Origin of the sequence: Nocardia africana NBRC 100379 (assembly GCF_001612635.1) — a bacterium.
Classification (GTDB): domain Bacteria; phylum Actinomycetota; class Actinomycetes; order Mycobacteriales; family Mycobacteriaceae; genus Nocardia; species Nocardia africana.
In genome coordinates, this window is sequence record NZ_BDAV01000005.1 from 1 (window position 1) to 56,471 (window position 56,471).

Annotated in this window: 58 protein-coding genes; 24 read left to right on the forward strand and 34 right to left on the reverse strand. The window is 69.3% G+C overall.

The features are described 5' to 3' along the window. The first annotated feature begins 166 nt into the window (after positions 1-166). Entirely contained in the window at positions 167-829 is a 663-nt protein-coding gene (locus tag NA3_RS05165; protein ID WP_051755147.1) for a metal-dependent transcriptional regulator, read from the forward strand. An 84-nt stretch (positions 830-913) separates the two neighbouring features. Here the strand turns inward: NA3_RS05165 and NA3_RS05170 are convergent, their stop codons facing one another. Together NA3_RS05170 and NA3_RS05175 are read right to left on the reverse strand one after the other, a co-directional pair. Then, positions 914-1,975 (reverse strand): tartrate dehydrogenase, encoded by a 1,062-nt coding sequence (locus NA3_RS05170; protein ID WP_062962431.1) that lies wholly within the window; start codon positions 1,973-1,975, stop codon positions 914-916. Beyond that, positions 1,975-3,450 carry an NAD-dependent succinate-semialdehyde dehydrogenase gene (locus NA3_RS05175; protein WP_062962432.1) on the reverse strand — a complete coding sequence of 492 codons (1,476 nt, stop codon included), beginning with the start codon at positions 3,448-3,450 and terminating at the stop codon, positions 1,975-1,977. Before NA3_RS05175 ends, NA3_RS05170 begins: the two co-directional genes overlap by 1 nt. A gap of 150 nt (positions 3,451-3,600) precedes the next feature. Between NA3_RS05175 and NA3_RS05180 the strand changes: the two genes are divergently transcribed. The 4 genes from NA3_RS05180 to NA3_RS05195 all read left to right on the forward strand — a co-directional run bounded on the left by NA3_RS05180 (position 3,601) and on the right by NA3_RS05195 (position 6,182). Beyond that, on the forward strand, positions 3,601-4,842 hold the full coding sequence (locus NA3_RS05180) for an aspartate aminotransferase family protein (RefSeq protein ID WP_062962862.1): 1,242 nt from the start codon (positions 3,601-3,603) through the stop codon (positions 4,840-4,842). 34 nt (positions 4,843-4,876) lie between these two features. Then, the gene (locus tag NA3_RS05185; RefSeq protein ID WP_062962433.1) at positions 4,877-5,392 is read left to right on the forward strand and encodes a DUF3830 family protein; all 516 of its coding nucleotides are present in this window, start codon (positions 4,877-4,879) and stop codon (positions 5,390-5,392) included. A 153-nt stretch (positions 5,393-5,545) separates the two neighbouring features. Next, the gene (locus NA3_RS05190) at positions 5,546-5,830 is read left to right on the forward strand and encodes a hypothetical protein (protein WP_062962434.1); all 285 of its coding nucleotides are present in this window, start codon (positions 5,546-5,548) and stop codon (positions 5,828-5,830) included. Continuing rightward, positions 5,817-6,182, forward strand: coding sequence for a hypothetical protein (locus NA3_RS05195; RefSeq protein WP_062962435.1), 366 nt, complete (start codon positions 5,817-5,819; stop codon positions 6,180-6,182). Before NA3_RS05190 ends, NA3_RS05195 begins: the two co-directional genes overlap by 14 nt. A 229-nt stretch (positions 6,183-6,411) precedes the next feature. Here NA3_RS05195 and NA3_RS05200 read toward each other — a convergent pair whose 3' ends face one another. Further along, positions 6,412-7,803 carry an amidase gene (locus NA3_RS05200; protein ID WP_227995029.1) on the reverse strand — a complete coding sequence of 464 codons (1,392 nt, stop codon included), beginning with the start codon at positions 7,801-7,803 and terminating at the stop codon, positions 6,412-6,414. 11 nt (positions 7,804-7,814) lie between these two features. After that, a complete protein-coding gene (locus NA3_RS05205; protein ID WP_062962437.1) occupies positions 7,815-8,780 on the reverse strand; it encodes a D-2-hydroxyacid dehydrogenase in 966 nt (321 codons plus the stop codon). Between the two features lie 85 nt (positions 8,781-8,865). Here NA3_RS05205 and NA3_RS05210 point away from each other — a divergent pair, with 85 nt between their 5' ends. From NA3_RS05210 to NA3_RS05220, 3 genes are read left to right on the forward strand one after another with little or no spacing between them, the layout of a single operon-like run. After that, entirely contained in the window at positions 8,866-9,606 is a 741-nt protein-coding gene (locus NA3_RS05210) for a maleate cis-trans isomerase family protein (RefSeq protein ID WP_062962438.1), read from the forward strand. Between the two features lie 8 nt (positions 9,607-9,614). After that, positions 9,615-10,361: a maleate cis-trans isomerase family protein gene (locus NA3_RS05215; RefSeq protein WP_062962863.1), complete on the forward strand. Its 747-nt coding sequence runs from the start codon at positions 9,615-9,617 to the stop codon at positions 10,359-10,361. After that, positions 10,348-11,025: a GntR family transcriptional regulator gene (locus NA3_RS05220; protein ID WP_062962439.1), complete on the forward strand. Its 678-nt coding sequence runs from the start codon at positions 10,348-10,350 to the stop codon at positions 11,023-11,025. Before NA3_RS05215 ends, NA3_RS05220 begins: the two co-directional genes overlap by 14 nt. An 8-nt stretch (positions 11,026-11,033) precedes the next feature. Here the strand turns inward: NA3_RS05220 and truB are convergent, their stop codons facing one another. Continuing rightward, positions 11,034-11,957, reverse strand: a complete 924-nt coding sequence (truB, locus tag NA3_RS05225; RefSeq protein ID WP_062962440.1) for a tRNA pseudouridine(55) synthase TruB — start codon at positions 11,955-11,957, stop codon at positions 11,034-11,036. Beyond that, a complete protein-coding gene (gene npt / locus NA3_RS05230; RefSeq protein WP_084491224.1) occupies positions 11,957-12,727 on the reverse strand; it encodes a 4'-phosphopantetheinyl transferase Npt in 771 nt (256 codons plus the stop codon). The genes truB and npt overlap by 1 nt, the downstream gene beginning before the upstream one ends. Positions 12,728-12,799: 72 nt before the next feature. Between npt and NA3_RS05235 the strand changes: the two genes are divergently transcribed. After that, on the forward strand, positions 12,800-13,087 hold the full coding sequence (locus tag NA3_RS05235; protein WP_062962441.1) for a hypothetical protein: 288 nt from the start codon (positions 12,800-12,802) through the stop codon (positions 13,085-13,087). A gap of 10 nt (positions 13,088-13,097) precedes the next feature. Then, positions 13,098-13,328 (forward strand): DUF6374 family protein, encoded by a 231-nt coding sequence (locus tag NA3_RS05240; RefSeq protein ID WP_062962442.1) that lies wholly within the window; start codon positions 13,098-13,100, stop codon positions 13,326-13,328. Between the two features lie 12 nt (positions 13,329-13,340). Here NA3_RS05240 and NA3_RS05245 read toward each other — a convergent pair whose 3' ends face one another. From NA3_RS05245 to rimP, 9 genes are all read right to left on the reverse strand, one after another. Then, complete coding sequence (locus NA3_RS05245; protein ID WP_157126527.1) at positions 13,341-14,300, reverse strand: metallophosphoesterase family protein; 960 nt, start codon at positions 14,298-14,300, stop codon at positions 13,341-13,343. A gap of 120 nt (positions 14,301-14,420) precedes the next feature. Next, positions 14,421-15,776 (reverse strand): MATE family efflux transporter, encoded by a 1,356-nt coding sequence (locus tag NA3_RS05250; protein ID WP_062962444.1) that lies wholly within the window; start codon positions 15,774-15,776, stop codon positions 14,421-14,423. 2 nt (positions 15,777-15,778) lie between these two features. Then, the gene (locus NA3_RS05255) at positions 15,779-16,795 is read right to left on the reverse strand and encodes a DHH family phosphoesterase (protein WP_062962865.1); all 1,017 of its coding nucleotides are present in this window, start codon (positions 16,793-16,795) and stop codon (positions 15,779-15,781) included. A gap of 97 nt (positions 16,796-16,892) precedes the next feature. After that, positions 16,893-17,336 carry a 30S ribosome-binding factor RbfA gene (gene rbfA, locus NA3_RS05260; protein ID WP_036503370.1) on the reverse strand — a complete coding sequence of 148 codons (444 nt, stop codon included), beginning with the start codon at positions 17,334-17,336 and terminating at the stop codon, positions 16,893-16,895. A gap of 23 nt (positions 17,337-17,359) precedes the next feature. Beyond that, positions 17,360-17,650: a DUF503 domain-containing protein gene (locus NA3_RS05265; RefSeq protein ID WP_039779566.1), complete on the reverse strand. Its 291-nt coding sequence runs from the start codon at positions 17,648-17,650 to the stop codon at positions 17,360-17,362. A 99-nt stretch (positions 17,651-17,749) separates the two neighbouring features. After that, positions 17,750-20,713 carry a translation initiation factor IF-2 gene (gene infB / locus NA3_RS05270; RefSeq protein ID WP_062962445.1) on the reverse strand — a complete coding sequence of 988 codons (2,964 nt, stop codon included), beginning with the start codon at positions 20,711-20,713 and terminating at the stop codon, positions 17,750-17,752. A gap of 120 nt (positions 20,714-20,833) precedes the next feature. Beyond that, positions 20,834-21,214: a YlxR family protein gene (locus NA3_RS35740; protein WP_081879203.1), complete on the reverse strand. Its 381-nt coding sequence runs from the start codon at positions 21,212-21,214 to the stop codon at positions 20,834-20,836. 63 nt (positions 21,215-21,277) lie between these two features. After that, positions 21,278-22,306: a transcription termination factor NusA gene (nusA, locus tag NA3_RS05275; protein ID WP_039779580.1), complete on the reverse strand. Its 1,029-nt coding sequence runs from the start codon at positions 22,304-22,306 to the stop codon at positions 21,278-21,280. Next, on the reverse strand, positions 22,303-22,938 hold the full coding sequence (rimP, locus tag NA3_RS05280) for a ribosome maturation factor RimP (RefSeq protein ID WP_062962446.1): 636 nt from the start codon (positions 22,936-22,938) through the stop codon (positions 22,303-22,305). Before rimP ends, nusA begins: the two co-directional genes overlap by 4 nt. A 381-nt stretch (positions 22,939-23,319) precedes the next feature. Here rimP and NA3_RS05285 point away from each other — a divergent pair, with 381 nt between their 5' ends. From NA3_RS05285 to NA3_RS05295, 3 genes are all read left to right on the forward strand, one after another. Beyond that, positions 23,320-23,859: a hypothetical protein gene (locus NA3_RS05285; protein WP_227995026.1), complete on the forward strand. Its 540-nt coding sequence runs from the start codon at positions 23,320-23,322 to the stop codon at positions 23,857-23,859. Further along, the gene (locus NA3_RS05290; RefSeq protein ID WP_062962448.1) at positions 23,856-24,287 is read left to right on the forward strand and encodes a ferritin-like domain-containing protein; all 432 of its coding nucleotides are present in this window, start codon (positions 23,856-23,858) and stop codon (positions 24,285-24,287) included. The genes NA3_RS05285 and NA3_RS05290 overlap by 4 nt, the downstream gene beginning before the upstream one ends. Positions 24,288-24,408: 121 nt before the next feature. Continuing rightward, positions 24,409-24,837, forward strand: a complete 429-nt coding sequence (locus NA3_RS05295; RefSeq protein WP_062962449.1) for a hypothetical protein — start codon at positions 24,409-24,411, stop codon at positions 24,835-24,837. A 54-nt stretch (positions 24,838-24,891) separates the two neighbouring features. On the opposite strand, the gene NA3_RS05300 is transcribed toward NA3_RS05295, so the two are convergent. Next, positions 24,892-26,649: a proline--tRNA ligase gene (locus NA3_RS05300; RefSeq protein ID WP_062962450.1), complete on the reverse strand. Its 1,758-nt coding sequence runs from the start codon at positions 26,647-26,649 to the stop codon at positions 24,892-24,894. Between the two features lie 58 nt (positions 26,650-26,707). Between NA3_RS05300 and yaaA the strand changes: the two genes are divergently transcribed. The 3 genes from yaaA to NA3_RS05315 all read left to right on the forward strand — a co-directional run bounded on the left by yaaA (position 26,708) and on the right by NA3_RS05315 (position 30,172). Further along, positions 26,708-27,472, forward strand: coding sequence for a peroxide stress protein YaaA (gene yaaA / locus NA3_RS05305; RefSeq protein ID WP_062962451.1), 765 nt, complete (start codon positions 26,708-26,710; stop codon positions 27,470-27,472). Between the two features lie 211 nt (positions 27,473-27,683). Further along, a complete protein-coding gene (locus NA3_RS38085) occupies positions 27,684-29,690 on the forward strand; it encodes a three-helix bundle dimerization domain-containing protein (RefSeq protein WP_218021770.1) in 2,007 nt (668 codons plus the stop codon). Positions 29,691-29,776: 86 nt separating this feature from the next. Further along, positions 29,777-30,172: an ankyrin repeat domain-containing protein gene (locus NA3_RS05315; protein WP_062962452.1), complete on the forward strand. Its 396-nt coding sequence runs from the start codon at positions 29,777-29,779 to the stop codon at positions 30,170-30,172. A 25-nt stretch (positions 30,173-30,197) separates the two neighbouring features. Here the strand turns inward: NA3_RS05315 and NA3_RS05320 are convergent, their stop codons facing one another. The 4 genes from NA3_RS05320 to NA3_RS05335 all read right to left on the reverse strand — a co-directional run bounded on the left by NA3_RS05320 (position 30,198) and on the right by NA3_RS05335 (position 34,277). Next, on the reverse strand, positions 30,198-31,658 hold the full coding sequence (locus tag NA3_RS05320; protein ID WP_062962867.1) for an MFS transporter: 1,461 nt from the start codon (positions 31,656-31,658) through the stop codon (positions 30,198-30,200). Positions 31,659-31,790: 132 nt separating this feature from the next. Then, positions 31,791-33,050 carry a uroporphyrinogen-III C-methyltransferase gene (gene cobA, locus NA3_RS05325; protein ID WP_062962453.1) on the reverse strand — a complete coding sequence of 420 codons (1,260 nt, stop codon included), beginning with the start codon at positions 33,048-33,050 and terminating at the stop codon, positions 31,791-31,793. A 70-nt stretch (positions 33,051-33,120) separates the two neighbouring features. Continuing rightward, entirely contained in the window at positions 33,121-33,675 is a 555-nt protein-coding gene (locus NA3_RS05330; protein WP_062962454.1) for an LGFP repeat-containing protein, read from the reverse strand. A gap of 194 nt (positions 33,676-33,869) precedes the next feature. Further along, positions 33,870-34,277 carry a PPOX class F420-dependent oxidoreductase gene (locus tag NA3_RS05335; RefSeq protein WP_062962868.1) on the reverse strand — a complete coding sequence of 136 codons (408 nt, stop codon included), beginning with the start codon at positions 34,275-34,277 and terminating at the stop codon, positions 33,870-33,872. A gap of 89 nt (positions 34,278-34,366) precedes the next feature. On the opposite strand from NA3_RS05335, the gene NA3_RS05340 reads away from it, so the two are divergent. Next, a complete protein-coding gene (locus tag NA3_RS05340; RefSeq protein WP_128145364.1) occupies positions 34,367-35,335 on the forward strand; it encodes a poly(ethylene terephthalate) hydrolase family protein in 969 nt (322 codons plus the stop codon). A gap of 2 nt (positions 35,336-35,337) precedes the next feature. Here the strand turns inward: NA3_RS05340 and NA3_RS05345 are convergent, their stop codons facing one another. Then, positions 35,338-36,678: a DoxX family protein gene (locus NA3_RS05345; protein ID WP_227995449.1), complete on the reverse strand. Its 1,341-nt coding sequence runs from the start codon at positions 36,676-36,678 to the stop codon at positions 35,338-35,340. A 395-nt stretch (positions 36,679-37,073) separates the two neighbouring features. Between NA3_RS05345 and NA3_RS05350 the strand changes: the two genes are divergently transcribed. From NA3_RS05350 to NA3_RS05360, 3 genes are all read left to right on the forward strand, one after another. Further along, entirely contained in the window at positions 37,074-38,210 is a 1,137-nt protein-coding gene (locus tag NA3_RS05350) for a phosphotransferase family protein (RefSeq protein ID WP_062962456.1), read from the forward strand. A gap of 8 nt (positions 38,211-38,218) precedes the next feature. Then, complete coding sequence (locus tag NA3_RS05355; RefSeq protein ID WP_062962457.1) at positions 38,219-39,349, forward strand: Rv3169 family protein; 1,131 nt, start codon at positions 38,219-38,221, stop codon at positions 39,347-39,349. A gap of 109 nt (positions 39,350-39,458) precedes the next feature. Then, positions 39,459-39,968: a hypothetical protein gene (locus tag NA3_RS05360; RefSeq protein WP_128145365.1), complete on the forward strand. Its 510-nt coding sequence runs from the start codon at positions 39,459-39,461 to the stop codon at positions 39,966-39,968. Between the two features lie 93 nt (positions 39,969-40,061). Here NA3_RS05360 and NA3_RS38090 read toward each other — a convergent pair whose 3' ends face one another. From NA3_RS38090 to purN, 5 genes are all read right to left on the reverse strand, one after another. Next, positions 40,062-40,436 (reverse strand): cobalamin biosynthesis protein, encoded by a 375-nt coding sequence (locus tag NA3_RS38090; protein ID WP_063917339.1) that lies wholly within the window; start codon positions 40,434-40,436, stop codon positions 40,062-40,064. 148 nt (positions 40,437-40,584) lie between these two features. Next, the gene (locus tag NA3_RS05370; RefSeq protein WP_062962459.1) at positions 40,585-42,084 is read right to left on the reverse strand and encodes a cobyrinic acid a,c-diamide synthase CobB; all 1,500 of its coding nucleotides are present in this window, start codon (positions 42,082-42,084) and stop codon (positions 40,585-40,587) included. Between the two features lie 13 nt (positions 42,085-42,097). After that, a complete protein-coding gene (gene cobO, locus NA3_RS05375; RefSeq protein WP_062962460.1) occupies positions 42,098-42,712 on the reverse strand; it encodes a cob(I)yrinic acid a,c-diamide adenosyltransferase in 615 nt (204 codons plus the stop codon). Between the two features lie 84 nt (positions 42,713-42,796). Further along, the gene (locus tag NA3_RS05380) at positions 42,797-44,839 is read right to left on the reverse strand and encodes a magnesium chelatase subunit D family protein (RefSeq protein ID WP_227995020.1); all 2,043 of its coding nucleotides are present in this window, start codon (positions 44,837-44,839) and stop codon (positions 42,797-42,799) included. 54 nt (positions 44,840-44,893) lie between these two features. Continuing rightward, on the reverse strand, positions 44,894-45,490 hold the full coding sequence (gene purN, locus NA3_RS05385; protein ID WP_062962462.1) for a phosphoribosylglycinamide formyltransferase: 597 nt from the start codon (positions 45,488-45,490) through the stop codon (positions 44,894-44,896). 69 nt (positions 45,491-45,559) lie between these two features. Here purN and NA3_RS05390 point away from each other — a divergent pair, with 69 nt between their 5' ends. After that, positions 45,560-46,339: an EI24 domain-containing protein gene (locus tag NA3_RS05390; RefSeq protein WP_062962463.1), complete on the forward strand. Its 780-nt coding sequence runs from the start codon at positions 45,560-45,562 to the stop codon at positions 46,337-46,339. A gap of 63 nt (positions 46,340-46,402) precedes the next feature. On the opposite strand, the gene NA3_RS05395 is transcribed toward NA3_RS05390, so the two are convergent. Together NA3_RS05395 and mqo are read right to left on the reverse strand one after the other, a co-directional pair. Continuing rightward, the gene (locus tag NA3_RS05395) at positions 46,403-46,852 is read right to left on the reverse strand and encodes a GNAT family N-acetyltransferase (protein ID WP_030513138.1); all 450 of its coding nucleotides are present in this window, start codon (positions 46,850-46,852) and stop codon (positions 46,403-46,405) included. Positions 46,853-46,873: 21 nt separating this feature from the next. Further along, a complete protein-coding gene (mqo, locus tag NA3_RS05400; RefSeq protein WP_062962871.1) occupies positions 46,874-48,391 on the reverse strand; it encodes a malate dehydrogenase (quinone) in 1,518 nt (505 codons plus the stop codon). A gap of 191 nt (positions 48,392-48,582) precedes the next feature. On the opposite strand from mqo, the gene NA3_RS05405 reads away from it, so the two are divergent. Then, positions 48,583-49,596: an alpha/beta hydrolase gene (locus NA3_RS05405; protein ID WP_227995015.1), complete on the forward strand. Its 1,014-nt coding sequence runs from the start codon at positions 48,583-48,585 to the stop codon at positions 49,594-49,596. A 35-nt stretch (positions 49,597-49,631) separates the two neighbouring features. Here the strand turns inward: NA3_RS05405 and NA3_RS05410 are convergent, their stop codons facing one another. The 5 genes from NA3_RS05410 to NA3_RS05430 all read right to left on the reverse strand — a co-directional run bounded on the left by NA3_RS05410 (position 49,632) and on the right by NA3_RS05430 (position 54,307). Beyond that, positions 49,632-50,192, reverse strand: a complete 561-nt coding sequence (locus tag NA3_RS05410; RefSeq protein WP_062962464.1) for an alpha/beta fold hydrolase — start codon at positions 50,190-50,192, stop codon at positions 49,632-49,634. Between the two features lie 201 nt (positions 50,193-50,393). Continuing rightward, the gene (locus NA3_RS05415; protein ID WP_062962465.1) at positions 50,394-52,025 is read right to left on the reverse strand and encodes a cobyric acid synthase; all 1,632 of its coding nucleotides are present in this window, start codon (positions 52,023-52,025) and stop codon (positions 50,394-50,396) included. Positions 52,026-52,056: 31 nt separating this feature from the next. Then, positions 52,057-52,920, reverse strand: a complete 864-nt coding sequence (map, locus tag NA3_RS05420; protein ID WP_062962466.1) for a type I methionyl aminopeptidase — start codon at positions 52,918-52,920, stop codon at positions 52,057-52,059. 59 nt (positions 52,921-52,979) lie between these two features. After that, positions 52,980-53,411 (reverse strand): hypothetical protein, encoded by a 432-nt coding sequence (locus NA3_RS05425; RefSeq protein ID WP_227995013.1) that lies wholly within the window; start codon positions 53,409-53,411, stop codon positions 52,980-52,982. Positions 53,412-53,692: 281 nt separating this feature from the next. Next, on the reverse strand, positions 53,693-54,307 hold the full coding sequence (locus NA3_RS05430) for a TetR/AcrR family transcriptional regulator (protein ID WP_062962467.1): 615 nt from the start codon (positions 54,305-54,307) through the stop codon (positions 53,693-53,695). Between the two features lie 75 nt (positions 54,308-54,382). Between NA3_RS05430 and NA3_RS05435 the strand changes: the two genes are divergently transcribed. After that, positions 54,383-54,937, forward strand: a complete 555-nt coding sequence (locus tag NA3_RS05435) for a peroxiredoxin-like family protein (RefSeq protein WP_062962468.1) — start codon at positions 54,383-54,385, stop codon at positions 54,935-54,937. Next, on the forward strand, positions 54,934-55,554 hold the full coding sequence (locus tag NA3_RS05440) for a YHS domain-containing protein (RefSeq protein ID WP_062962469.1): 621 nt from the start codon (positions 54,934-54,936) through the stop codon (positions 55,552-55,554). Before NA3_RS05435 ends, NA3_RS05440 begins: the two co-directional genes overlap by 4 nt. A 15-nt stretch (positions 55,555-55,569) precedes the next feature. Here NA3_RS05440 and NA3_RS05445 read toward each other — a convergent pair whose 3' ends face one another. Then, entirely contained in the window at positions 55,570-56,331 is a 762-nt protein-coding gene (locus NA3_RS05445) for a pirin family protein (protein WP_062962470.1), read from the reverse strand. Positions 56,332-56,471: the final 140 nt, after the last annotated feature.

Sequence of the window (56,471 nt, forward strand, 5' to 3'; positions counted from 1 at the left end):
CGGCGGCCTCCGTGGTTACGCAGGCTGCCTCCTCCGGCCGCGTCGCTACCCCCGCTAAGCTCGATACGTGCCCGGAAAACGTGATGTCGCCACCCGGCGTGAGCTGGCAGATTCCGCTGCGTCACAACCGTCTCCCGATGCGGGTGCGGCCGGGCGCGCGGCGAATGTGGCCCCCTCACTGTCGTCGGTCGCCCAGGATTATCTGAAGGTCATCTGGAGTGCGCAGGAGTGGTCGCAGGAGAAGGTGTCGACCAAACTGCTGGCCGAGCGGATCGGGGTCTCGGCGTCGACCGTGTCGGAGGCGGTCCGCAAACTCGCCGATCAGGGCCTGGTCGAACATGCCCGCTACGGCGCCATCACGCTCACCGACAACGGCCGCCGGGCCGCCGTCGCCATGGTGCGCCGCCATCGGCTGATCGAAACGTTCCTGGTCAGCGAGCTCGGCTACGGCTGGGACGAGGTGCACGACGAGGCCGAGGTGCTCGAGCACGCGGTGTCGGAAACCCTGGTCGAACGCATCGACGCCAAACTCGGCCATCCCGACCGCGATCCGCACGGCGACCCGATCCCCTCCGTCGACGGTGCGGTCCCCACCCCGCCCGCCCATCAGCTCAGCGACTTCCAGGCCGGGCAATCCGGCCGGGTAGCGCGCATCTCCGATTTCGATCCCGCCATGCTGCGATATTTCGATTCCGTCGGCATCGCATTGGACACCGTGATCACCGTGGTGGAGCGGCGCGATTTCGCCGGCACCATCGCGGTGCGGATCGGTGAGCACACCATCGACCTGGGAAGCCCTGCGGCGGAAGCGATCTGGCTGACCTCCTGACCGGACGCGGTCGCGTCCGGGTCACCGAACCGCCCCGCCCACCGCAGCACCCGGGAACCGGGACACCGCGGCCTATCGCCGCCTCTACTGTGTGACCAGTGCCGCGGCGCGCTCGGCGATCGCGGTGCCGAGTTCGGCCGTGGTCGCGGTGCCGCCCAGATCCGGGGTGAGCACCTCCCTCGCGGCCAGCACATCGCAGACCGCGCGGTCGACGGCCGCGGCCGCAGTGGATTCGCCGAGGTGGTCGAGCATCATCGCACCGGCGAGGATCTGTGCCACCGGATCGGCGATCCCCATACCCGCGATATCGGGCGCACTGCCGTGCACCGCCTCGAACATCGAGGGCGCGTCGCGCGCGGGATTGATATTTCCCGACGGCGCGAGCCCGAGCCCGCCGGTCACTGCGGCGGCGAGGTCGGAGAGGATGTCGCCGAACAGATTCGAGCCGACGATCACGTCGAGCCTATCCGGATGCAGCACGATTTCGGCGGCCAGCGCGTCGACGTGCATCTGCCGCGTCTCGACATCCGGGTACTCGGTGGCGATCCGCTCGAAGACGCTGTCCCAGTACGGCATCGAGTGGATGAGACCGTTGGATTTGGTGGCCGAACACAGTCGCCGGTCGCGCCGGCGCGCCTGCTCGAAGGCGTACCGGATGATGCGTTCACATCCGGTGCGGGTGAATATCGATTCCTGAACCACGAATTCGTCCGGCCGCCCGGGATTGTGCATCCCCCCGATCGCGGAATATTCGCCCTCGGAATTCTCCCGCACGATGAGAATGTCGAGATCGTCCGCACCGCGCCCACGCAACGCGGATTCGGTGCCGGGCAGCAGCCGGACCGGGCGCAGATTCACATACTGCCCGAAGGCGCGGCGCAGCGGGATCAGCAGGCCCCACAGCGAAATGTGGTCGGCGACACCGGGAAATCCCACGGCGCCGAGCAGAATCGCGTCGAAATCGGCCAGCTGCTGCGGACCGTCGCCGGGCATCATGGCGCCGGTGCGCAGATATTGCTCGCAGGACCAGTCGAATTCGGTCCACGCGATGCCGGGCAGCACCGCGTCGAGAACTTTGACCGCCTCGGCCGTGACGTCCACGCCGATACCGTCGCCGGGAATGGTGGCAATGCGATACACCGGCATCACAGTGCCACACCGATGTATTTGGTCTCCAGGAATTCGTCGATGCCGCCGAAGCCGCCCTCGCGTCCGAGACCCGATTCCTTCACGCCGCCGAACGGCGCCGCCGGATTGGAGACCACGCCCTGATTGAGGCCCACCATTCCGGTGTCGAGCGCCTCGCTCACCCGCAATCCGCGCCGCAGATTCTCCGTGAACACGTAGGCCACCAAACCGTAGGGCGTGTCGTCGGCGCGCTCGATCACCTCGTCCTCGGTGTCGAAGACGGCCAACCCCGCGACGGGACCGAAGATTTCGGTGCCGAACATCGCGGCGTCGTCGGGGACGCCGGTCAGCACCGTGGGCGGATAGAAGTATCCGGGCCCCTCGACGGCGGTCCCACCGAGCAGGACGGTGGCGCCGCGCCGGCGCGCGTCGGCGACCAGTTCCGACACCTTCGCGACCGCGGGGGCGTCGATCAGCGGTCCCACCACCACGCCCGGATCGGCGCCGCGTCCCATCGGCAGCGCCGCCATCCGCTCGGTGAAGCGGTGGGTGAATTCGTCGGCGATGCCGCGCTGCAGGTAGATCCGGTTCGCCGCGGTGCAGGCCTGACCGATATTGCGCATCTTCGCCGCGAGCGCGCCCTCGACCGCGGTATCGAGATCGGCGTCGTCGAAGACGATCAGGGGTGCGTTGCCACCGAGTTCCATCGAGGTGCGCATGACGGATTTCGCGCACTGTTCCAGCAGTATCTTGCCGACCGCGGTCGATCCCGTGAACGACAGCTTCCGCGAGCGGGGGTCGGCGATCATCGCGCCGGTCACCGCCGCCGGATCGGAGGTGGTCACGACATTGACCACGCCGTCGGGAACCCCTGCGGCGGAGAGTATTTCGGCGATCGCGAGGGTGCACAGCGGCGTCTGCTCGGCCGGTTTGACCACACATGTGCAGCCCGCGGCCAGCGCCGGGCCGATCTTGCGGGTCGCCATCGCCATCGGGAAGTTCCACGGGGTGATCAGGATGCTCGGCCCGACGGGCCGGCGCGCCACCACGAAGCGCGACCCGCCGGTGGGCGCCGGCATGTATCCGCCGTCCAGTCGCACCGCTTCCTCGGCGAACCAGCGGAAGAACTCCGCCGCGTACGCGACCTCGCCGCGCGCCTCGGCCAGCGGTTTGCCCATCTCGGCGGTGGCGATGCGGGCGAGCCGGTCGGTGTCCTCGAGCAGGGCCCGATGGGCGCGCATCAAGATGTCGGACCGGGTTCGCGCGGGCACCTCCGCCCAGGCGGCCTGCGCCGCCGCTGCGGCGGCCAGTGCGGCCACGCCGTCCTCGGGCGCGGCGTCGGCGACGGTGGTCAACGTCTGCCCGGTCGCCGGATCCTCGACCGGCAGCCGGGTGGCGGTCTCGTGCCATCGGCCGCCGATGAACAGGCCGGTCGGCACGCTGTCGATCGCGGCGATCGTCGCCTCGTCCGATTCCGTCACGGTGTGCGTCATCGCTCGCCCCTCAGCTCGGAACAGCATCTCGGATCAGCGCTGTCATTGCCGTCACCATCGCGGTCATGTTATACACATTGTCAACAATCCGACAATAAGAATCCGGCCGTCACCGTGCCGGATTTCCCCGTCGCCGGGAGGCGGATCACCATGACTGCACTTTCCCCCGTTCTCCGGCAGGCCACGCCGGTCACCGTCGACCACGGCGAGGGCTGCTACCTGTACGGCACCGACGGGCGTCGATACCTCGACTTCACCGCGGGGATCGGCGTCACCAGCACCGGGCACTGTCATCCGCGGGTGGTCGAGGCCGCGCGCGAACAGATCGGCAGCCTCATCCACGGCCAATACACGACGGTCATGCACCGGCCGCTGCTGCGACTGACCGAACGACTCGGCGATGTGCTTCCCGCGCACCTGGATTCGGTGTTCTTCGCCAATTCCGGAAGCGAGGCGGTGGAAGCGGCGCTGCGGCTGGCACGGCAGGCCACCGGCCGGCCGAACGTCGTGGTCTTCCACGGCGGCTTCCACGGCCGCACGGTCGCCGCCGCGACCATGACCACCTCCGGGACCCGATTCTCGGCCGGCTTCAGCCCGCTCATGGGCGGTGTCCACGTGGCGCCGTTCCCCACCGCCTACCGCTACGGCTGGTCGGAGGAGGAGGCCACCGACTTCGCGCTGCGCGAGCTGGACTACATCCTGGCCACGCTGACCGCGCCCGCGGAGACGGCCGCGTTCGTCGTCGAGCCGGTGCTCGGCGAGGGCGGTTACATCCCGGGCAACACCCGGTTCTTCCAGGGCTTGCGCGAACGCGCCGACCGGCACGGCATTCTGCTGATCTTCGACGAGATCCAGACCGGTTTCGGGCGTACCGGAAAGTTCTTCGGGCATCAGCACTTCGACGTGCAGGCCGATGTCATCACCATTGCCAAGGGACTGGCCAGCGGATTTCCGCTGTCCGGCATCGCCGCGCCGCAGGAACTGATGGCTCAGGCCTGGCCCGGATCCCAGGGCGGCACCTATGGCGGCAATGCGGTGGCGTGCGCGGCCGCGGTCGCCACGATCGACGTCATCGAATCGGAAGGGCTGGTGGACAACGCCGCCGCCCGCGGGGCGCAACTGCTGGCCGGGGCGCGGGCCGGGGCCACCAAGGCGATCGGCGATGTGCGCGGCCTGGGACTGCTCGTGGGATGCGAATTCACCACGGCCACAGGCGAACCCGACACCGCGACGGCGGCGGCCGCGCAACAGCTGGCGGCCCAGCGCGGCCTGCTCCTGCTGACCTGCGGCGCGTACAGCAACGTCGTGCGGATGATCCCGCCGCTGATCGTGACCGCCGACCAGGTCGACGAGGCACTGGCGCTCTGGAACGGCGTCCTCGACGAGCTGTAGCGCCACCCGGCATCCGATCGGACAGGAGATCCCGATGGCCCGATACCTCACCATCACCCTCACCAAGGCCGGCGTGCGCTGCCGGGCGCGGCTGCTGGACGACCAGGCGCCACGCACCTGCGCGGCGGTCTGGGACGCGCTGCCCCAGGAGGGCGACGCCTTCCACGCCAAGTACGCGCGCAACGAGGTCTATACTCTGGTGCCGCGCATCACGGCGGCCCCGCATCGCGAAAACCCCACGGTCACACCGATTCCCGGCGACGTCTGCCTGTTCGACTTCGAACCGTGGGAGATCGGCAATCCGGCCTACGGCTACGAACCCGGTTCGGCCGCACACGCCGAGCAGGGCGCCACCGACCTGGCCCTGTTCTACGACCGCAACAACCTGCTGATCAACGGCGACATGGGCTGGGTGCCCGGAAACGTCTTCGCAACCATCGAGGAGGGCCTCCCGGAACTCGCCGCGGCATGCAACGCACTGTGGCTACGCGGGGTGGAGGGCGAAACCCTGTCTTTCACACGGCCTCTCAGCGAAGGACAAGATATCTGACCCGAATCACCGCGCCGGCAAACGATTTCGCTGCCGGCCGAAAATCGATCGGCGGATCTCGTCGACCGTCCTACTCTGATCCGTGTCGTCACCGCAGGGGGCGGTGACGACACGGACCGGCACCGATCGGTGCTCGATGGAGGGGGACGTAACGTGAAGATTCGTGCATTCGTCGTGGCCGCGGCCGCACTGGCCGCCCCGATGGTGCTGTCCGCACCCGACCCGGTGGCCCACGCCTCGTCGCCCTGGGGCGCCTGTGGGATCAGGACGGACGAGTCGAAGGTGGTCACCACCTATGGCGAGTGGAAACTGTTGTGCGGGAACAAGAATTACGGTTACCGCCATATCCAGGATAGGCACCAGGCCGAGTGGGAGGGGCTCGAGAACGGGCAAGTGGTTACCGCCTTTCCTGGAGGAGCATGCCGTGGACAAGTCTGAGCCGAGTGCCGACGAACTCGTGGAGTCGGTGATTCGTGCCGGTGCGGAAGCCGGGTATCGGGTCGACCGGGATAAGGCGGGGCGATTGCGCATCACGGCGGTCCGCGAGGCGCCGGTCGACCCTGCCTTGATATTCGAGGTGACCGACGGGGAGTTGCGCGATTACTACACCCGGTTGTCGGCGGAATCGGGTGGACCGTTGGGGGCGGGGACTCCGTGGGAGGCATGGATGCTTCTGATGTCGACCCATCTCGACGAGGCCGTTTACGAGGCAGGACGGTTGGACGGTCCCGGCGTGATCGTGATCGGTGACACGGGTTTCCGCGCGGTGTCTCGGTCTACCACCGACTAGGAGCATCGGCTGCGAGAACTCGTCCGCTCACCTCGTCCGGAGCTATCCACCACGGCCGGTCCAGGAGCTGTAGCGGTGTCGCCGTCCACCAGGAAGGTGTGTGGGCTCGCCCGGCCCACATCGATGATCTGCCGGCCCCCACACTGCCGCATGCCGTTCGGGGCCGGGCAGTGCCTCGGCGGTCGCAGCACGGCACCAGCTCCTGCGATGGGGCTCGCTCGCCTCAGGTTCAGCTCAAAACCAGTTCGGCGAAGCGGGCCAGCGCGAGGACGAAATCGTCGGAGTGCCGCGGCCCGACGATCTGTAATCCGACCGGCATGCCCGCCGCGGTTGTCCCGGCCGGAATGCTGATCGCCGGTTGCTGGGTAAGGTTGAACGGATAGGTGAACGGCGTCCATTGCGGCCAGCTGTCCATCGAACTGCCCGGCGGCACATCGTGTCCGGCCTCGAAGGCGGTGATCGGCATCGTCGGAGTGATCAGCACGTCGTAGGCGGTGTGGAAGGTGCCCATGACGATGCCGATCTCGGCGGCCACCGCGCGGGCGTTCAGATAGTCGACCGCACCCAGTGCCAGTCCGCGATCCCACATGGCCCCGAGTCCCGGATCGACGCGGTCCCGCGTACCCGGCGGGAAGGTCGACAGCATGGTCGCCGCGCCGGCGGCCCACATCTGTTCGAACGCCTCGCGCGGATCGGGGAAGCCCGGATCCGCCTCCACCACCCGCAATCCGGCCTCGTCCAACTTCCGGACGGCCGCCGCGACGACCGCCGCGACCTCCGGATCCACCTCGGCGAAGCCGAGATTCGCCGAATAACCGACCGTCGCGCCGCGCACCTCACGCTGCAGTTCACCCCGGAAGGTCGTCAGCGGCGGCGCGCCCGCGGTCGGATCGCGCGGATCGGGCAGCGACAGGATGTCCATCAGCAGCGCCACGTCCTCCACCGAGCGGGCGATGGGCCCGGCATGTGCCAGCGGCCCGAACGGGCTGGCGGGATACAGCGGGATGCGGCCGTGGGTCGGCTTGAAACCCACGACACCGCAGAACGACGCGGGGATCCGCACACTGCCGCCGCCGTCCGTGCCGATCGACACCGGTCCCATCCCGGCCGCGACCGCCACCGCCGAGCCGCCCGAGGATCCGCCGGACGTCGTGGTCGGATCCACCGGATTGCGGGTGATGCCGGTGAGCGCGCTGTCGGTCGTCGCCTTCCAGGCGAGTTCCGGTGTGGTGGTCTTACCCAGGAAGACCAGCCCGTCCTCGCGCAGCCGCGCGGTCGCGGGGCTGTCGACCGGCCACGGCGCATCCGGCCGGATCGAGGTCGACCCGCGGAGGGTGGGCCATCCCTGCGTGAGGAAAACGTCCTTGATCGAGATCGGCACGCCGTCGAGCAGTCCTTGCGCATGCCCGTTGTGCCAGCGGATTTCGGATTCCTTGGCCTGGATCAACGCACGCTCGGAATCGACCAGGCAGTAGGCGTTGAGCACGTCGTCGCGCGCGGCGATCGCGTCCAGCGCCGCCTGCGTGGCCTCGACGGGAGAAAGCGCCCCGGCCGAATAGGCGGAGGCCAACTCGGCCGCGGTCATCGCCGCGGGGTCGGTCCCGGTTCCGGGGTGGGTCATCGTGACTCCCTTCAGCTGGGCACGTAACCCAGCTTCTTGTCGACCACATTCTGTAGGGGCTGACCGGTGATCCAGCGCTGAAAGTTGTCGGTGAACGCGGCGACGATCTCCGACCGCCAGCCGATGAAATCGCCGCTGTTGTGCGGGGTGACAACCACATTCGGCAGATCCCACAGCGGATGGCCGGCCGGCAGCGGTTCCGGGTCGACCACGTCCAGCGCCGCACCGGCGAGGGCGCCACCGCGCAGCGCGGCGACCAGATCGTCGGTGACAACCGATTCCCCCCGGCCCACGTTGATGAAACGCGCATGCGGTTTCATCGCCGCGAACGCATTCGCGTCGAACAGGTGCCGGGTCTGCGGGGTCAGCGGCGCCACGCAGATCACATAGTCGGCCCCGGGCAGTTCGGCGTGCAGATCGGTGGCGACAGTGCCGAAGTCGGGATCCCCGGCGCGGGCGGTGCGGCCCAGCCCGCGCACCCGCATCCCCGCGGCCCGCAGCAGGCGGGCGATGGCGCGGCCGATGGACCCGGTGCCGACCACCAGGGCCGCGGCCCCGGCGACCCGCTCGGATTCGCGATGGTGCCAGCGGTGGCGCTGCTGCAGGCGCAGCGATTCGGGCAGATCCTTGGCGAAGGAGAGGATCTGCGCCAGCACGTATTCCGCGATGGGCTGATCGAACAAACCCCGGGTGTTGGTCACCAGCACATCGCTGTCGATCAGCTCGTCGAACATCACGGCGTCGACCCCGGTGGCTCCGACATGAACCCACCGCAACCGGTCGGCGCGATGCCAGGCGCCGGGAAGGGCCGTGCTCTGGAAGTCGTAGACGAACAATGCCTCGGTGCCGGGCAGCGCATCCGCGAGTGCCGCACCGTCGGCGAAGCGAACGGTGGCCTGCTGCGACACCGGACGCAGAGAGGCCGCGTCGGGCTCGACGCCGTCGTGTAGGACGGTGACAACTGGGCCCGCGTTCATATTGACAGGCTAAAAACCCATCGTATGCTTGTCAACAATCCGATTGTGTGCGGAGGTTCGTCGCCCGAACGCGAGAGGGGCCCTCGTGGAACTGAATTTTCCCGAGCTGGACGGACCTGTCGCGCAACGGGGTATCGGGATCATCGCGCCGTTCGACCTGGCGCTGGAACGCGAACTGTGGCGGTGGGCGCCGCTGGAGGTGAGCCTGCATCTCGCGCGCACGCCCTACGAACCGGTGCCGGTCTCTTTCGAAATGGCCGAATTGGTCTCCGACGCAGCGCATCTCACCGCCGCCACTCGCAACGTCATGCATGTCGAGCCCGAGGTCATCGCTTATCTGTGCACTTCCGGCAGCTTCATCAAGGGGCTGGCCTACGAACGGTCGCTGCGCGACACCATCTGCCGGGCCGGCGCCCGGGACGCGATCACCACCTCCGGCGCGTTGATCGAAGCGGTGCGCAAATTGGAGTTGTCCCGGCTGTCGGTCATCACGCCCTACGACGACATCCTCACCGGGAAGCTGCACGAGTTCCTGCACGAGGCCGGCTGCGAGGTGCTGCGTTCGGACCATCTCGGGCTGGGCGGCGGCATCTGGAAGGTCGGCTACCGCACCATCGCCGAACGCATCATGGCCGCCGACGATCCCGCCGCCCAGGCCATCTTCGTCAGCTGCACCAACCTTCCCACCTACGACCTGGTCGAGCCGCTGGAGCGGCTGCTCGGCAAGCCGGTCCTGACCGCCAACCAACTCACCATGTGGGCCTGTCTGGGACGGATGAAACTGCCGATGATGGGTCCCGGTAAATGGCTGCAGAACGTTTTCTAGGAGGCGCAATGCAAGGGCTACCGACCGTCGGCTTCATCTACCCCGACCACGCCGCCGAGGACGAATATCCGTGGGCAGCAGCACAACTCGGCGTGGACCTGCGAGTCGCGCACATCTACGGCACCGATCTGCACGCGGTGCCGGAGCTGCTCGACCTCGGCAGTCCGGACAAGTTGCGCGAGGGCGCGCGGCTGCTCGCGCCCTTCGAACCGCGGGCGGTGGTGTGGGCCTGCACGTCGGGCAGTTTCGTCTACGGCCCGCAGGGCGCGCGCGATCAGGTGGACCGGCTCGCTCAGGACTGCGGAGTGCCCGTGTCGAGTACCAGTTTCGCGTTCGTGGACGCGGTGCGGGCGATCGGTGTGCGCAGCGTCGCTGTCTGCGCCAGCTATCCGGACGAGGTGGCCGCCTTGTTCGTGGCCTTCCTCGCCGCCGCCGATATCCGGGTGGTCTCGATGTCGAGCGCCGGAATCGACACGGCCGCCGAAGTGGGCACTCTCAGCCCGGAGCAGGTCCTGACGCTGGCGGCGGCGAACGATCACCCCGACGCCGAGGCATTGCTCGTTCCCGATACCGCGATGCATACGATACAACTGCTTCCGGAGCTGGAATCAGCGCTCGGCAAGCCGGTACTCACCGCGAACCAGGTCACCGTCTGGCATGGGCTGCGACTGGCGGAACTGCCCGCCGCGTCGCCGCCGTCCGGACCGGGGCTCGGAACGCTCTTCTCGGAAAGGCCGATTCATGTCGGTGATTGAGTTCGAACCCGTGAATCGGCAGTCCACGGCGGAAATGATCGCCGACCGGCTGCGCACGGCGATCATGCACGGCACCGTCGCGCCCGGTACCCAGCTGGTCGAGGCCGATCTCGCCACGCAATTCGACGTCTCCCGCGGACCGGTGCGCGAGGCCATGCAGCGACTGGTCTCGGAGGGGCTGCTGCACAGCGTGCGCCACCGCGGCATCTTCGTCATCGAACTGAGCCTCGATGACGTCGTCGACATCTACCGCGCCCGCACCGCGATCGAGGGCGGCGCGCTGGATCTGATCCTGGACGGCCGCCGCGAGATCGCCTACGCCGCATTGGAAGCCGGCGTCACCGAGATGCAGGCCTGCGCCGCGCGCGGTGACGCCACCGGCGTCACCGAGGCCGACCACGCCTTCCATCAGGCCCTGGTGACCAGCGCCGACAGCCCGCGGCTGGTGCGCGCGGCGCAGACCCTGCTGATCGAGACGCGCATGTGCCTGGGCGCGTTGCAGACCACCTACACCGACCTCGGCGAGCAGGTTCGCGAACACATCGCCCTGCGCGAGGCGATCGCCGCCGGCCCGCCGGAACACGCGCGCGAGCTGCTGGCCGGGCATATGCGCGACGCCGTCGACCGGCTCCGGGACCAGGCCGGCGAGGGCGACGAAGCGTAGCCGGCGCCTCAGTCGACGAGCCCGCGCGGGCGCACCACGAAGACCGGCGAGGAGCGCTTGCCCTTCTCCTCGAGCAGGGCGATGGTCCGTCCGTCGGCGGTCGTGGCCGCGTGCACTCCGCGCACGCCGACCGGGTCCAGCCAGCGTCCGTCGCGCAGCGATTCGGCCTGTTCGGCGTCGATCTCCCGATGCGGAAAGGCAAGGCGCACAGCCGCGTCGACGTCGAGATTCAGGCTCGGATCGTCGGCGAGCTGGTCCAGGGTGCGAGCGTGCTCGAGGGTGAACGGGCCCACCCGGGTGCGGCGCAACGCGGTCAGATGCCCACCGACTCCCAGCGCGGTGCCGAGATCGCGGGCCAGGGCACGGATGTAGGTGCCCGAGGAACAGTCGACCTCGACATCCAGATCGACGAATGTCGTTGCGCCGGTGTCGATATCGCGCCGGCCCAGAATGTCGAACCGGGAGACCGTGACCGGCCGGGCCGCCAGTTGCACCTGCTCGCCCGCCCGGGCGCGCGCGTAGGCCCGCTCGCCGTTCACCTTGATCGCGCTGACCGTCGAGGGCACCTGCTCGATATCACCGGTCAGCGCGGCGACGGCGGCGGCGATATCGGCATCGGCGAGGTGGCCGGCGGGGATGGTGGCCAGCGCCTCCCCCTCGGCATCGTCGGTGACGGTGGCCTGGCCGAGGCGAACGGTCGCGGTATAGGACTTGGTGGTCAGGCTCAGCAGGCCGAGCAGTTTGGTGGCGCGCTCGACACCGAGCACCAGCACGCCGGTGGCCATCGGGTCGAGCGTGCCGGCGTGGCCGATCTTCCTGGTACGCAGGATCTTCCGGCAGCGGGCGACCACGTCGTGGCTGGTCTGCCCGCCGTCCTTGTCGATGATGAGCAGACCGCCGAGCGGATCGACGACCGCCTCCCGTTCGCCCATCAGCCGGCCACGATCGCGGTCAGGATCAGACCCTCGGTGATCGTCCAGCGGCCGTCGAACGCGGTCAGTGGCGCACCGCCGTCGACGGTCTGCCCGGGGACCAGCAGCGCACTGTGGAAGGTGCCCGCGGTGCCGGTGTCGTCGACGGTGAAGGTGATGTGGGCGTCCTCGAAGCCGAGCCAGCGCTGGGTGAGCGGGAACCACGCCTTGTAGGTGGCCTCCTTCGCGCAGAACAGCAGCCGGTCCATGTGCAGTCCCGTCGCGGGGACCGCGCCGCGCAGCCAGTCCCGTTCGGCGGGCAGGCTCACCGAGTCCAGCACACCCTCGGGCAGCGTGTCGTGCGGTTCGGCGTCGATGCCCACCGACCGCCAGCGCAACCGATGCGCCAGCACCGCGGCCCGGTACCCGTCGCAGTGGGTGAGGCTGCCGACCACCCCGCGCGGGAACAGCGGCATCCCACGCTCGCCCTTGCCGATCGCCGCCGGCGGCTCACCGAGCTGAGCCAGCGCCAGCCGCGCACAGTGCCGGGCGCCGATGAAGTCGCGCCGCCGCTTCTCGACGGATTGCGCGATCAGATGTTCCTCACCGGGATGCGGTTTCAGATCCTCCGGATACCGCAACAGCTCCGCCGCGGCGACTCCCGCGGGCAGAATGCTGCCGATGACGCGCGCCTGTTCCTCGATGACCGCCTCCTGAGTCGACCCTGTGTGCGCTACGAGCCTAGCGGTGCGGGCGGTACCCGGACGCGGCCAGCTCCGGGGAAGCGGCATCGGCCACACCCGAGAGGCCGCCCCGGAAAATGGGAGGATCCGTCGCGGGCGATGCCCGTAGAGTCGCGCGGCATGCCCCATCGAGTCGCCACCGCCACGCCCGCCGACGAACCGCTGCTGTGGGCGATGCTGTTCGAAGCCGCCCATGCGGCCGAACAGGGCATGACCTCTCCGGACCAGCTGCGCTCGGTGCCCGAACTCGCACGCTACGTCGAGGGGTGGGGCCGCCGCGGTGATCTCGGGGTCGTCGGCGGACCGGACGGTGGCGCCGGCGCCGCCTGGCTGCGCCTGTTTCCGGCCGAGGGCGTGCGCGTATCACGCACCGAGCCGGGTGTCGAAAGTATGTTCGATGTGGAGTAGTCTCCCGCGCATGGAGCTCACCCCGCTGGAGTACGCACGACTGAACCTGGAACAGGTACGAGCCCAACTCGTCGACGCGGCGGCCTTCGACAAGGCGCTGACGCCGGATCAGCTCGAGCGGGCCGCCTGGAAGATTCGCGAGGGACTGCGGATCTATCGCGAGCACACCGAAACCCACCCCGCGAGCCGGCCCGGCGGCGCCTGCCTGGACTATCGGGGAGCGCGCCGGCGGCCGTGGTGATGTCCCGCGAGGTCAGCGCACGCCGCGCCGGCGGTCGGCGAGACGGCGCATCTCGGCGGCCGCCTCACGCATCGCCGGGGTGATCTTGAAGTGGCCACCCCATTCGTTGAGGTCGCCGGGGCCGTATTCGGGGGCGGGCAGGATCTGGCGGAGCAGTTTGTCCGGAAGCCCGCGGCGCTGCCATTCACGCGGATAGCCGAGGGAGACCTCCTCGAACCGGACACCGTCGTAGAAGGTGGTGCGCGGAATGTGCAGATGACCGTAGACCGAACACACGACGTTGTAGCGGGTGTGCCAGTCGGCGGTGTCCTCGGTGCCGCACCACAGCGAGAATTCCGGATAGAACAGCATCCGGGTGGGTTCACGCAGCATCGGGAAATGGTTGATCAGCACGACCGCGGTGTCGGGCTCGAGCGCGTCGAGCCGGCGCCGGCTGTACTGGACCCGGGCCCGGCACCAGGCGTCGCGGGTCAGGTAGGGGTCGCTGGCCAGCAGGAATTCGTCGGTGGCGACCACATTGCGATCCCGGGCGATGGCCAGGGCCTCGGCCTTGGTGTTCGCGCCCTCGGGCATCCAGGAATAGTCGTAGAGGATGAACAGCGGCGCGATCGTCACCCGCCCGCCGTACTGTTCGGCGCCCGCGCCCTCCCAGACCGGGAACTCGTCCTCCGGGGTCACCACATCGAGGTCGCGGCACAGCGCGACCAGGTAGTCGTAGCGGGGAGCGCCCTTGATCTGCACGGGATCCTTGGTGGTGGTCCACAATTCGTGATTGCCCGGAACCCAGATCACCTTGGCGAAGCGTTCCCGCAGGGTGCGCAGCGCCCAGCGGATGTCGTCGGTCTTCTCCCCCACGTCGCCGGCGACGATCAGCCAGTCCTCGGGCGAATCGGCGCGGATCTGCTCGACCACCGGTTTGTTCCCCTGATGACCGACATGGATATCGCTCACCGCCATCAACTTAGGCATCACCGTTCCACCATCCCATGATCATCGCCGGGCGAGCACACCCGGCCCTCGCGTGCGGACATACCCGGCTGCGGAGAAAGCGATCACCTGCCGCGGCGAACGAGCCGGCCGGCGGGTGTGCGCTCACGCCGGCCGGGGGATCTCGGTTCCGGTCCGGGCCCAGCGTCCCGACAGCGCGCGGGCGCCGACCGCGATCATGCGCAGCAGGATGAAGGCGCTCAGCCCCGACCAGATCCCGGCGATACCCCAGTCGAAGCTCAGCGACAGCCAGATGGCGGGCAGGAACCCAAGCAGCGCCGCGGCCATCGTGGTGTTGCGCAGATACTGGGCGTCGCCCGCGCCCAGCAGGACGCCGTCGAGCGCGAAAACCACTCCGGCGGCGGGGATGAGAGGGACGAAGAACCACCAGATGACGTGCACCCGGTCCAGGACCGCCGGATCGTCGGTGAAAATCTGTGGGACGACGGCGTATCCGGCGGCGAAGACCACGGCGAGCACCACCGCGAACAGGGTGGACCACAGGGTGATCCGCCGGGCCAGCATGCGCGCACCGGGTGCGTCACCGGATCCCAGCGCCGCACCGGTGAGGGTCTGCGCCGCGATGGCCAGCGAATCCAATGTCAGGGCAAGGAAATTCCACAGCTGTAGCACGAGTTGGTGGGCCGCCACCGAGGCGGCGCCGAACCGGGCGGCGACCGCACCGGCGGAGACGAAACAGGCCTGGAACGCCAGGCTTCGGACGATCAGATCCCGGCCGAGCACCAACTGCGCCCGCATCACCTGCGGGTGGGGCCGCAGCGGCACCCGCCGGCGCACCAGCGCGGCCACGAACAGTCCGGCCGACACGACCTGCCCGGCGACGTTGGCCACCGCCGAGCCGGCCAGTTCCATCCGGGGCGCCCCCAGCAGGCCGTGGACCAGCACCGGGCACAGCAGCGCCGAAACAACCAGTCCCGCAATCACATACGCCAGCGGACGCCGCGTCTGCTGCACCCCGCGCAACCAGCCGTTACCGGCCATGGTCAGCAGGATCAACGGGACTCCGAACAGCGCGATCCGCAACCAGCGCAATGCCTCGTCCGCGATATCGGCGCCGCCGGCGATCACATCCACGACGGGCCGCGCGAATACCTGCAGCACAACGACGATCGCCAGTCCGGCGGCCACGGCCAGCCAACTCGCTTGCACCCCTTCGGCAACCGCGCCTCGCTCGTCACCGGCGCCGTGGCGGCGCGCGGAGCGGGCGGTGGTTCCGTAACTCAGGAATGTCAACTGCGTGCCGACCTGCGCGAGTATCAGGCCGCCCACGGCGAGCCCCGCCAGCGCGAGCGCCCCCAGCCGGCCCACCACCGCCATATCGAACAGCAGGTAGATCGGTTCGGCGACAAGCACTCCCAGCGTGGGGATCGCGATGCCGAGGATGCGACGCGGGCCCGCATCGGAAGCGATAGCGCTGCCGACGGCGTCGTCCACCGCCATGGTCAGCTCTCCCGGCCGAGAGCCAATTCCGCGAGCAGATCGTCCACCACGTTCTCGGGAGTGCCGTGGGTGGTGTAGCCGGCAGCGTAGCGGTGGCCACCACCGCCCAGGCCGGTCGCGACCCGGGCGACGTCGACCGCATCGCCGGTGCCGACACCGCTGTCGCGCGAGCGCAGCGACACCGTCCAGGAGCCCGCGTCGGTGCGGGACTGTTTGAATACCGCCGCCACATCCGCCTCGGCGGTGGTGCGGACGACGTCGATGACGCTTTCCACCTCCTCCGACCGCAATCCGTCGGAGTCGTCACTGCGGACGAAGGCGTAGACCAGTCCGGCGCCACCGGCCGCTCGCGGTTCCAGCCGCGCCGATCCGAGCACCCGCGACAGCATCGGCAACCAGCCGAAGGGATGGGTGTCCATCAGCGTACGAGTGATTCCCGCGCCGTCGATTCCGGTAGCCAGCAAACGATCCGCTAGCAGATGGGTGCCGGGACCGCCCCAGCGGAAACACCCGGTGTCGGTGACCAGGCCGGCGAACAGGCAGTGCGCGATGTCCCGGTCGATCTCCTCACCCCAGACGTCGAACAGCCGCGCCAGCACGCTGGTGGTGGACTCCGCGGTCTCGTCGATCAGGTTCACATCGCCGAAGCGGGTGTTGGAGCGATGATGGTCGATCACCAATGTGGTTGCCGCGCCGTCGATTCGGTCCGCGAGCGCGCCCAGGCGCCCGACGCTGCCACAGTCGACGGTGACCAGCAGGTCCACTCGCTCCGCCACCTGTTCGGCGGGCACCAGGAACTGCACGCCCGGCAGCGAGCGCATCGACGCCGGGAGTTCGGCCGGCTCGGCGAAGGACACCTGCACCGGCACACCGCGCCGATGCAGCACCTGCGCCAGGGCCAGTCCACTGCCGACGGTATCGGCGTCCGGCTGCACATGACACAGCACGGTCACCGATCGCGCGGCCGCCAATACCTCGACGGCCGCGGCCGGATCCGCCGACGACGTCACAGCTGTCATCTCCACGCTCGATTCTCCGGCGCTCGACCGACCGGCGACAGCACCGGGAGACCGCCCTGCGAGCCCGGCCCGTCCACCGCGTCGACCGCCGTCGCGGTCAGTCTTCCTCGTCGGGGTCGGGTTTGTAGGGATCGGCGTCGCCGGCATGGGTGGCGTTGGCCGCGACCTGCGCCACCTTCTCGTCGGCCGCGCGAGCCTTCGCCAGCAGTTGTTCCATCTCGCGCGCCGCATCGGGCACCGTGTCGAGGACGAAACTCAGCGACGGCGTGAACTTGATCCCGGTGGCCGCGCCCACTTTGGACCGCAGCACCCCTTTGGCCTTCTCCAGTCCGGCCGCGGCGCCCGCGAAATCCGGTTCGGCGGCGAGGGTTTCACCCATCACCGTGTAATAGACGGTCGCCTCCCGCAGATCACCGGTCACCTTGGCATCGGTGACGGTGACGAAACGCAGCCGCGGATCCTTGATCTCGTATTCGATCGCCGTCCCGACGATCGTGACGATCCGCTTCGCGAGTCGGCGTGCCCTGGCCTGATCCACCATGGCGGGCCCTCCTCACTTGTCATTCAGTCTTCGGGTCCGAAGATGCGGCGGCGTACTGCCAGCAACTGTAACTCCGGACGGGCCGCCACGTGGCGTTCACACTTGTCCAGCACCGCTGTGAGATGTCCCATCTCGGAGCTGACCAGCGCGACGCCCAACTGTGAGCGGCGGTATTGATCGTGATCGCCGCCCTCGACCGCACTGACGCCGAAGCGCTGCAGTTCGGCCAGTATCGGGCGGATCACCGACCGCTTCTCCTTCAACGAGTGCACATCGCCGAGCAGGATGTCGAACTCCAGCGCACCGACGAACAACGGCTCACCTCTTCACATGTCGCGACGAGCGCCCGCGAAGCGAACGTCACGTCCGGTCGTTGCCCGCACCGAACGTGACGTTCGCTCACTGTGGACGACTCAGTCGCGCGGCTTCTCCCGAAGCTCGTAGGCCTCGATGATGTCGCCTTCCTTGATGTCGTTGTAGCCCAACGTCATACCGCATTCGAAGCCCTCGCGGACCTCGGTGGCGTCGTCCTTCTCCCGGCGCAGCGATTGGATCGTCGTATCGGCGATCACCACGCTGTCGCGCAGCAGGCGGGCCTTGGCGTTGCGCTTGACCGTCCCGGAGGTGATCATGCAGCCGGCGATATTGCCGAACTTCGAGGAGCGGAACACCGCGCGGATCTCGGCGCGACCCAGTTCGGCCTCTTCGTAGATCGGCTTGAGCATGCCCTTGAGGGCCTTCTCGATCTCGTCGATGGCCTGGTAGATCACCGAGTAGTAGCGGATGTCCACACCCTCGCGGTTGGCGAGTTCGGTGGCCTTGCCCTCGGCCCGGACGTTGAACCCGATGATGATCGCGTTCGACGCCGACGCCAGGTTGACGTTGGTCTCGGTGACACCACCGACACCGCGGTCGATGACCCGCAGCCGGACCTCGTCGCTGATCTCGATGCCGAGCAGCGCCTCTTCCAGGGCCTCGACCGTACCGGAGTTGTCGCCCTTGAGGATCAGGTTGAGCTCCGAGGTCTCCTTCAGAGCGGCATCCAGATCTTCCAGGCTGATCCGCTTGCGGCTGCGCGCGGCCAGAGCGTTGCGCTTCCGCGCATTGCGCCGGTCGGCGATCTGGCGGGCGATGCGGTCCTCCTCGACGACGAGCAGGTTGTCGCCCGCGCCCGGCACCGAGGTGAAACCGATGACCTGCACCGGACGCGACGGCAGCGCCGCGTCCACATCCTCGCCGTGTTCGTCGACCATGCGGCGGACGCGGCCGTAGGCGTCACCCGCCACGATCGAGTCACCGACGCGCAAGGTACCGCGCTGCACCAGCACGGTGGCCACCGGACCACGGCCGCGGTCCAGATGCGCCTCGATGGCGACACCCTGGGCGTCCATATCCGGGTTGGCCCGCAGGTCCAGGGCGGCGTCCGCGGTCAGCACCACGGCCTCGAGCAGGGCTTCGATATTGGTGCCCTGACGCGCCGAGATGTTGACGAACATGGTGTCGCCGCCGTACTCCTCGGCCACCAGGTTGTATTCGGTGAGCTGCTGGCGCACCTTCTCCGGGTTGGCGCCTTCCTTGTCGATCTTGTTGACCGCCACCACGATCGGCACGTCCGCGGCCTGCGCGTGGTTGATGGCCTCCACCGTCTGCGGCATGACGCCGTCGTCGGCGGCGACCACCAGGATCGCGATATCGGTGGCCTTGGCACCACGGGCACGCATGGCGGTGAACGCCTCGTGACCGGGGGTGTCGATGAAGGTGATCAGGCGCTCTTCGTCGTTGACGTTGGTGAGGACCTGGTAGGCGCCGATGTGCTGGGTGATACCGCCGGCCTCGCCCTCGCGGACGTTGGTCTTGCGGATCGTGTCCAGCAGTCGGGTCTTACCGTGGTCGACGTGACCCATGACGGTCACGACCGGCGGGCGGACCTGCAGGTCGCCTTCGTCGCCCTCGTCCTCGCCGTAGCTGAGGTCGAAGCTCTCGAGCAGCTCGCGGTCCTCGTCCTCGGGCGAGACCACGTGCACGACGTAGTTCATCTCGCCGCCGAGCAGCTCGAAGATCTCGTCGTTGACCGACTGGGTCGCGGTGACCATCTCACCGAGGTTGAACAACACCTGCACCAGCGAGGCCGGGTTGGCGTTGATCTTCTCGGCGAAGTCCGACAGCGACGCGCCGCGGGCGAGACGGATGATCTCGCCGTTGCCGCGCGGCAGCCGCACACCGCCGACCGACGGTGCCTGCATGTTCTCGTATTCGGCGCGTTTCGCCCGCTTCGACTTGCGGCCCTTGCGGGGCGCGCCACCGGGACGGCCGAAGGCACCCGCGGCACCGCCGCGACCGCCGCCACCACCCGGACGGCCACCGCCGCCACCGGGACGACCGCGGAAACCACCGGCCACGGGCGCACCCGCGCCACCGCCGCCACCGGCGCCGCCGCCACCGCGGTAGTTACCGCCGCCGCCACCACCGGGACGACCGCCGCCGCCACCCGGCGCACCGCCGGGACGACCCGGACGACCCGCCGACGGGCCCGGACGGGCCGCACGAGCGGGCATCGCACCCGGATTCGGCCGGGGCGGCATCGAGCCGGGAGACGGACGCGGGCCACCGGGACGGGGACCGCCCTGACCGGCCGGCGGACGCGGCGCGCCCTGACCCGGGCCCGGACGCGGACCACCCTGGCCGGGGCGCGGACCGCCCTGACCCGGACGCGGCGCACCCTGACCGGGCCCCGGACGCGGTCCGGGAGCCGGACGCGGCGCCGGGCGCTCGGGCGCCGACGAGAAGGGATTGTTGCCCACCCGCGGGGTCTTCGGACCCGGCTTGGGACCGGGCGTCGCCGGGCGCGGCGCGCCCTGCTGCCCACCCGGAGTGCGCGGCTGGCCGGGGCGCGGCGTGCCCTGGGCCGGACGTGCGCCGGGCTGCTGCGCCGGAGCCGACGGGGCGGACGCCGACGGCGCCGCACCCGCGGAGGCCGCCGGAGCGGCCGGCTTCGGACCGGGTTTGACGGCCGGGCCGGGCTTCACCGCATCGGGACGCGCTGCCGCCGCAGGGGTTTCGGCCGCGGGGGCCGAATCGGCCTGGGCCGCAGCCGGAGCCGGACGCGGGCCGGGACGCGGACCCGGGGTCGCGCCGGCGGCCGGCTTGGCGGCCGGACGTGCCTGGGCGGGACCGGGCTTCGCGGAGGATTTCGCGGAGCCGTTGGACGGGGCGGACTTCGCCGCGAACGACTCCCGCAGCCGGCGTGCGACGGGTGCCTCCACCGTCGACGACGCCGACTTCACGAACTCGCCCTGCTCCTTGAGCGTTGCGAGTAGTTCTTTGCTCGTGACACCGAGTTCTTTAGCCAACTCGTGCACGCGGGCCTTGCCTGCCACTGCTCTCCTCACTGAGAGGTCGAGCGCGACAGTCTCTTGCTCCCCGTTCAGGGGTCAGGACGCCCGCACGACCTCGGGTTATCTTCGATGGCCGTTCATCGTTGGTACTTCACGGTGTGCTCATGAGTGCTCGTGCCTGTTCTCGACGTAGTGCTCCAGGGCTGAGATATCCAGTTTTCCGGACACTCGTAGCGCTCTGCCGAACGCTCGGCGCCGCTCTGCCATGCTCAGACAAGCCGAAACGGGGTGCAGCCAAGCACCCCTCCCGGGAAGTCTGCGCCGCGGATCGGGAACGATCGCGACGACGGCGTCCCTGTCGGGAGCGCTGCCGGGCGATTGCGCCACGACCCGCAACAGATCGGCGGCCAGCTCGCGTTTCCGGCATCCGACACAGGTCCGGACCGGGCCGGGAGTTCGGGTTCTCACCCGAGCACCGACCTGGGCGGAAAGTGCGGATACCGAAGACTCGCGCTGAGCCTGTGTCCACTGTACCGCTGCCATGTCCCGATCTCCGCATCCAGCCCCTCGTCGACCCCCGCACCCGCACTGCCGTCCCGCCGCGGCCTACCCCTGCTGGGCGTGCGGTCGCGGCGATCCGGCCACGTCGGGGGCGGCGTCGGAGCGGATATCGATGCGCCAACCGGTCAATCGCGCGGCCAACCGGGCGTTCTGACCTTCCTTGCCGATAGCCAGCGAGAGCTGGAAATCGGGGACCACGACCCGGGCGGCACGGGCCTCCGGATCGACGATCGTGACCGAGACAACCTTCGACGGGCTCAATGCATTCCCGACGAAGGCGGCCGGATCCTCGGCCCAGTCGATGATGTCGATCTTCTCGCCCGCCAGCTCGCTCATCACGTTGCGCACGCGCTGGCCCATCGGGCCGATACACGCGCCCTTGGCGTTCACCCCGGGCACCGTGGAACGCACCGCGATCTTGGAGCGGTGGCCGGCCTCGCGGGCCACGGCGACGATCTCCACCGAACCGTCGGCGATCTCGGGCACCTCGAGCGCGAACAGCCGGCGCACCAGATTCGGGTGAGTGCGCGACAGCGTGATCTGCGGGCCGCGCGCGCCGCGGGAGACGCCGTAGACGTAGCACTTGATGCGATCCCCGTGCTCGTAGGTCTCGCCGGGGACCTGCTCGGCCGGGGGGATCAGACCCTCGGCGCCGTTGGCCTCGCTACCGATGCGCACCACGACCGTGCCGCGGGCGTTCATCCGGGCGTCGCGCTGGACGACGCCGCCGACGATATCGCCCTCGTGCGTGGAGAACTCTCCGAAGGATTTCTCGTTCTCGGCGTCGCGCAGCCGCTGCAGCACCACCTGGCGCGCGGTGGTGGCCGCGATGCGGCCGAATCCCTCCGGCGTGTCGTCCCATTCGGACACGACATTGCCGTCGGCGTCGGTCTCGGTGGCCATCACGCGCACCACGCCGGTCTTCTGATTGATGTCGATGCGTGCGTTGGGCTCGTGGCCCTCGGTGTGCCGATAGGCGGTCAGCAGAGCCGACTCGATCGCGGAGAGCACTGTCTCCATCGAGATTCCCTTATCGGCGACGATCGCACGCAGGGCTTCGATTTCGATGTTCATTCCACGATCCCTTCGGTCGGCGCAATTACTGAGTTTTCTCCCCGGGCGGCGGGTGCGGCCGGATCGACGGCCTCATCGGCGGCGCCCGGCTCCGGGCGGCCCGCGGCCACGCCCCCGGCCAATTCCATTTCCGCCGCACCGGGTGGTGAGAACTCCACCTGGACGACCGCGGATTCGATATCCGCCAGCGCCACGCTCACCCGGTGGGGCGCGCGCTTACCGCCCAGCACCAGGGCAACCTCGGTCTCGGTGCTCGCGCCGACGCGCGCGTCGAAGGTGGAGGCGCCCTCGGGGGACTGCGCGCCCGGCCGCATCCGCACCCGCACCTTGCGACCGCGCGCCCGTCGCCAGTGGCGCGGGGCGGTCAGCGGGCGGTCGACACCCGGCGTGGTGACTTCCAGCAGATAGGGGGTTTCGCCCAGATCGGCGGCGGCGTCGAGCACTTCGGAAATCTCGGAACTCACGTCCGCGATCGTGTCCAGATCGACGGTCTCGTCGCCGTCGACGGTCACCGTCACCCGCGCCTGCGGCCCGCCCGCGGCCGTGATGTGCACGCCCTCGAGGTCGAGCCCTCGGCGTTCGACGAGCCCAGCAACGAGCTGGCTCACCCTTTCCTCGGTCGGCATCGGCATATGGGGCGGCTCCTGGTTCAGTTGTGACGCGGTATTGGTCCTGGTCCGGCATGGTCGGCGCGCATGTCCCGCGGATTGTTCCGCCGGAGGTCTAGCGTAACGCGCTGCAAGAGTGTAAAGGACCAGCCAACCCGGTCGAGTCGGCCCGGGTCGGGTCCGGTTGTGCGCCCACGGTCCGGAGACGGCCTCCGCTTCGCCGAATCCGACCGGCCGCCGCGCCGCGCCGCGTCCGTCCGGACGCATTCCTCGGCGGGTCCGCCGGCGGAGCTACCCGGGCTCAGCAGGGCGGACGGACGACAAGCCCGGCGGGAACGATCGCGAGCGGGGCGAGTCGGCGGGCTGGGCGCGGGGGCGCGCGGTGATCACTGGCACGATGTAGGCGTGCCCAGCCGTCTCGATGTGATTCCGGTGCCGCCGGATCGGACCGTTCACCCCCGCCTCGACCGCCGCTCGCTGTTGCGCTCGGCCGGAGGTGGCGTGGTCGCGCTCGTCGCCGTGAGCGCGGTCGCGGCCTGTTCGGACGACAAGCCGTCCGCACCGGATGTGCTTGTGTCGCAGGAGGAATCGGCCCGGACCGACGCGGTGTGGGCGAAGGCGGCCATCGCCGCCGCACCGGAGCACACCGCCGCGCTGACCGTCGTCGCCGCGCAGCGTGCCCAGCACGCCGATGCGCTGCGCGCCGAAATCGACCGCGCCGTAGGCGTATACGGCGACGGGACGAAACCGAAATCCGCGACTCCCCCGGTCGTCGAACCCCCTGCCCCCGCCCCGCCGCCGACCGTCGCCGCGCTGCGTGCCCGGCTGACCGACTCCCAGCACTCCGCGGCCGAGCTGGCCGCAACACTGTCCGGATATCGCGCCGGCCTGATCGCCTCGATCAGCGCCTGCTGCGGCACCCACGTGGCGGTGGTGCTCTCGTGAGTACCGATCAGCAGGCGCTGCTCGACGCGCTGAACGCCGAATACACCGCGGTCTACGCCTACGGCCTCATCGCGGCCTACGCGTCCCCGGAGCGGGCGAAGGTCGTCGCCGAGTTCACCGCGGCCCACCGCGCCCGCCGCGACGCCACCGTCGACGCCCTGAAGGCGGCCGGTGCGAGTGTCCCGGCGCCCGCCGCGGCCTACACCCCGCCGTTCCCGGTCGACGATCCCATCCCCGCGGCCAAACTCGCCGTCACCGTGGAAACCGACACCGCGGTGGCCTGGCGCGCGGTCGTCGAACACTCCACCACCGCGGATCTCCGCCGCACCGGCACCGAGGCTCTCACCGAATGCGCCACCCGCCTGGCCACCTGGCAGTCGATCCTCGGCGTGAATCCCGCGACCACACCGTTCCCGGGCCAGCCCTGAGCCCGCAGCGGCCACGACCGGTCGCCCGCGTCCTCGCGCACCGCGGGGCTGTTCGACGCACCGGTAGCGTGATCGCGGCGTGCGGCGGATGCTGCCGGGATACGTCGGAGGGAGAACGGGAATGGCCGTGGGGATGCGACGGATCGGTGCGGCGCCGGCCGCGGGGGCGCTCGGATCGCTGCTCGCCGTGAGCGGGGCGGGCGCCGCCGTCACGGGCGTGCACGTCGACGCCGGGCCGGACGGATTGCGAACCGGATGTTCCGCCACGCTGACCGCGACGGTCGACACCCCCGTGCCGGACGGCGGCACGGTGACGTTCATCGACAGCGGCGGGTCGGTCCCGGGTAACGGCGAACCCATCGCGGGGACGCCGGTCTATCACCCCGAGAACGGCACGGTGACCATGGCGTGGACGCCGAAATACACCGGGCGGCAGAACATCACGGCACAGCAGTTCGAGCCGGGGAGTTACACGTCGAGCAGCTATATCACCGTCGACGTGGTGGGCAGCGGCCTGAACACCGGTAGCTCCTGCCTTCCGTTGCCGTAGCCGCCGTTCACCACCGGGGTGCACCCGGCCGGGGCGACCGGGTGCCGCGGGCGATCAGCCGCGAATCTTCGCGAGCACCGTATCGACGGCCGCGGCCGCCGGGATGTCCTCGGATTCGCCGGTGAAGCGATTGCGCAGCTCCACCTTGCCGTCGGCCCAGCCCCGGCCGATGACGAGAACCCAAGGCATGCCGAGCAATTCGGCATCCTTGAACTTGACGCCGGGTGAGGCGGTGCGGTCGTCGAACAGGACGTCCAGGCCCTGGGCGTCCAGGCCCGCGACGACCTCCTCGGCGCCGGTGCGGGCCGCCTCGTCCTTGTTGGCGATGACGACGTGCACATCGAAGGGGGCGACCTCGGCCGGCCAGCGCAGCCCCTTCTCGTCGTGCATCTGCTCCGCGATCACCGCGACCATCCGGGAGACGCCGACCCCGTAGGAACCCTGGACGAGCCGGACCGGTTTGCCGTTCTCACCCAGCACGTCCACCTCGAAGGCGTCGGTGTACTTGTAGCCGAGCTGGAAGATGTGTGCGATCTCGATCCCGCGCGCCGAGTGCAGCACACCGCGGCCGTCGGGCGAGGGGTCACCATCGCGCACCTCAGCGGCCTCGATGGTGCCGTCGGGGGTGAAGTCGCGGCCCGCGACGAGTCCCACGACATGTTTGCCGGAGGCGTCGGCGCCGGTGATCCACGACGTGCCGGTGACCACACGCGGGTCGACCAGATAACGAATGCCGTTGTCCAGCAGCGCCTTCGGGCCGATGTAGCCCTTCACCAGGAACGGGTTGGCGGCGAAGTCCTCGTCGGTGAGCAACTCCACCTCGGCGGGCTCGAGGCTCGCGCCGAGCCGCTTGGCGTCGACCTCGCGATCACCGGGTACGCCGATGCCGACGATCTCGGACTTGCCGTCGGGGTGGCGCAGCTTCACCATGACGTTCTTCAGCGTGTCGGCGGCGGTCACCGGGCGGCCGTACTGTTCGGCGATCCCGGCGTCGTTGGCCCAGTCGACCAGGGACGCGATGGTCGGTGTGCCCGGCGTGTCGTGCACGACGGCGGCCGGCTGCCCCTCGACCGGGATCTCCGGCGGCGCGGGCGTCACCACGGCCTCCACATTGGCCGCATACCCCGATTCGCGGCAGGTCACATAGGTGTCCTCACCGATCGGGCTGCTGGCCAGGAATTCCTCCGAGGCGCTGCCGCCCATCGCACCGGAGGTGGCGGCGACGATCACGTATTCGATCCCGAGCCGGGCGAAGATGCGCTGATATGCCTGGCGGTGCGCGGCGTAGCTGGCCTTCAGGCCGTCCTCGTCCAGATCGAAGGAATACGAGTCCTTCATGACGAATTCGCGCCCGCGCAGAATGCCGGCGCGCGGCCGTTCCTCGTCGCGATACTTGGTCTGAATCTGGTAGAGCGTGACCGGCAGATCCTTGTACGAGTTGTATTCACCCTTGACCGTCAGGGCGAACAATTCCTCGTGGGTGGGTCCGAGCAACATGTCGGCTCCCTTACGGTCCCGCAGGCGGAAAAGGCTGTCGCCGTATTCGGTCCAGCGATTGGTGGTCTCGTACGGCTCGCGCGGCAGCAGCGCGGGCAGCGAGATCTCCTGACCGCCGATCGCGTCCATCTCCTGGCGCACCACGTCCTCGATCTTGCGCAGCACCTTCAAACCCAGCGGCAACCACGAATAGACGCCCGGCGCGATCCGGCGCACATATCCGGCGCGGACCAGAAGTTTGTGGCTGGGCACCTCGGCGTCGGCGGGATCGTCGCGCAGGGTGCGCAGGAACAGGTGCGAGAGACGGGTGATCACGGATGCACAGACTAGCCGCTGCTGCGTGGATGCCTGCAGGGCATTACCGTATCGGCTCGTGCTGGTGATTCTGCCTCCTTCCGAAACCAAGTCCGACGGCGGAAATCTCGGTCCGCTCGATCTGGATTCTCTGTGGTTACCGCAGCTCACCACGGTGCGGGACAAGCTGATCACCGAGCTGATCGAATTGTCCGCGGACCCGGAGGCCGCGCGGGTGGCATTGGGGCTGGGAAAGGCGACCGGCGCGGGCGCGGAAGGTTTGCAGACCGCGCTCACCCGCAACGCGTCGCTGCGGACCGCCTCGACCGCGCCGGCGCTGCGGCGCTACACCGGAGTGCTCTACGACGCGCTCGACGCCGATTCGCTGACCAAGACGCAGCGCGCCCGCGCGGAGGCGCGGCTGGCGATCGGTTCGGCGCTGTTCGGGGTCGTGCGCGCGGGGGATGCCATTCCGGGGTATCGGCTGTCGGGCGGTTCGAAACTACCGGGCCTGCCGACGCTGGCGTCGTTGTGGAAGCCGGTGCTGGCCCCGGCATTGCGGGAGGCGACCGCCGGTCAGCTGGTCGTCGACCTGCGGTCGGGGACCTATCAGCAATTGGGGCGGCTGCCCGGCGCGGTGACCGCGACCGTATTGACCGAACGCCCGGACGGCAGCCGCACGGTGGTGAGCCATTTCAACAAACATCACAAGGGGCTGCTGGCGCGGGCCCTGGTGTCGACTCGCGCCGAGCCCGGCGATATCCGCGCGCTGGCGCGGATCGCCGAAAAGGCCGGGCTGCGTGTGGAAATCGCGTCGTCGAGCGAACTGCTGGTCCTCACGTGAGTGAATTCTCGGTGACCGCCGACGTAATTCGAGCCGAATAGCGCCTGCCCAGCCACGGGAACAATCACCGAAAAACGCCTCTCCACCAGCGCATTCCACAGCCATCAGGGCGAAACACGGTCGCACGGAACGGGCATTCCGGCTCGCTATCGTAACGTCGGCGCGGCCGGCCGACCGCTGCCGTTGGGATGCGATGGGCGAGGAGTTCGGCGTGGGTGACGCCACCGACCGTGAAGAAAAGGCACTGCGTCAGTTGACCGATCGGCTGGTCGACCATTACGGCAGCAGCCATTCCCCGGAATTGGTAGAGGAAATGGTCGGCCAGGTGCGCCGGCGCTTCGACGGCCATGCCGTGCGCGATTTCGTGCCGATTCTGGTGGAACGCATCGTGCGCCGCGAATTGCAGCACACTCCACCGCAACGTAAGGCAGACGACCGGTCGCACGAGTTCGAATACGCTGCCGCGCCGGTTGTTCCGGAACGGGTCTCGGCGCCGTCGCTCGAGGCCACCGCCGACGCCGCGTCTGCCGACGACATGCCCGCGCCTGCCGATCATGTCCCGAGCGTCATCGCGGAATCTGCGACCGAAACCGTCGCGGACGACGCCGACGCCTCGGAATCCGCATCCGGCGAGGCTGATTCGCCGCGCACCGGCGACACCGCACACATCGGCGATATCGCGCACACCGGCGACACACCGCACGCCGGCGGCACAGCGGCCGAATTCCGCGACGAGTCCTCGCCCGCCGACGCGACCGACTCGCAGCAGCCCGCGCCTGGGACCGACCACCCGGCGTCCGTCGACAGCGGAAACGCGAACACCGACCGGCCCGATACCGATGTCATCGAAAGCAGTACGGATCACCGCGATTCGCTTCCCGCTGCAGCCGCTGAGGCTCCGACCGAGTCCGCGGCGGACGAGCGGAAAGACCTCACCGCGCCGGCGGATTCCGCGACATCCGAAGTCGCGGTCGCACCCGGCCACTCCCCCGTCGAACCGACCGCACCGGAGACCGTGGCCGCCACACCGTACGCGAGTGACGTTGCGACGGAGCCGGAATCGAGTTCCCAGGCGGCGACGAGCCCGGCCTCCACGGGAGCGGGCACACCGGGCCTGGTGACCGCGCTGCGGCAACCACGGGTCCTGGCCGTCGCGGCAGCGGTGATCGTCGTGGTCGTCGCGCTGGTGGTGGCCTTCGGCTTTCGCAGCGGCGACAGCGGCTCCCCCGCCACCGCTCCCGCGCTGATCACCGCGCACGGCGTGGTCGGCTCCGAGAAGATGGGCTTCTTCACCGATCCGCGCGTGGTGGACGCACTGGCGCGCAAGGGAATCCGGCTGGAGGTCGACCCGGCCGGGTCGCGGCAGATCGCGACGTCGGTGAAGCTGGACGGTGACGACTTCGCCTTTCCGTCGAGCAGCCTTGCCGCCGAACGAATTCAACGCGAACGCGGGATCACCGCGAAGTACACGCCGTTCTCCTCGCCGATGGTGGTCGCCAGTTTCCGGCCGATCGTGGACCTGCTCGCCCGCGCGGGAATCGCCCGCCCGGGGACCGTGCCCGCCTTCGATATGCGGCGGTACCTCGATCTCACTCAGCAAGGCGCCCAGTGGGATCAACTGGAAGGCAACACCGCCTATCCGGTGCGCAAGAACGTGTTGATCTCCACCACCGATCCGCGGACCTCCAATTCGGCGGCGATGTATCTGGCGGTGGCCGCCTACGTCGCCAACGACGATGCGATCGTGCAGGGTCCGGCCGCCGAGAATTTCGTGCTCTCGAAGGTGTCGCGGCTGTTCACCAAACAGGGGTACACCGAGAATTCCAGCGCGGGTCCGTTCGGCGAATACCTCACCGCCGGAATGGGTCCCACGCCCATGGTGTGGGGCTACGAATCGCAGTTCGTGGAGGCCGCCGTCGCCGGCAAGCTGCCCGCCGACGCGGTGATGCTGTACCCGTCTCCGACGGTCCTTTCCCGGCACACCCTGGTCCCGCTGACCGCGACCGGCGACCGGGTCGGACAGCTGCTGAGCACCGATCCGGAACTGCAGCGCCTGGCCGCCGAGCACGGCTTCCGCACCGCCGATCCGTCCCAGTTCAGCGCCGTGACCGCCGAACACCACATCCCGGTCGCCCCGGATGTGGTCGATGTCGTCGACACTCCGACCTACGACACCCTCGAACACCTTCTCGACGGGGTCGCGCGCTCCTACAACTGATCGGGCTCGGGCACCGCTCGCCCGGTCTCTCGAACGACAGGTCGCCGGTTCGCCGGATCGTCGCACGGCCGTGGTAGTAATGGCCCGTGGCTACCGACGGCGTGGATCCGGACCTGGTCGAACTGGCGACCAAGCTCTTCGAGCTGGCCCGCACCGGCGAGGCAGCGACGCTCGCGGCGTATATCGACGCGGGTGTCCCGGTGAATCTGAGCAACGACAACGGCGACACCCTGCTGATGCTGGCCGCCTACCACGGGCAGCAGGCGGCCGTCACCGCCCTGCTCGAGCGCGGCGCGGATCCCGATCGCGCCAACGACCGCGGCCAGACCCCGGCCGCGGGAGCGGTGTTCAAGGGTGAGGACGAGATTCTGAAGGCCCTGCTGGCGGCCGGGGCCGATCCGAACGCGGGCACACCGTCGGCTCGGGAATCGGCGACCGTCTTCGGCAGAACCGAACTACTGGAACTGTTCGACCGCCGTTGAGACGCTCGATCGCGGGCCGCGACGCCTACACCTGCTGCGCTTCCTCCTGCGCGTGCTGGGCTTGGGCGAGTTGCTGCGGGGTGTAGCGCAGCGTGAGCACCAGCAGCCCGATGATCACGGCGCCGATCGCGCAGATGAGCAACACGAACGTATAACCGCTGGACAGCGCCGCGACCTCGGTGGGCGTCAGATTCGAGGTCCGATCCGTCCGGCCGCCGAGCGACAGTGTGCGCGAGGCCGCCAGCGGCGTCAGCAGCCCGACCGCGAACGGGGTGCCGAGGGTGAGAATCATCTGGCCGATCGCCGACAGCGGGCCGACCTCGTTCACCGGTACGCCCACCAGCAGGCACAGCGGCCCGACCACGATCACGAAGCCGATCGCCATACCGACCACCGCCAGCAACACCAGCAGCGTCGGCAGGTAGTCGACCGAGCGATCCAGGGTGGAGCCGAAGAACAGAGCCCCGGCCAGCACGGCCGCCGCACCCGCCAGCAGCCAGCGCGGCCGGATCATCAGCGCGGCCTTGGACGCCACGCCGGTGCCGATGCCGGCGCCGATGGTGAACGGGATCGAGGCCAGACCGGCGACCAGCGGGCTGTAGCCGACGACGTTCTGCAGGAACTGCGCGACGAAATAGGTCATCGCACCGAGGACACCGGAGCCCAGCAGCAGCGCGATGAACGTGATCGAGCGGTCCCGATCACGGAAGAGGGTGAGCGGCAGCAGCGGATTGACGGCGGACCGTTCGGCCAGCACGAACGCCACCAGCAGCAGCAATCCGGCGATCAGCGCGCCGATGACATACGGGCTGGTCCACCCGAGATCGGGTCCCTCGGTCGCACCGAATACCACGCCGACGCAGCCCAGGGTGCCGAGGAAGGCGCCGCGCACGTCGAGCGGCAGCCGGTGGTGGGCCGAATCGTGCAGCTGGAAGGCCGCGCCCAGGATGATCAACAGCCCGATCGGGACGTTGATGAGGAAGATCAGCCGCCAATTCCATTCGGCGAGAGCGCCGCCGACGACGAGACCACCGACCGACCCCACCCCCATCATCGAACCGAAGATGGCGATCGCCTGATTGCGCGGCGGTCCGGGTGCGAAGGTACTGACCACCAGCGCCATCGCCACGGGTGCGGCGATCGCGGCGCCGGTGCCCTGCAACGCTCGCGCGAAGATCAACATGGCCTCGTTCTGCGCCAGACCACACAGCAGTGAGGCGAGGGTGAAGAACGAAACCCCCAGCAGCAGCATCTTTTTGCGACCGAACGAGTCGCCGAGGCGTCCACCCAGCAGCATCAGCCCGCCGTAGGTGAGACCGTATGCGGTCACCGTCCAGGCGCTGCCCGAACTGGTCAGGCCCAGATGACGTTGGAGGGCCGGCAGCGCCAGGATCACGACGGTGCCGTCCAGCACGACCATCAACTGCAGGCCGGACAGGACCAGGATCGGCAGCCCGAAGGCCCGCTTCGTCACCGGATATTGCATCGTCGCAGCGGGGTTCTCGAGCACAGTGACTCACTGTAACGGATATCGGCACCGGCCAGCCGCGTGCGTACTCGCGCTGTCCGCGGGCCGCTCGACCGGGCCGTGCCCGTGTGCCGGGCACACACCGCGGGCCTAACCGGCCTGCTCGACGGCATCCGGCGCGCCCGCGGTGAAGCCCGCGGTCGGGCCGACGACGATGATCGCCGGCGGCCGGATGCCCTCGGCGCGGACGCGGTCGGCGACCGTGGACAGATCCGCGCGCACGATCCGCTGGGTGCGCAGGCTGCCCTCCTGGACGACGGTGACGGGCGTGTGGGCGGGGCGGCCGCCGTCGACGAGTGCGGTGGCGAACTTCTCGATGCGTTCCACGCCCATCAGCAGCACGAGGGTGCCGCGCAGGCGGGCCAGGGCCGGCCAGTCCACCAGCGAATCCGGGTGATCGGGCGGAATGTGCCCGCTCACCACCACGAATTCGTGGGTGACACCGCGGTGGGTCACCGGAATGCCGGCCAGGGCGGGTACCGAGATGGCGGAGGTGACGCCGGGAACCACGGTCACCGGCACCCCGGCGTCCACGCACGCCTCGAGTTCCTCGTAGCCGCGGCCGAAGACGTACGGATCGCCGCCCTTGAGCCGGACCACGAATTTGCCTGCCTTGGCGCCCTCGACGAGCGCGGTGTTGATCGCCTCCTGCGCCATCGCCCGGCCGTACGGGATCTTCGCCGCGTCGACGACCTCCACATGCGGTCCGAGTTCGGCGAGCAGTTCCGGCGGCGCCAGCCGGTCGGCGACGACAAGATCGGCACGGGCGAGCAGCCGGCGGCCGCGCACGGTGATCAGATCGGGGTCGCCGGGCCCACCGCCGACCAGCGCGACACCGGGTGCCACGGGCTCGGAATCGTCGATGACCACGCCCGACTGCAGGGCTTCCAACAGCGCGGTCCGCACCGCGGCCGAACGACGGTGCCGTCCACCGGCCAGCACCGCGAGGGTCAGCCCGTCGTAGCGGGCGGTGGCCGGGGTCACGGCGGTGCCGAGCCGGGCGTTGTCGGCGCGCACGCAGAAGATGCGGCGGCGGGTGGCCTCCTCGACCACGGCGGCATTGGTCTCCGGCTCGTCGGTGCAGGCGATCGCGTACCAGGCGCCGTCGAGATCACCGTAGGCGTAGGCACGCTGGGAGATGCGCAATTGACCGGAGGTGGCCATCGCCTCCACCGCGGGGGTGACCGTCCGGCTGATCACCTCGATATCTGCCCCGCTCGCGATGAGCAGTCCGAGCCGGCGCTGAGCTACCGAGCCGCCACCCACGACGACGACGCGGCGGCCGGCCAGATCGAGCCCGACGACATAGTTCGGGTCACCGGATTGCTGGTCGTCTGTCGTATTCGGCACAAGGTTTCAGCCTACGGCGTGGCCGGATGAACTCCGCAATCACCCGTCGCGACGCCGGAGGCCCGGAAGATCAGGGCTTCCAGGTGATCCGGCCGCCCTGGAAATCCTGGGCCTTGCCACCGTTGTAGTCGTATTCGTCGCTGGTGGGCAGGCCGTAGCGGCCGCGGTCGGCGTTGTTGCCGTTCCAGATGCCGAGGATCGAACCCCAGACCGGGTGCGCGCCGGTACTCGCCGACCAGAAGATAACGCCGCCGGGGAACTGGTTGAAGCGGGCCTTGCCGTCCTTGCCGGCCTGGGCCTCGTCGGTGAGCGGGAAGCCGAGCGCGCTGTTCTCCCAGCCCATCGAGCCCCACTTGTCGCGGATCAGGCCGCCGATCGCATGAGCGTCGGTGCCCACCGACCAGTAGATCGAGGAGCCGCGGTCGAAGACCTGGAATTTGCCGCCGTTCGCGTCGAATTCCGGTCCGGTCGGGTTGCCGAAGAAGGCGGCGCCGCCGGCACGGTCGTATTCCTTCTCGATCGCCCCGCCGACGTCGAACGCGCCGACCGGCCGGGCGGCGGCGACACCGGCGCCCGTGCCGGTGAGCACTGCCAGTGCGGCGGCACCCGCGGCTGCCGCGCGCATCGCGGCCCGGTGCGTCGTACCTCTACTCTGTCTGCGACCTGACGAAGCCACGTGAAACTCCCTCTACCTGCGAAGTCGACGCGACGGAAGCTGTCGCTCCCGCCATCCTGCAGGGGTTACACCGGCTCTGCAACGCTCGCCGTATCACAGTCGAGACTCATCTCACAGAATTACACGAGGTGAATTCGGTCGCATCAGAGGCGGCCGTTGATCCGCTCCGGGGTCACCCGCACGATCACTCGCTCCGCGTCGTCGACGGAGGCGGGATTGAATTCGATGTAGGGCAGGCCGGTGTATTTCGCCGACAGCCGGTCGGGCAGCGTCTTGGCGGGATCGGGAGTGACGGTGGCGGTGCCGCGGATCTCGGCGTAGACGTACGGATTGTCCGGCGGGTTGATCATGATCGTCACCCGCGGGTCGCGCACCACGTTCTTGTACTGCCGGCGCGAGACGGTGGTGGAGTACAGCAGGTCCTCCCCGTCACGCAGCAGCCAGGTGACGGTCAGATGCGGCTGCCCGTCGCGGCCGATCGTCGCGAGCGTGGCGAAAACCTTTGTGTCGTCGAGGATCTTCTTCAGGTCGTCGGAGAGTTCAACACTCATGCCACGGCACAACCGGGTGCCGCACACGGTCATTCCCGCCGGCCGTGTTTTTCGTCCCGGTACGTTCGGCGCGGATCTATGCTGCGACCATGCGACGACCGGTGCTGCAGGTTCTGACCGTGCTGGTGACGGTCGCGGTCGCCGCCGCGGTGGCCGCCACCGCGTATGCGGCCGACCCCTATCGTGCGAGCGGCCCGACCGAGGCCCGCTACTCGGAGCCGGGGCCGTGGCAGGTCACCGAGCACTACGGATTCGGGTGCTGCGACAGCACCGGCGCCGCCTACGACATCTGGTATCCGGCCGATGTGGCCGCGCGCGGCCCGCGGCATCCGATCATCACCTGGGGTAACGGCACGGCCGCCCAGCCTCGCCAGTACGCCTATCTGTTGCGGCATCTGGCGTCGTGGGGTTTCGTCGTGATCGCGACCGAGAATCGCAGTACCGGCACGGGCGTGGATATCGCCGGGGCGGCACGGTATCTCATCGAGCGGGCCGCCGATCCGGCGAGCGTGTTCCACGATCGGCTCGACACCTCGGCGATCGGGGCGGTGGGTCATTCCCAAGGTGCCACCGGGGTGCTCAACGCGATGATCGATTCCGGCGGGCTGATCCGCACCGCCGTGCCGATCGAGTTGCCCGCCCAGTCGTTCTGCTCGAAGCGGTTGAGCTGCGCCGACACTCGCCGCCTCGGTGGTGGTTCGGTCTTCTTCGTCAACGGCTCCGACGACGCGCTGATCTCCCCGTCGCAGACGCTGTGGGCACTTCCGGGCCTGCAGTCCAACCAGGATTACTACGAGGCCACGCCGGCGTCGGTGACGAAGGCGTGGGGCACCCTGGTCGGCCCCAACCACAACGACGTCCAAGGTCAACCCGACTGCGCCCGCGCCTCGTCGCCGTGCACCGACGGCGTGTACGGCTACCTCGGCTATCCGACCGCGTGGCTGGCGGCCCGGCTGTGGGGATGTGCCGGGGCGGCGGCCGCCTTCGCCCCCGGCACCGGGGAGTTCTATGCCCCGAACCCGCACTGGGGCAACCAGATCGGCGCGACGGCCGGCTGAACTCACCCCTCGGGTGCGTCCTGGATCCAATGGAATCCGCGGCTGCGTTGCGGGAAGGCATCCGGATCCTGGCGCCGGAAGGTCACCGTCACCGGATGCCCGTCCAGATCTCCGGTGAACCGCAGCCGGTCCGATCCCTGCTGTTCGTAGGCGAAGCCGCCGGAGATCACGGATGGCTGGTCGGCACCGGGCGCGGCGTGCAGGTCCAGTCGATGTGCTCCGGTATCGACCCGCACCTGTAACGGCACGAACGTCCCGTCCATCCGCTGATACTGCATGACCCCGTCGACGTCGAACACCGCGCGCTGCCACCGGTCCCGGTCGGTGAGCAGCGGCGCGATCGGCTGCCCGTCGCGGCTGAATTCGTCGACCTGCCAGATCCCGTACAGCGGCGGTTTCGTCCGGCCCGGGCCCTCGTCCCACAACTGCAGGCTCACATGGGCCAGGGCCACCGCAACCCAGACCCCGATGCCGGCCTGCACCAGCGCCGCGACCCCTCGTGCCCGGCGGGTGCGGAACGGGTACGGCGCCGTCGAGCGCGCGACCGGGCGATCGAGCACCAGTACGTCCAGCAGCCGTCGCGCCTGCGGCGCGAGCAGCACCATCGACATCAGCATCAGATGCCCGGACAGGATCTTCACCGGCACGTCGAAGGTCATGTTCAGCACGGACACCTGCGCCATGCTCACCAGTGTCAGCATCGCGCCGACCGTCGCCGTGCGCGGAATGAAGAGCAGAACGCCGGCCAGCAATTCGGCGGCGCCGAGCAGAATCTCGTAGGCCGGGCTCATTCCGACCTGGTTCCACAGCACCCCCATCGGCGTCAGATTGCCGTAGGGCTCCAGCAGCGTCGACAGCATCGGTTCGGGCATCTGCGTGGGGATGACCTTGGCGAACCCGTAGTTGAGCATCTGACCGGCCACACACAACCGGAGGAACAGCAGGAACCAGCCGGCCAGCCGCCGGTAATCGGTGCGACGGCGGTCCAGCAGGGTCCAGATCAGCGTGCCCGCGACGGCGACGACCAGGATGCAGAACACCAGCACCCACAGGATCGTCTGATCACCGCTGCCGTTGGGACTCAGCACCGGGTGCACCCCGAAGACCGTGCGGCCCACCCACTCCAGCACCGGGCGCAGCAGCCGCGGTTGCCACAGCACCGCGTCGGCGTCGAGCCAGCGGCCGAACCAGCCGCTGAAGGCGAAGACGATCTGCGGATAGATCAGGCAGAACAATCCGAAGTACAGGAAGGTGAACCGGAAGGCCACGCGGGTGAGCGGTTTCCAGCCCGACGCCGCCTCGGATTCGTATTCCAGCTGCGGTGGTTCGGCCTGCGCCACCATGACACTCACTACCCACTCCTCTCCCCGAACGGTCCTACGCACAGACAGTGCCGCCGAAGCGGCCGGGTGCGCGGATCGGTCCCCGACGTTACGAGGACCTGCGGCCGAAGTCCTCAGGGCCGGACCCCGATTCCCCGGTACTCCGCGCGGCGTACGTGGCAGCACGAGTACCGGGGGTGGTCCCCGAATCACCACCGTCGCCTCGATCGCGCGCGGCGCGGGCAAACCGGATCCCGGTCAGCGGAACGGCGGAAAATTCGCCACCGATTTCGCGCCACCGCGCACTAGAACGCGTTACATTTCATCCACACGCCGCCCGCGCCGGGCCGGACACCGCCGTGCCTGAGCGTAAAGAGTTGGCGCACAGACCTTTTCATCCCGTCAGGAGGTCCGATATGTCGGGCGAATCCGATACCGACCCCGGGCAGCGGCGGCAACTGACCACCAGCGCTCGTGATCTCGACGAACTCGCCGAGCGACTCACCCGCTGGCTGGCCGGCAAGCTCACCGGCACCACCGCGCCGGTGGTCACGGGGCTGTCGCGGCCGCAGGCGGGCGGCATGTCCAGTTCCTCGGTGATGTTCGAGGCGAGCTGGGAGCGCGAGGGCCGCACCGAGACCGGCTCGTATGTGGCACGGATGCCACCGGAGGAGGGCTCGTTCCCCGTCTTCGAGACCTACGACCTCGACACCCAGTACGCGGTGATGGCCGGCGTCGGCGCGCACAGCGATGTGCCGGTGCCGCGGCTGTGCTGGTTCGAGCCGGACGAATCCGTGCTCGGCACACCGTTTTTCGTGATGGAGCGGGTCCACGGGCGGATCCCGGAGGACAATCCGCCGTACGTGTTCGTCGGCTGGGTCTTCGATGCCACGCCGCAGCAGCGGATGCGGATCACCCACGCCACGGTCGACATCATCGCGAGGGTCCACGCCATCGCCGACCCCACGGCGAAATTCCCCGGCCTGTCCGGGGAAGGATCGTCGCTGCGCCGCCACTTCGACGCTCAGCGCCACTGGTACCGGTGGGCGCTCGCCGACGACGGTTACCGGATCCCGTTGCTGGAGCGCGGTTTCGACTGGCTCGAACAGCACTGGCCCGCCGATCCGGGGCCCGACGTGCTGAACTGGGGCGACGCCCGGCCGGGCAACATCATCTTCGACGAATTCGACCCGGTCGCCGTCCTGGATTGGGAGATGGCCACGCTCGGCCCGCGCGAACTCGACGTGGCCTGGCTGATCTTCATCCATCGCTTCTTCCAGGACATCGCCACCCGCTTCGATCAGCCCGGCCTGCCGGACTACCTGCGCCGCGACGACGTGGTCGCGCGCTACGAGGAGCTGACCGGCCACCGGCTGCGCGATCTGGAGTGGTATCTGGTCTACGCCGCGCTGCGCCACGGCATCGTGATGGCACGCATCAAACGGCGGATGATCCACTTCGGCGAGGACACCGACACCGACGACCGGGACGACTACGTGATGCACCGGGCGGCCCTCGAGGCCCTGCTCGACGGCACCTACCAGTGGGATTGAGGAGACTGATGGCAGGCATCGACGGACATCCGGCCCAGCAGGCGCCGGTTCCGCTGGACGAATATCCGGTGCACCAGACGCCGCTGTCGCTGGCGCGCGCGGCCACCACCGACCGAAACTTCTACGACCGCAACTACTTCAACGCCCACGACCGCAGCGGCGGCACGATGCTGGTCACCGGCTTCGGCGTCTATCCGAATCTCGGCGTGATCGACGCCTACGCCGCGGTGCGCCGCGGCGATACCCAGCGCACGGTCCGGTTCTCGGACGCGCTGCCGCCGCGTGACCTGACCATGAGCGTCGGCGGCTATCGCATCGAGGTGATCGAACCGCTGCGGCGCGTCCGGGTCATCTGCGAGCACGAGGATCTGTCGTTCGACCTCACCTGGGACGGCTCGTTCCCCGCCGTCCAGGAACAGCCGCACCTCATCCACACCGGCAGCCGGCCGATCATCGACGCCTCCCGGTTCGCCCAGGTCGGCTCCTGGTCGGGGACACTGCACGTCGACGGTGACGACATCGCCGTGGACCCGGGGATCTGGATGGGGACCCGCGACCGGTCCTGGGGCATCCGGCCGGTCGGTGAGACCGAACCACCCGGCCGCGACGCGAGCGAACCGGCCGCCGGATTCTGGTGGCTCTACGTGCCGTTGCGGTTCGACGACTTCGCGATCGTGGTGATCGTGCAGGAGAATCCGGACGGTTTCCGCACCCTCAACGACGCCGTGCGGGTGTGGCCGGACGGGCGCGTGGAACAGCTGGGCTGGCCGCGCATTCACATCGACTACCGTTCCGGCACGCGAATTCCCGTCTCCGCACGACTGGACATGACCGCCGGTGACGGCTCGCCGCTGACCGTGGAGGTGCGCGCGCACACCTGCATTCCGCTGCATATCGGCTGCGGCTACGGCGGCGATCCGGATTGGCTGCACGGCCAGTGGAAGGGACGCGACTGGTCCTCGAGCAGCAGCTACGACCTGACGGATCCGGCGGTGGCCGGGCGGATTCCGTGGGGTGTGATCGACCATGTCGGACAGGCCCGGTGTGGCGATGCCGAGGGCTGGGGCCTGTTCGAACACGGCAGCCTCGGCCGCCACGACCCCACCGGCTTCGCCGATTGGACCTCCGTCGCGCCGTAACCCGCGCCCGCTCCGCGTGGCGGGCTCGATGTGAGCTGGATCTCAGGTATCCTCCGACGGATCGACGCCGGGCCGTCGGCCCGGAACGGCACAGCGAGAGGCAGGCACGATGAGCGGATTCCGTGTTTCGCGTGGTTCCTCCCAGGTTTTCCCCGGCTCGGCGCCGTCTTCCGGGCGGGCGCGGCGCGCCCGCACGCGTGCCGGGTTCGCCGTGGCCACCGGGGCGCTGATGGGCGCGCTGCTTCCGGTCGTCGCAGCGGCCCCGGCCGGTGCGACCGTGGCGCCCACGATCGCGGTATCGATGTCCGGATCGGCACTGAGCCCGGTCAGCGGGGCACTGGTCGGCTGCGCCCAGAACGCGGTGGCGACGCTGCGCAACCCCGACGGCAGCCCCGTCACGCACGGCACCGTCGACTTCTTCAGTCACCTCTCCGGGATCAGCGGCAACATCGTCGGCACCGCGCCGGTGGTCAACGGGGTCGCCAGCATCGGCTGGGTGCCCGACCGGCCGGGCGAGCACGTCGTCAGCGCGGTGTACTACGACGGCCTTCCGGAACTGTCACCGGTCGCCGGATACACCATCGTGACGACCGCGAGCCTCGGCGGCGCCTGCGTATAAGGCATTGCGAGACAGCAATTTTCGCATCCACCCGGCCGGATCCGCGCAGTCGCGGATTCGGCCGGATCTCGTTCAGGCCGCCTGTCCCTGCGTTCAATCCTCCTCCGCGACGGCGACCGTCATGGTGCCGAACGCCGTCTTCGGCACGATCAGCCGCCCGCGCCGGCCCCAGCACACCCAGGCGAGCAGCGCGGCCGCTTCGGCGACACTGGGCGTGCCGACCGCGGCGGCCGCACGGTCGCCCGGATGAGGAACGTCGACCCGGGCCAGTTCGTCGGCACCGAATCCGATCACCGGCACATCGAATGCGGCGGCGGCCGCGACGGTGCCCGGCTCTTCTGCCCGCCGATCGATGGTTGCAAGACATCGGATCGCGCCGTCCCCCACCGCTTTCCGTACGGCCGCAACGATGGCATCCGCCGCCGGATCGGGCCGTGACCCGATTCCCACGACCACCGCCCCGCTCATCGGTCCCCGTTTGCCCGGCAACTGATCCACGGCCGGCCGGGTGCGCCGCAACGATCCATTCGGCCCCGGTGCCGGCGAACGAGATCCGCCGCTGCCCGGTTCAGCCGTCCGTCGGCGGGTCGTTTCGAGAGACGCGCGCGCATCGCCGTCACACGCCGGCGCGCGCCGCGGCGAACTGGCTGCACGCCGCAACGAAACGGACTGTGGCCGTGGGATTTCCGGCGGGGTGGGTGTGCAGATAGGACGCATGCACCTGGTACGCCACCGCGCCTTCCCGGACCGCGGTCTCGTCGGTGCGCCATCCCCACGCCGGTGGGTTCGATCCCGTGGTGACCAAGCGGGTGCGATGGAATTCGTGGCCGCGCACACGTTCTCCGGTGCGCCACAGCGCCGAGTCGGCCAGTGCCACCGCATCCCGGTAACCGAGGGTCAGGCGGGGTCCGAATTCGGCGGTGGCATCGAGGACTCCGGCCATGCGGTGCCCGTCCAGCGAACGGGTCAGGTAGAGCAGGCCCGCGCATTCGGCGTGCACAGGCATGCCGCGGGCCGCGGCCTCGGCAACCCCGGTCAACAGCGGCGTATTCGCGGCCAGATCGGCGGCATGTTCCTCCGGGAAGCCGCCGGGTAAGACCAAACCGGCTGTGCCCGAGGGCAATTGCTCGTGCAACGGATCGAATACCGCGACCCGGGCCCCGGCCGCCACCAGCAGTTCACGATGTTCGGCGTAGCCGAAGGTGAACGCCGGCCCGCCCGCCATCGCGATGAGCGGTGCAGGCTCTCGCACCACACTGTCCGAAGCGGACGTCTCCGGCTCGCCGCTCTGTCGCGGCCCTGCCGTCTCCGGGCCGTCGAGGGCGGTCCGGCTCGCGCCGGAACCCCGCCGGTGTGCGTGCGGGGCCGCCGCCGCGACCTCACCGATCGGATCCCACGCGGGCCCGGCCACGTCGGCGGCGGCCAGACGCGCGACCGCGCCCACATCGATGTGCGCGCCGACGAGTTCGGTCATGGCCTCGACCGCGGCGTGCGCCGCGGAGCCGTGCTCGACCGCCGGGACGAGCCCGAGATGCCGTGCGGGAACCGATAATTCGTCCATCCGCGGCAGGGCGCCCAGCACCGGAAGGCCGACCCGGGCGCAGGCGCCGCGCAGCACCTGTTCGTGGCGCGGGCTGCCCACGCGGTTGAGAATCACGCCGCCGAGCCGGATACCACTGTCGTAGGTGGCGAAGCCGTGCAGCAGGGCTGCCAGGCTCTGACTGTGGCCGCGCGCGTCGACGACCAGCAGCACCGGAGCGCCGAGCAGCGCCGCGACCTGCGCGGTCGAGCCCTCGGCGATCGGGGCGGGGTTCTCGGCGTCGATCCGGCCGTCGAACAGGCCCATCACGCCCTCGACCACGGCCACATCACAGCCCGCGCTGCCGTGCCGGTACAGCGGCACCACCCGCTCGGCGCCGACCAGCACCGGATCCAGATTGCGGCCCGGCCGCCCGGCGGCCAGACCGTGATAGCCCGGATCGATGTAGTCGGGTCCCACCTTGAACGGCGCGACCCGATGTCCGGCGCGGCGCAGCGCTCCGATCACACCGGTTGCCAGCGTGGTCTTTCCGCTGCCCGAGGCGGGCGCGGCGATCACCACGGCCGGAGTGGTCATCGGCCGCCCGCCGTCACCACTCGATACCCCGCTGACCCTTGCGCCCGGCGTCCATCGGATGTTTCACCTTGCTCATCTCGGTGACCAGATCCGCCGCGTCGACCAGCGCCTGCGGGGCGTCGCGGCCGGTGATCACCACATGCTGGTTGCCGGGCCGGTTCCGCAGCGTCTCGACCACCTCGCCGACATCCACCCAGCCCCATTTCAGCGGGTAGGTGAACTCGTCGAGGACGTAGAAGCGGTGCTGTTCGGCGGCCAGCCGGCGCGCGATCTCCCGCCATCCGGCCAGGGCCGCGGCGGCGTGGTCGCCCTCGCTGCCCTGTTTGCGGGTCCACGACCAGCCCTCGCCCATCTTGTGCCATTCCACCGGGCCGCCGGTGCCGGTCTCCTCGTGCAGCCGGCCCAGGGTGCGAAAGGCGGCCTCCTCGCCGACCTTCCACTTCGCGCTCTTCACGAACTGGAAGACCGCGATATCGAAACCCTGGTTCCAGGCCCGCAACGCCATCCCGAACGCCGCGGTCGACTTCCCCTTGCCGGGCCCGGTGTGCACCGCGAGCACCGGCTGATTACGCCGCTGGCGAGTGGTCAGCCCGTCGTCGGGAATCGTCTCCGGAACGCCCTTCGGCATCGCTGCATCCTCCTGGTCGAGCACCTATGCATCACATTCCCACATCCGCGCACCCGGCCGGCCGCGCGGGTCCGGAGCGGGCAGTCACGCCGCCACGTGATGGGGCAATCCGGACTTCACCGCGGCGGCGACCGAATCGCCGGTGAGCTCGCCGAGGCGCAGATAGGTGGCGCGCAGTTCCCTGGCGAATTCCGCGGCCAGTCCCAGCCGGACCATGCCGCGCTCGCAGTCGACGACCACACCGGCCACGCCGTCGCGGGCGAGCAATCGGGCGGCGGCACGGGCCCGCGGGATCGGGTCGGCACCGCCGGTGGCGCGCCCGTCGGTGAGCAGTACGACCATCGCGCGGCGCTGCGGATCGCGGACGTGTTCGCGGGCCACCACCTCGCGTGCCTTCAGCAATCCCTGTGCCAGCGGGGTTTTGCCGCCGGTACGCAGATCGGCGAGGCGGCGCACCGCGATATCCACCGAGGAGGTCGGCGGCAGCACCAGTTCGGCTTCGCTGCCGCGAACGGTGATCACGGCGACCTTGTCGCGGCGCTGATAGGCGTCGCGCAGCAGGGCCACCACCGCACCGGTGACCGCCGACAGGCGATCGCGTGCGGCCATCGACCCGGAGGCGTCGACCACGAACACGACCAGATTGCCTTCGCGCCCTTCGCGATACGCGCCCCGCAGATCGGCCGCCTCCAGGGCCAGCGGGCCGCCGACGCGGCCTCGTGCATGCTGATGGGGCGCCGCGGCGAACAGGGTGCCGAGCAGATGCAGCCCGGTGGAGCTGTCGGTGACCGATCGCACCACCCGGCCGTGCCGGGTGTGGGCGCGGGATCGGCGTCCGGGAGCGCCCTCCCCTACTCCGGGGATCTCCCAATGGGGCGGGCGGGCAGCGGAATTCGCCGGGGTGCCCGCACTGCCCTCGCGGGCGCCGCCGCGCGGCCCGCCGCCGGGTGAGTCGGGGCCGTCGTCGTCGGGGCCCTTGTCGCCGGGGCCGTTGTTCTCGGGCCCACCGTCGGTATCCGTACCCGGCTCCCGCTGGTCGCGATCGAACTCGCGCTCGGGGTCGGTGGCCGAATCCGCTGCGGCGCTCGGCGATTCGCTGTCCGCGGCACGACTCTGCTCGGAGCGAGCGCGCTCGGCCTCCTGTTCGGCATCCCGCATGGCCGCGTCGAGTTGTTCGTCGGTGATGCCCGGTTCGTCGAACGGATCGCGCCGACGGCGGTGCGGCAGTGCCAGTTCCGCGGCGATACGCACGTCTTCGGCTGTCACGCAGTCACTTCCGCGCCACGCCGCGTGGGCCGTCGCGGTGCGCGCCACCACCAGATCCGCGCGCATGCCGTCGACGTCGAAGGATGCGCACAGCGCGGCGATCCGGCGCAGTTCGATATCGTCGAGCGCCACCTCGGCGAGGCGTTCGCGCGCGGCGAGAATGCGCTCGGCGACGTCGCGATCGGCCGCGGCATAGGCGGCCGCGAAGCCGGCGGGATCGGCCTCGTAGTCGAGCCGGCGGCGCACCACGGCCATCCGCACGTCCACCTCACGCGAGGCCGCGACATCGACGGTGAGGCCGAACCGGTCCAGCAGCTGCGGGCGGAGTTCGCCCTCCTCCGGATTCATGGTGCCGACCAGGACGAACCGGGCCGGATGCGAATGCGACACGCCATCGCGTTCGATGTGCACCCGCCCCATCGCCGCCGCGTCGAGCAGGACGTCGACCAGATGGTCGTGCAGGAGATTCACTTCGTCGACGTACAGCACACCGTGATGGGCCGCCGCCAGCAGTCCGGGCCGGAACGCCTGCTCCCCGTCGCGCAGCACCCGCTCGAGATCCAGCGATCCCACGACCCGGTCCTCGGTCGCGCCCACCGGTAACTCCACCAGCCGGGCCGGCCGCTGCCCGCCCTCGTCGGCCACCGGCGGCAACAACTGCGCCAGCGCCCGCACCACGGTCGATTTGGCGGTCCCCTTCTCCCCGCGCACCAGCACCCCGCCGATCCCCGGATGCACCGCACACAGAATCAGCGCCAGCTGCAACTGCTCCTGCCCCACCACCGCCGAGAACGGAAACCCCGCCTCACCGTCACGATGCGCGGACACGGCCGATGCGGATTCACCTCGGAAATCGGACACGCCCCCACTGTATGCGCGCCCCATTCCGCCCCCACACCGGGCTGCCCTGTCACGCTACAGCCGCTTGCCCGCCGCGATATCGCGCACCACCCGTGGCAACACCACATGTTCGGCCGCGAGCACCCGCGCGGCCAAGGTCTCGGCGGTGTCGCCCGCCAGCACCGGAACCTCGTGATGCGCGATCACCCGACCGGTGTCGTAGTCGCCGTCGACCAGCTGCACCGTGGGCCCCGTGACCGCGACACCGGACGCCAGCACCGCTTCGTGCACACGCAGTCCGAACATGCCGGCGCCACCGAATCGCGGTAAGGGCGCCGGGTGGATGTTGAGGATTCGGGAATCGAACTGCCCGCGCGTTCGCGGTCCGAGTTTCTTCATATACCCCGCCGTCACGACCCACTCGGCCGCGTGCTCGACCAGAACCGTGCGGATCGCATCGTCCAACGCGCCGGGGTCGGGATGGGTCGCGCCGGAGAGATGCCGTGCGGGGATGCGATTTTCGCGCGCGTAGGCCAGACCCGCGGCGTCACTGTTGTTGCCGATGACGACCGCGATCTCGAAGCCCGCGCCGGGTTCGAGGGAGGCCCGGTGGAGCGCGCGGAGATTCGAGCCATGGTGTGAGACGAGCACGCCGACTCGAAGCGTTCGCACACCTCGCAGTTTCCCACAGCCACACGAGGTACGGCGGCAAGGTTCCCGTCCGCCGAATACGCTGGGCGGGTGCGGGATGTGGTGCGGGGCTTCGGGTATCTGGTGCGGGGGCAGCGGTGGGCGGTGGCGCATCGGCGGGAGCTGGGGCTGGGGCTGCTGCCGGGGGTGATCGCGATGGTGCTGTACTTGGGATTGCTGGTGGCGCTGGTGTCGTTCGCGGGGGATCTGGTGGCGTGGGCGACGCCCTTCGCGGCGCAGTGGGCGTCGCCGTGGGCCGGTCTGTTGCGCGGCGGCCTGGCCGTACTACTGGTGCTGCTCGGGCTGTTCTTGGCGGTGATCACGTTCACCGCGGTGACGCTGGTGATCGGCCAGCCGTTCTACGAGGCCCTGTCGGAACGGGTGGATCGGTCGCTGTCGGCCGACGGCCGTGCGCCGGAATCGGGTCTGCCGCTGTGGCGCGAGGTCTGGATCGGGATCCGCGATGGGGTACGGATTCTGATCCGGGCGGCGGTGTGGGGCGTGGTGCTGTTCTGCGCCGGATTCCTGCCGGTCGTGGGGCAGACGGTGATACCGGTACTCGGGGTGTGCGTGGCCGGGTTCTTCCTGGCTCAGGAACTGACCGGGGTCGCGATGCTGCGCCGCGGAATCGAATTGCGCGATCATCTGACAATGCTGCGATCGCGTCGAATGCTCGTGTGGGGCTTCGGTATTCCGCTGGCGGCCGCATTCCTCGTGCCGTTCGTGGCGATCGTCCTCATGCCGGGCGCGGTCGCCGGCGCCACCATGCTCGCCCGCGAATTGTGTGGTGCGGACTGCGATCCGGCACGGAGCCGATCACCGCGCCCGTGACATGAGAGGGCCCCGCACCCGGAACGGGATACGGGGCCGGCATCTCCGTGACGGACCCGCCACTCAGCCCCTGCGCATGGGGATGTGCGCGATGCCGTCCTCCTCGTACTCCTCGCCGTCGGGCTTGAACCCGTGCTTGGTGTAGAGGTCGACCAGGTAGGTCTGGGCGTTCAAACGCACTGTCGCCGAACCGGCTTCGGCGATGGCGGCCTGCAGCACCCGGGTGGTGTAGCCGTGACCGCGCGCCTCGGGAGTGGTGCACAGCCGGCCGATGCGGAACGACTTCACCCCGTTGTTGTGCTCCTCGAGCAGCCGCAGGGTGCAGATAATCTCACCCTCGTCGTCGAGCCAGAAGTGACGTGTCTCGGGGAGCAGATCGAGCCCGTCCAGTTCCGGATAAGCGCATTTCTGCTCCACGACGAACACTTCGACGCGCAGTTTCAACAGCTTGTACAGCGTCGCGGTATCGAGATCCGCGGCCCACGACCGTTTGAGCGCAACCGTTGACATCATCGCGTCTTGCTATCACATGTTTCAGCTGTGCGCGACCCCTGCGGCGATCGGCGTGTTGTCGACCCGGCCGCTGCCGTTGAGATGAAGGGCCTTCGTCGACCAGTCCCACACCTCGTGGAACAGCGCCTGGTTCTCCGACAGCTTCACACCCAGCGACGGCACCATTTCCTTGAGTTTCGGTGTCCAGGAGGAGTATTCGCTCGGGAAGCAGCGCTGCAGCACGTCGATCATCGCGCTGACACAGGTGGACGCGCCGGGCGAGGCGCCGAGCAGTCCGGCGATGGAACCGTCACCGGCGGCGATCACCGCGGTGCCGAGCTCCAGGACGCCGCCGGCACCCTTGCGCCGGATGATCTGCACGCGCTGACCGGCGGTGATCAGCTCCCAGTCGTGACCGTCGGCGCGCGGGATGAACTCCTCCATGGTGTTCACCTTGCCCGCCGGCGACTTCAGCAGTTCGCTGACGAGGTACTTGACCAGGCCGAGTTCGGTGACGCCGACACCCAGCATCGGGGTGACGTTACCGGCCCGCACCGACTTGAGCAGATCGCTGAACTTGCCGTCCTTGAGGAACTTCGGGGTCCAGCCGGCGTAGGGGCCGAACAGCAGGCCCGGCTTGCCGTTGATGACGCGAGTGTCCAAGTGCGGCACCGACATCGGCGGCGCACCGACGGCGGCCTTGCCGTAGACCTTGGCGTCGTGCTTGGCGATGAGCTCGGGGTTGGTGCAGCGCAGGAACTGGCCACTGACCGGGAACCCGGCGAAGCCCTGGATCTCCTTGATGCCGGCCTTCTGCAGCAGCGGCAGCGCATACCCACCGGCGCCGACGAAGACGAACTTGGCGTTGAGCGTGCGCGTGGCGCGGGTGCGGGTGTTGCGGACCTTGACCGTCCAGCTGCCGTCGGACTGCTTGGACAGGTTGCGCACCTCGTTGCCGAACGCGATCTCCACGCCCGAGGAACCGAGGTAGGCCAGCAGCTGCTTGGTCAGCGCTCCGAAGTCGATATCGGTACCGGTCTGGGTCCAGTTCAGCGCGACCGGCTCGGAGAAGTCACGGCCCCGGGCCATCAGGGGCAGGCGGCGGGTGAACTCGTCCGGGCTGTCGATGAATTCCATACCCTCGAACAGCGGGTGCCGGGCCAGCGCGGCGTGACGCTTGCGCAGATACTCCACACCGTCGGCGCCGTGGCAGAAGCTCACGTGCGGAATGGGATTGATGAAGCCCGAGGGGTCGGCGAGCACGCCGTTCTCGGCGCCGTAGGCCCAGAACTGGCGCGACACCTGGAAGCGCTCGTTGATATCGATCGCCTTGGTGATGTCGACCGAACCGTCGGCGGCCTGCGGCGTGTAGTTGAGCTCGCACAGCGCCGAGTGGCCGGTGCCCGCGTTGTTCCACGGGTCGCTGCTCTCGGGCGCGGCCGCGTCCAGCCGCTCGAACATGGTGATGGACCAGTCGGGCTGCAACTGGCGAAGCAGTGCACCCAGGGTGGCACTCATGATGCCGGCACCGATGAGGACTACATCGGTCTTTTCAGTCATCGCAGCGTTCGGCACGGGGTGATCGACTTCCTTGTCCAGCGCGGGCACTTGGTGGGCGGCTAATGAGGTTACCCGCCGTTCACTTCAACTTGATTCTGCCCCTCACCATGCCCGTTTCCGAAACCGTCACACATGCAGGTTCGCCACGGCTCGACGTGCAGGCCCCTGAGCGGGTCGAATATCGTGAGGCTGTGACGAACGAGACGCCCCTGGCCCCGTCGACCACCCACGCCTGGCAGCCCGATGTTCTGGGCGAGGGATACCGGCAGCTGACCATCCCACTCGGGCCCGATCCCGACGGTGAGGGCGTCGTCGACGCCACCCTGGTCCGCCACGAGCCCGATATCGCCGAGCCGGCCACCGGCGCCGTGCTGTACGTCCACGGTTTCACCGACTACTTCTTCCAGAAGCACCTCGCCGAGCACATGAGTGCGCGCGGCTACCGCTTCTACGCCCTGGACCTGCGCAAGTGCGGACGCTCCCGCCGCCCCGGTCAGACGGCGCACTACGTCAGCGACCTGCGGCTCTACGACACGGAACTGGACCGCGCGGTCGAGATCGTGCGCGAGGAGACCGGGTTGCCGGTACTGCTGATGGCCCACTCCACCGGCGGCCTGGTGTTGCCGCTGTGGCTGAACCGCCGCGACGCCGCCGACCGGGGCATCACCGGACTCGTGCTGAACAGCCCCTGGTTCGATCTGCAGGGCCCGGCCTACTACCGCCACATCGGCACCGCCGTGATCGGCGGCGTGGGACGGTTGCGCGCGATGACGCGCCTGCCCGGCGGCGAGCTCAGCACCTACGGCGACAGCCTGCACACCAGCGTCGCGGGCGAATGGGACTATGACCTGGATTGGAAGCCGCTGGGTGGGTTCCCGGTGCATCTGGGCTGGCTGCGCGCCATCCGCAGGGGCCATGCGGAGCTGCATCGCGGCCTCGACGTCGGCGTTCCGGCGCTGATCCTGCGGTCGAAGGTGACGAAGTTCATGCGCAAATACGGCCCGGCCGCGGATGTGTCGGATGTGGTGCTCGACGTCCGCCAGATTCAGCGCTGGTCCGGATGTCTGGGCGGCCGCACCAACATCGTGCCCATCGAGGGCGCCCGCCACGACGTGTTCCTGTCGGCGCCGGAGGTGCGCTCACGCGCGTTCACCGAACTGGACGCGTGGCTGAGCTGGCTGCGCGACTTCCGCGCCGCGGACTGAACAGCGTTGCCGCGCAGGGCCTGTCGCGAACCCGCTCACCACAGACCGGAGCGCAGCACGATCTCGGTGGCGAATTCGTGATCGGCCTTGAGCGGCACATCGGCGGTATCGACCTGGGTGACGCGGAATTCGCCGAAGACGTGGCGACCGCAGGAATCGGCCACCGTGCGCGGCAGGTCCTCGGTGGCGATGACGGTGGTGGGCAGCTCCACGGCCGGGCAGGTGGCGTCGGCGGCGGTCCCGTCCACGGCGACGGCCGGATGCGCTCGCCCGGCCACCACCAGTCCGACGAAGCGGCCGAAGCCGCGCGCGCCCAGCTGCCAGGCCAGTTCCGCGCCCGCGCCGTAGCCGGCCAGGTTGGCCCAGGCCACGCCGAGATCGTCGAGGATCGCATACACCGCGGCCTTGTCCAGGCCGTCGATCGACTCCACCGTGATGGTGCGCAGATCGGAGTTGTGCAGTCGCTCGCACACCTGGTCGTAGACGTCGGCCGAAGCTCCGGCGTCGGGTAGCAGCAGCACCGTATGCCTGGACTCCGGCCCGCCGACTCGTACGGTCCAGGCGCGGTCACCGACCGCGATTCGCCGGGTCTCCATGCCGATCAACGCTACACGGGAGCGGGCGGGCGCACGCCATGTCCTCGGCCACTTCATCGCCCGGTGATGACCCGGATCGCAGCGCTGTGAGGTGGGCGGCCTCGGCACCGGAAACTCGACCTCGGCACATCGAGCGAGTTCGGCATCTGCCCGCGAACGGATTTGCAGCCCCGCGCGCACCGGCCCCGCCGGGCCCGGCACTCACCGGCCGACGGTGAGGGTGGGCAGCCCCGCGGGTACGCCGTCGCTGATCAGGCGCTCGAGCGCCGCGATGTCGAGGTATTTCTCGATCAGATCGGCCAGCAGATCCACTTGAGCGGTCCGCACCGCCTCCACACAGGTATCGGAGGCGACCACGAAGCCGGTGCGACCGGCCTGCCGCGCGGCCTCTCCCAGCCACGCGCGGCGGAACTCGTCGGATTCCAGCAGCCCGTGCAGATGTGTGCCGCGAACGGCCCCGCGCACGCTGCCTTCGCCGACCGCGATCCCCGCGCCTCGGACTCGCACGTGGCTGTCGGCGTCAGCTACGCGGGCCGCCCGAACGCTGCCGCCACGCCCGTCCGGATCCGTCTCGGCACCGTTGGTCTCGACCCAGGCCGGATCGCCGCTGCGCCGCACCCGGCCGTGGTGGATCTCATAGCCGGACAACGGGATTCCGACAACAGCTCCCCCGCTCGCCGCGCCGTGGCCGGCCCTGCGGCGCAGCACCTTCGGATCGGCGAATTCGATCTCGAGGTCCAGCAGGCCGAGACCGGCAACCTCGCCCGCCCCGGATTCGACGTCGTCGTGGATGCGGCGGCCGAGCATCTGATAGCCACCGCAGATGCCCAGCACCGGCCTTCCCGCGCCGGCGTGGGCCGCGATCGCGTCCGCGATTCCGGTGCGGCGCAACCAGTTCAGATCCGAGACCGTGGATTTGCTCCCCGGAACGACGACCACGTCCACGCCGGCCAGCCGCGACGGGTCGCTCACCCAGCGCACCGAGACTCCCGGTTCGCAGGCCAGCGCCTCGATATCGGTGGAGTTGGAGATGCGTGGCAGCCGGATCGCGGCGACGCTCAGCCACTCGGTGCCCACCGGTGGGCGGGGGCGGCCGACCGGGGCATCCGCGACCGTGCCGAGGGAATCCTCCGCGTCGATCCACAGCTCGTCGCTGAAAGGCATGACGCCGAGCGTCGGACGGCCGGTGAGCGCGGTCAGCTGGTCCAGCCCGGGCCGCAGCAAGTCCACGTCGCCGCGGAATTTGTTGACGATGTAGCCCGAGATCAGCCGCTGATCCTCGGGGTCGAGAATCGCCACGGTGCCGAACAGATGCGCCAGCACCCCGCCACGATCGATATCGCCCACCAGCAGTACCGGCAGCCGCGCCGCGCGCGCGAGACCCATATTCGCCAGATCGGTTGCGCGCAGGTTGATCTCGGCGGGTGAGCCGGCGCCCTCACAGATCACGACGTCGAACTCGGCGCGCAGGGCGGCCAGTTCCCCGGCCACCACCTCTCGCAACCGCCGCCGGTGCCGGAAATAGTCGCGGGCGCCCACGGTGTCGACGGCGCGGCCCCGCACCACCAGCTGCGAGCGGCGATCGCTGCCGGGTTTGAGCAGGACCGGATTGAACCGCACGCTGGGCTCGAGTCCGCAGGCGCGCGCCTGCAGTGCCTGCGCCCGGCCGATCTCACCCCCGTCCAGGGTGACGACCGAATTGTTGGACATGTTCTGCGCCTTGAACGGCGCCACCCGCACGCCGCGCCGCGCCAGCATCCGGCAGATGCCGGCCACCACCACGCTTTTTCCGGCATCGGAGGTGGTACCGGCGACCAACAGCGCGCCGTTCACCGCGCCACCACGCCGGCCGCGCCCGTGAACCTCATGGGAGCGTGAGGATTTCGGCGCCTTCCTCGGTCACGACCAGCGTGTGCTCGAATTGCGCGGTCCACTTGCGGTCCTTGGTGACCACGGTCCAGCCGTCGTCCCAGATCTCGTAATCGATGCCGCCGAGGTTGATCATCGGCTCGATGGTGAAGGTCATGCCCGGCTCGATGACCGACTCGATGGCGGGCTGGTCGTAGTGCAGGATCACCAGGCCGCTGTGGAAGGTCGGGCCCACGCCGTGGCCGGTGAAGTCGCGGACCACGCCGTAGCCGAACCGGTTCGCATACGACTCGATGACGCGCCCGATCACGTTCAGCGCACGCCCCGGGCGGACCGCCTTGATGGCCCGCATGGTGGCCTCGTGGGTGCGCTCCACCAGCAGCCGGGCCTCCTCGTCGACATCACCGGCGAGGAAGGTGGCGTTGGTGTCGCCGTGCACGCCGTTGATGTAGGCCGTGACGTCGATATTGACGATGTCGCCGTCCTCGATCACGGTCGAGTCCGGAATGCCGTGGCAGATCACCTCGTTCAGCGAGGTGCAGCAGGATTTGGGGAAGCCCTTGTAACCGAGGGTCGACGGGTAGGCCCCGTGATCGCAGAGATACTCGTGCACGACCGCGTCGAGGTGGTCGGTGGTGACGCCCGGGGCGACGGCTTTACCGGCCTCCTGCAGCGCCTGGGCGGCCAGTTTGCTCGCCAGCCGCATCTTCTCGATGGTCTCCGGCGTCTGCACCCACGGCTCGCGGCCCTCGTTGACGGTCTTCTTCCAGGCGTACTCCGGCCGCTCGATCGAGCGCGGCACCTCGCGGACGGGCGAGAGCGTTCCGGGGACGAGCGGCTTGCGGGTGCGCACAGACATGTATTCAGACTATCCGCCCCGGGAGGCGGCCACGGCGGCGACGCCGCTGTGCGCTGCGGTTACCGGGCGGGCGGCGTGGCGACGCCGCTGACGAGGTCGGTATAGCCGTCGACCAGTTCGGCGAGGTGGTACCAGTGCTTGTGGGTGGTGTCGCTGCGGGCGCCGTCGCTGTCGATGGCGCGGTTGGCGGCGACCCAGCTGCCGGCCATGCGGTCGACCATCGGCCCGAGGACATCGGTGCGCAGCGCGACCCCGGTGCGATAGCCCGGCAGTTCGCGTTCCACCCATTCGTTGATGTCGTCGATGAGTTCACCGCGGCGGCAGTCGATTTCCGCGATGAGAATCGGGTCCGTGATCTGCGCGCGCCGGGTGTGCAGTTCGGCCAGCGCCCGGGCCGATCGCAACAGTTCGCGGTCCTGGAATCGCCGACCTTGGAAGGCGCACAACAATTGCGGAGCTGCGGGTAACGCATTGGCAATCGAAGTGGTCATCGTCGCACCGTCATCACTGATCTCCGGATTTCGCTCGTCCGTCGTTCGGATCGAATGTGGCGAATCTAAGGGTAGATCGGATTCTGCTCTTGCATATGCAAGAACGCAAGATTGCGTCCGCATTGCTGGAATCACGGTGTGGTCACAGTCTTCCCAGCCTCATATTATGCCCGCGACGTGCGATGATGCCTCGAGAACGACTGTGCTGGTAATCATTTCACGGGTCGACCGGTCGTGGCCGGAACCCGCGACGGCGCGTCGGCAACGATCTCGCGACACGCTCAGCGCGGCGCCAAACCACGCAAAACGATCTCCATACCGCCGCGAAATTCCTCCTCGGCCGAGATGTCGCGGGCGTGGGTGGCGGTGTCGACGAGATACGGATAGTCGGCCGTCGGCAGCGTCGCGATCGCCGCGGTGCCCGCACCGCCGATCGCGGCATAGTGCTCGTTCTCCAGACAGCCCAGCAGGAAGGCCACCAGCGTCCGCTGAGCTATCACTCGCTCGCGCCCCGTGAAACCACCCGCGGTGAGCGCGGCGAGCGTGGCATCCATCCATCGCAGCGCGGCCGGACTCGCGTGCCGGTGCCGCGGCACCAGCGGAGCCGTCGCCGGATGCGCCGCGACCGCAGCCCGCATGCGCTCGAGCAGTATCGCGAGCGTCGCCCGCCACTCGGCGTCGGCGGGGGTGGACACGTCGACCTCGCCGAGCACCCGGTCGACGATCAGCACTTCGAGGGCCTCACGGTCGGCGACGTAGCGGTACAGCGCCATGGTGGCCATGCCCAGTTCGGCGGCCACGGCACGCATCGTCAGGCCGGGCAGGCCGGCGCGGTCGATCACCGCCAGGGCCGCGGTCGACAGGTCCGCGGCGGTCAGCGAGCGAGGACGGGGCACGGATTGACAGCGTACAAGATACGCGCATACTGGTTCGTAGGCGTACGAGGTACGCCTACCTACCGAGGAGCATTCATGTCGGCACCCACCACCGTCGCGAGCCGGACCCTGATCGCCGTCACCGGCACCGCGATTCCCGTCCCGGATCCCGATCGCCTGATTCATCTGCAATTCCGCCGTTTCGCCGGATGTCCCATCTGTCACCGGCATCTGCGCACCTTCATCACCCGGCATGCCGAAATCGCCGCCGCCGGAATCCGCGAGGTCGCCGTCTTCCATTCCGCGGCGGACGAATTGACCGACTACGCCGCCGATATCCCGCTGGACCTGATCGCGGATCCGGACAAGACGCTGTATCGCGAATTCGGCGTGGAATCCGCGCCTCGCGCACTGCTGCATCCGCGGGCATGGCCGGGTATCGCGCGGGCGGTCGGCAGCGCCGTCGGTCCGATGGCACGTGGCGAGCAACCCACGCCCCGCGGCACGCCGCAGGGCGGTCGCCTCGGCCTGCCCGCCGATTTCCTCATCGCCTCCGACGGCTCGATCGCCGCCGCCTATTACGGCTCACACGCCGACGACCAGTGGTCGGTCGACGAATTGCTCTCCCACGCAAAGGTATTCCGCTCATGATGACCATCGAACTCTTCGTCTCCGAGGCCACACCGACGCGCGAGCGCCGCGCCGCGCTGGCCGACCGCATCCTGCACGCCCTGACCACCGGCGAATCCGCGCCCGAGCAAGTCCTGGCTCGCGCCCGGGAGTTGACCCACGTGCTGATCCACACGCCGGAGGTGTGGGCGACCGGCGGTCCCGATCCCTCGACCGCACCGCGCTATCTGGCCCGCGTGACGGTGCCCGGATCCTGGAGCAACACGGAGGGATTCGGCACGCATGTGATCGCGGCGATCACCGAGGCCGTCGCCGCGACCGAATCGGATCCGGACCGGCTGTCCCGTGCCCCGCATTGCCTGGTGCAGATCATCGGCCTGCGCGAGGGCAATGTCGGCACGCTGGGGCACGCGACCTCCGGAACCGAGATCACCCGGCTGATCACCCAGGACTACCACCCGGCCGAGGATCACCGGGACGTGCCCGACGGCCATGTGATCGACCCGGTGTGCGGGATGACCGTGGAGTGGGCGACCGCGCGCTTCACCCTGACGCACGACGGCGTCGACCATGCCTTCTGCGCGCCGACCTGCCGAAAGGCCTTCGCCGAGGAGCATTCGATCATCGCAGGCGGCTGAGCCGGTCCGGCCGGATCAGCTCGTACTCGCGTGCATCTCCCAGATCAGCACCTCGCTCGGCGCCACGGCCGTGATGCGTTGCCCGCCGGTGCCCGTGGTGCGTACCGCGTCACCGGCGGACAGGGTGGTCTGCTCGTCGGCCGGGCCCTCGAAGACGGCGGTTCCGCGGGCGAGGAAGATGTGGCCGAACGGCGCCTCCGGCACCAGCACCGAACGGCCCGGGTCCAGCCGTGCGACATGGAATGCCGCGTAGCGATTGCCGAGGGTGATCGCCGTCTCGGCGCGATGGCGAGGCATTCCGGATGCGACGGTGACCAACTCGTTGCGCGACAGGCCGGCCTCGACGTCGGCGTCCTGATAGCTCGGCGCGCGGCCGGCCTCGTCCGGCGGTATCCACATCTGCACCACGTGCAGATTCGCGCGCTCGCCGTACACCGCGCCGTTGCGCTCGGAATGCAGGATTCCGGTTCCCGCGCTCATGCGCTGGGCCAGGCCCGGCCGGATCAGCCCGGAATGACCTTCCGAATCCTGGTGCACCACAGTGCCTTCCAGCACCCAGGTGACGATCTCGGTATTCAGATGCTGATGCGTGTCGAAACCCGCACCGGCCTCGACGACATCCTCGTTGTGCACCAGCAACATTCCGTGTGCGTTGGCGGCGAGATCGAAATTTCCGGTCGCGGGAAACGACTGGCGGGAATCGAGCCATTCGTTCCGCCAGCCGTATCGCTGGTCGGACCGTACGATCCGCACCGCCTCCACTGCCGTCGGCGCCATGGCGATCGACCTCCGTTCCACCTGTGTTCTCCTGCTGCAATCCCCGGGCAATCGTGGATATTCCCGGGTGGGAACGACCGCGCCGGGACCTGCGGCGCGGGCGGTATGCTCGCCCGACCGTTCCCGAATCCGTGGAACGC

Bases quoted from the DNA above. Each gene is read 5' to 3' on its own strand.
- NA3_RS05170 (WP_062962431.1), bottom strand. From the start codon at position 1,975: ATGCCGGTGTATCGCATTGCCACCATTCCCGGCGACGGTATCGGCGTG.
- NA3_RS05175 (WP_062962432.1), bottom strand. From the start codon at position 3,450: ATGACGCACACCGTGACGGAATCGGACGAGGCGACGATCGCCGCGATC.
- NA3_RS05180 (WP_062962862.1), top strand. From the start codon at position 3,601: ATGACTGCACTTTCCCCCGTTCTCCGGCAGGCCACGCCGGTCACCGTC.
- NA3_RS05185 (WP_062962433.1), top strand. From the start codon at position 4,877: ATGGCCCGATACCTCACCATCACCCTCACCAAGGCCGGCGTGCGCTGC.
- NA3_RS05200 (WP_227995029.1), bottom strand. From the start codon at position 7,803: ATGACCCACCCCGGAACCGGGACCGACCCCGCGGCGATGACCGCGGCC.
- NA3_RS05205 (WP_062962437.1), bottom strand. From the start codon at position 8,780: ATGAACGCGGGCCCAGTTGTCACCGTCCTACACGACGGCGTCGAGCCC.
- NA3_RS05215 (WP_062962863.1), top strand. From the start codon at position 9,615: ATGCAAGGGCTACCGACCGTCGGCTTCATCTACCCCGACCACGCCGCC.
- NA3_RS05220 (WP_062962439.1), top strand. From the start codon at position 10,348: ATGTCGGTGATTGAGTTCGAACCCGTGAATCGGCAGTCCACGGCGGAA.
- truB (WP_062962440.1), bottom strand. From the start codon at position 11,957: ATGGGCGAACGGGAGGCGGTCGTCGATCCGCTCGGCGGTCTGCTCATC.
- npt (WP_084491224.1), bottom strand. From the start codon at position 12,727: ATGCCGCTTCCCCGGAGCTGGCCGCGTCCGGGTACCGCCCGCACCGCT.
- NA3_RS05235 (WP_062962441.1), top strand. From the start codon at position 12,800: ATGCCCCATCGAGTCGCCACCGCCACGCCCGCCGACGAACCGCTGCTG.
- NA3_RS05240 (WP_062962442.1), top strand. From the start codon at position 13,098: ATGGAGCTCACCCCGCTGGAGTACGCACGACTGAACCTGGAACAGGTA.
- NA3_RS05250 (WP_062962444.1), bottom strand. From the start codon at position 15,776: ATGGCGGTGGACGACGCCGTCGGCAGCGCTATCGCTTCCGATGCGGGC.
- NA3_RS05255 (WP_062962865.1), bottom strand. From the start codon at position 16,795: ATGACAGCTGTGACGTCGTCGGCGGATCCGGCCGCGGCCGTCGAGGTA.
- rbfA (WP_036503370.1), bottom strand. From the start codon at position 17,336: ATGGTGGATCAGGCCAGGGCACGCCGACTCGCGAAGCGGATCGTCACG.
- NA3_RS35740 (WP_081879203.1), bottom strand. From the start codon at position 21,214: ATGGCAGCGGTACAGTGGACACAGGCTCAGCGCGAGTCTTCGGTATCC.
- nusA (WP_039779580.1), bottom strand. From the start codon at position 22,306: ATGAACATCGAAATCGAAGCCCTGCGTGCGATCGTCGCCGATAAGGGA.
- rimP (WP_062962446.1), bottom strand. From the start codon at position 22,938: ATGCCGATGCCGACCGAGGAAAGGGTGAGCCAGCTCGTTGCTGGGCTC.
- NA3_RS05295 (WP_062962449.1), top strand. From the start codon at position 24,409: ATGGCCGTGGGGATGCGACGGATCGGTGCGGCGCCGGCCGCGGGGGCG.
- NA3_RS05320 (WP_062962867.1), bottom strand. From the start codon at position 31,658: ATGCAATATCCGGTGACGAAGCGGGCCTTCGGGCTGCCGATCCTGGTC.
- NA3_RS05330 (WP_062962454.1), bottom strand. From the start codon at position 33,675: ATGCGCGCGGCAGCCGCGGGTGCCGCCGCACTGGCAGTGCTCACCGGC.
- NA3_RS05335 (WP_062962868.1), bottom strand. From the start codon at position 34,277: ATGAGTGTTGAACTCTCCGACGACCTGAAGAAGATCCTCGACGACACA.
- NA3_RS05340 (WP_128145364.1), top strand. From the start codon at position 34,367: ATGCGACGACCGGTGCTGCAGGTTCTGACCGTGCTGGTGACGGTCGCG.
- NA3_RS05345 (WP_227995449.1), bottom strand. From the start codon at position 36,678: ATGGTGGCGCAGGCCGAACCACCGCAGCTGGAATACGAATCCGAGGCG.
- NA3_RS05350 (WP_062962456.1), top strand. From the start codon at position 37,074: ATGTCGGGCGAATCCGATACCGACCCCGGGCAGCGGCGGCAACTGACC.
- NA3_RS05355 (WP_062962457.1), top strand. From the start codon at position 38,219: ATGGCAGGCATCGACGGACATCCGGCCCAGCAGGCGCCGGTTCCGCTG.
- NA3_RS05360 (WP_128145365.1), top strand. From the start codon at position 39,459: ATGAGCGGATTCCGTGTTTCGCGTGGTTCCTCCCAGGTTTTCCCCGGC.
- NA3_RS38090 (WP_063917339.1), bottom strand. From the start codon at position 40,436: ATGAGCGGGGCGGTGGTCGTGGGAATCGGGTCACGGCCCGATCCGGCG.
- NA3_RS05370 (WP_062962459.1), bottom strand. From the start codon at position 42,084: ATGACCACTCCGGCCGTGGTGATCGCCGCGCCCGCCTCGGGCAGCGGA.
- cobO (WP_062962460.1), bottom strand. From the start codon at position 42,712: ATGCCGAAGGGCGTTCCGGAGACGATTCCCGACGACGGGCTGACCACT.
- NA3_RS05395 (WP_030513138.1), bottom strand. From the start codon at position 46,852: ATGATGTCAACGGTTGCGCTCAAACGGTCGTGGGCCGCGGATCTCGAT.
- mqo (WP_062962871.1), bottom strand. From the start codon at position 48,391: ATGACTGAAAAGACCGATGTAGTCCTCATCGGTGCCGGCATCATGAGT.
- NA3_RS05410 (WP_062962464.1), bottom strand. From the start codon at position 50,192: ATGGAGACCCGGCGAATCGCGGTCGGTGACCGCGCCTGGACCGTACGA.
- map (WP_062962466.1), bottom strand. From the start codon at position 52,920: ATGTCTGTGCGCACCCGCAAGCCGCTCGTCCCCGGAACGCTCTCGCCC.
- NA3_RS05425 (WP_227995013.1), bottom strand. From the start codon at position 53,411: ATGACCACTTCGATTGCCAATGCGTTACCCGCAGCTCCGCAATTGTTG.
- NA3_RS05435 (WP_062962468.1), top strand. From the start codon at position 54,383: ATGTCGGCACCCACCACCGTCGCGAGCCGGACCCTGATCGCCGTCACC.
- NA3_RS05440 (WP_062962469.1), top strand. From the start codon at position 54,934: ATGATGACCATCGAACTCTTCGTCTCCGAGGCCACACCGACGCGCGAG.
- NA3_RS05445 (WP_062962470.1), bottom strand. From the start codon at position 56,331: ATGGCGCCGACGGCAGTGGAGGCGGTGCGGATCGTACGGTCCGACCAG.